At 58.7% G+C, this 57,671-nt stretch carries 46 protein-coding genes and 6 pseudogenes (2 of these 52 only partly in view); 27 read left to right on the forward strand and 25 right to left on the reverse strand.

Features of this window, described 5'->3' with window-relative positions:
* A pseudogene (gene metK, locus NLM33_RS36705) lies at positions 1–846 on the reverse strand (methionine adenosyltransferase) (its annotated part extends 36 nt beyond the left edge of the window); the annotation flags it as partial.
* A 514-nt stretch (positions 847–1,360) separates the two neighbouring features.
* Positions 1,361–1,638 (reverse strand): annotated as a pseudogene (locus tag NLM33_RS36710) (isocitrate lyase/phosphoenolpyruvate mutase family protein); the annotation flags it as partial.
* 572 nt (positions 1,639–2,210) lie between these two features.
* Here NLM33_RS36710 and NLM33_RS36715 point away from each other — a divergent pair.
* A complete protein-coding gene (locus tag NLM33_RS36715; protein ID WP_254103321.1) occupies positions 2,211–2,441 on the forward strand; it encodes a hypothetical protein in 231 nt (76 codons plus the stop codon).
* A gap of 491 nt (positions 2,442–2,932) precedes the next feature.
* Positions 2,933–3,835 (forward strand): LuxR family transcriptional regulator, encoded by a 903-nt coding sequence (locus NLM33_RS36720; RefSeq protein ID WP_254103322.1) that lies wholly within the window; start codon positions 2,933–2,935, stop codon positions 3,833–3,835.
* Between the two features lie 735 nt (positions 3,836–4,570).
* Here the strand turns inward: NLM33_RS36720 and NLM33_RS36725 are convergent.
* Complete coding sequence (locus NLM33_RS36725; RefSeq protein ID WP_254103323.1) at positions 4,571–5,317, reverse strand: outer membrane protein; 747 nt, start codon at positions 5,315–5,317, stop codon at positions 4,571–4,573.
* 650 nt (positions 5,318–5,967) lie between these two features.
* The gene (mddA, locus tag NLM33_RS36730; RefSeq protein WP_254103324.1) at positions 5,968–6,747 is read right to left on the reverse strand and encodes a methanethiol S-methyltransferase; all 780 of its coding nucleotides are present in this window, start codon (positions 6,745–6,747) and stop codon (positions 5,968–5,970) included.
* A gap of 1,220 nt (positions 6,748–7,967) precedes the next feature.
* Here mddA and NLM33_RS36735 point away from each other — a divergent pair.
* Positions 7,968–10,057, forward strand: a pseudogene (locus NLM33_RS36735) (prolyl oligopeptidase family protein).
* A 1,263-nt stretch (positions 10,058–11,320) separates the two neighbouring features.
* Here the strand turns inward: NLM33_RS36735 and NLM33_RS36740 are convergent.
* From NLM33_RS36740 to NLM33_RS36785, 10 genes are all read right to left on the reverse strand, one after another.
* Positions 11,321–12,502: a PLP-dependent aminotransferase family protein gene (locus NLM33_RS36740; protein ID WP_254103326.1), complete on the reverse strand. Its 1,182-nt coding sequence runs from the start codon at positions 12,500–12,502 to the stop codon at positions 11,321–11,323.
* Positions 12,503–12,509: 7 nt separating this feature from the next.
* The gene (locus tag NLM33_RS36745; RefSeq protein WP_254103327.1) at positions 12,510–14,099 is read right to left on the reverse strand and encodes a class I tRNA ligase family protein; all 1,590 of its coding nucleotides are present in this window, start codon (positions 14,097–14,099) and stop codon (positions 12,510–12,512) included.
* A 1-nt stretch (position 14,100) separates the two neighbouring features.
* Positions 14,101–14,430, reverse strand: a complete 330-nt coding sequence (locus NLM33_RS36750) for a cupin domain-containing protein (RefSeq protein ID WP_027527285.1) — start codon at positions 14,428–14,430, stop codon at positions 14,101–14,103.
* A gap of 24 nt (positions 14,431–14,454) precedes the next feature.
* On the reverse strand, positions 14,455–15,234 hold the full coding sequence (locus tag NLM33_RS36755) for a phytanoyl-CoA dioxygenase family protein (RefSeq protein ID WP_254103328.1): 780 nt from the start codon (positions 15,232–15,234) through the stop codon (positions 14,455–14,457).
* 21 nt (positions 15,235–15,255) lie between these two features.
* On the reverse strand, positions 15,256–16,503 hold the full coding sequence (locus NLM33_RS36760; RefSeq protein ID WP_254103329.1) for an MFS transporter: 1,248 nt from the start codon (positions 16,501–16,503) through the stop codon (positions 15,256–15,258).
* A complete protein-coding gene (locus NLM33_RS36765; RefSeq protein WP_254103330.1) occupies positions 16,500–17,822 on the reverse strand; it encodes a lysine N(6)-hydroxylase/L-ornithine N(5)-oxygenase family protein in 1,323 nt (440 codons plus the stop codon). Before NLM33_RS36765 ends, NLM33_RS36760 begins: the two co-directional genes overlap by 4 nt.
* 402 nt (positions 17,823–18,224) lie before the next feature.
* Positions 18,225–18,809: an aminodeoxychorismate/anthranilate synthase component II gene (locus tag NLM33_RS36770; RefSeq protein ID WP_254103331.1), complete on the reverse strand. Its 585-nt coding sequence runs from the start codon at positions 18,807–18,809 to the stop codon at positions 18,225–18,227.
* A complete protein-coding gene (gene pabB, locus NLM33_RS36775) occupies positions 18,806–20,200 on the reverse strand; it encodes an aminodeoxychorismate synthase component I (RefSeq protein ID WP_254106085.1) in 1,395 nt (464 codons plus the stop codon). The genes NLM33_RS36770 and pabB overlap by 4 nt, the downstream gene beginning before the upstream one ends.
* A 110-nt stretch (positions 20,201–20,310) precedes the next feature.
* Positions 20,311–20,646: a Dabb family protein gene (locus tag NLM33_RS36780; protein WP_254103332.1), complete on the reverse strand. Its 336-nt coding sequence runs from the start codon at positions 20,644–20,646 to the stop codon at positions 20,311–20,313.
* Positions 20,647–20,802: 156 nt separating this feature from the next.
* On the reverse strand, positions 20,803–21,435 hold the full coding sequence (locus NLM33_RS36785) for a GntR family transcriptional regulator (protein ID WP_254103333.1): 633 nt from the start codon (positions 21,433–21,435) through the stop codon (positions 20,803–20,805).
* A gap of 114 nt (positions 21,436–21,549) precedes the next feature.
* On the opposite strand from NLM33_RS36785, the gene bioB reads away from it, so the two are divergent.
* From bioB to NLM33_RS36810, 5 genes are all read left to right on the forward strand, one after another.
* Entirely contained in the window at positions 21,550–22,545 is a 996-nt protein-coding gene (gene bioB / locus NLM33_RS36790; protein WP_254103334.1) for a biotin synthase BioB, read from the forward strand.
* 47 nt (positions 22,546–22,592) lie between these two features.
* Entirely contained in the window at positions 22,593–22,946 is a 354-nt protein-coding gene (gene panD, locus NLM33_RS36795; protein ID WP_254103335.1) for an aspartate 1-decarboxylase, read from the forward strand.
* Positions 22,947–23,026: 80 nt separating this feature from the next.
* A complete protein-coding gene (locus NLM33_RS36800) occupies positions 23,027–24,181 on the forward strand; it encodes an 8-amino-7-oxononanoate synthase (protein WP_254103336.1) in 1,155 nt (384 codons plus the stop codon).
* On the forward strand, positions 24,178–24,822 hold the full coding sequence (gene bioD, locus NLM33_RS36805; protein WP_254103337.1) for a dethiobiotin synthase: 645 nt from the start codon (positions 24,178–24,180) through the stop codon (positions 24,820–24,822). The genes NLM33_RS36800 and bioD overlap by 4 nt, the downstream gene beginning before the upstream one ends.
* On the forward strand, positions 24,809–26,092 hold the full coding sequence (locus NLM33_RS36810) for an adenosylmethionine--8-amino-7-oxononanoate transaminase (protein ID WP_254103338.1): 1,284 nt from the start codon (positions 24,809–24,811) through the stop codon (positions 26,090–26,092). The genes bioD and NLM33_RS36810 overlap by 14 nt, the downstream gene beginning before the upstream one ends.
* Before the next feature lie 387 nt (positions 26,093–26,479).
* Here the strand turns inward: NLM33_RS36810 and NLM33_RS36815 are convergent.
* A pseudogene (locus NLM33_RS36815) lies at positions 26,480–26,695 on the reverse strand (IS5/IS1182 family transposase); the annotation flags it as partial.
* Between the two features lie 156 nt (positions 26,696–26,851).
* Here NLM33_RS36815 and NLM33_RS36820 point away from each other — a divergent pair.
* Together NLM33_RS36820 and NLM33_RS36825 are read left to right on the forward strand one after the other, a co-directional pair.
* Positions 26,852–27,148, forward strand: coding sequence for a hypothetical protein (locus NLM33_RS36820; RefSeq protein ID WP_254103339.1), 297 nt, complete (start codon positions 26,852–26,854; stop codon positions 27,146–27,148).
* 292 nt (positions 27,149–27,440) lie between these two features.
* A complete protein-coding gene (locus NLM33_RS36825) occupies positions 27,441–29,024 on the forward strand; it encodes a Fic family protein (RefSeq protein ID WP_254103340.1) in 1,584 nt (527 codons plus the stop codon).
* Positions 29,025–29,371: 347 nt separating this feature from the next.
* Here the strand turns inward: NLM33_RS36825 and NLM33_RS36830 are convergent, their stop codons facing one another.
* The 3 genes from NLM33_RS36830 to NLM33_RS36840 are packed head-to-tail and all read right to left on the reverse strand — an operon-like array spanning position 29,372 to position 31,760.
* Complete coding sequence (locus tag NLM33_RS36830) at positions 29,372–29,761, reverse strand: hypothetical protein (protein WP_254103341.1); 390 nt, start codon at positions 29,759–29,761, stop codon at positions 29,372–29,374.
* An 11-nt stretch (positions 29,762–29,772) separates the two neighbouring features.
* Positions 29,773–30,141: a hypothetical protein gene (locus tag NLM33_RS36835; protein WP_254103342.1), complete on the reverse strand. Its 369-nt coding sequence runs from the start codon at positions 30,139–30,141 to the stop codon at positions 29,773–29,775.
* A 38-nt stretch (positions 30,142–30,179) separates the two neighbouring features.
* Positions 30,180–31,760: a Fic family protein gene (locus NLM33_RS36840; protein ID WP_254103343.1), complete on the reverse strand. Its 1,581-nt coding sequence runs from the start codon at positions 31,758–31,760 to the stop codon at positions 30,180–30,182.
* Positions 31,761–32,214: 454 nt separating this feature from the next.
* On the opposite strand from NLM33_RS36840, the gene NLM33_RS36845 reads away from it, so the two are divergent.
* From NLM33_RS36845 to NLM33_RS36870, 6 genes are all read left to right on the forward strand, one after another.
* Positions 32,215–32,463 (forward strand): hypothetical protein, encoded by a 249-nt coding sequence (locus NLM33_RS36845; protein ID WP_254103344.1) that lies wholly within the window; start codon positions 32,215–32,217, stop codon positions 32,461–32,463.
* Positions 32,464–32,802: 339 nt separating this feature from the next.
* The gene (locus NLM33_RS36850) at positions 32,803–33,054 is read left to right on the forward strand and encodes a nucleotidyl transferase AbiEii/AbiGii toxin family protein (protein WP_254103345.1); all 252 of its coding nucleotides are present in this window, start codon (positions 32,803–32,805) and stop codon (positions 33,052–33,054) included.
* 105 nt (positions 33,055–33,159) lie between these two features.
* Positions 33,160–33,489: a hypothetical protein gene (locus NLM33_RS36855; RefSeq protein ID WP_254103346.1), complete on the forward strand. Its 330-nt coding sequence runs from the start codon at positions 33,160–33,162 to the stop codon at positions 33,487–33,489.
* A gap of 10 nt (positions 33,490–33,499) precedes the next feature.
* Positions 33,500–34,516 (forward strand): IS1595 family transposase, encoded by a 1,017-nt coding sequence (locus tag NLM33_RS36860; RefSeq protein ID WP_254103347.1) that lies wholly within the window; start codon positions 33,500–33,502, stop codon positions 34,514–34,516.
* 70 nt (positions 34,517–34,586) lie between these two features.
* The gene (locus NLM33_RS36865; RefSeq protein ID WP_254103348.1) at positions 34,587–34,790 is read left to right on the forward strand and encodes a hypothetical protein; all 204 of its coding nucleotides are present in this window, start codon (positions 34,587–34,589) and stop codon (positions 34,788–34,790) included.
* Between the two features lie 43 nt (positions 34,791–34,833).
* Positions 34,834–35,001 (forward strand): hypothetical protein, encoded by a 168-nt coding sequence (locus tag NLM33_RS36870; protein ID WP_254103349.1) that lies wholly within the window; start codon positions 34,834–34,836, stop codon positions 34,999–35,001.
* Between the two features lie 60 nt (positions 35,002–35,061).
* Here NLM33_RS36870 and NLM33_RS36875 read toward each other — a convergent pair whose 3' ends face one another.
* The 5 genes and pseudogenes from NLM33_RS36875 to NLM33_RS36895 all read right to left on the reverse strand — a co-directional run bounded on the left by NLM33_RS36875 (position 35,062) and on the right by NLM33_RS36895 (position 40,104).
* Positions 35,062–35,565 (reverse strand): Mov34/MPN/PAD-1 family protein, encoded by a 504-nt coding sequence (locus NLM33_RS36875; RefSeq protein WP_254103350.1) that lies wholly within the window; start codon positions 35,563–35,565, stop codon positions 35,062–35,064.
* Positions 35,526–37,316 carry a ThiF family adenylyltransferase gene (locus NLM33_RS36880; RefSeq protein ID WP_254103351.1) on the reverse strand — a complete coding sequence of 597 codons (1,791 nt, stop codon included), beginning with the start codon at positions 37,314–37,316 and terminating at the stop codon, positions 35,526–35,528. Before NLM33_RS36880 ends, NLM33_RS36875 begins: the two co-directional genes overlap by 40 nt.
* A complete protein-coding gene (locus tag NLM33_RS36885) occupies positions 37,309–38,526 on the reverse strand; it encodes a nucleotidyltransferase (protein ID WP_254103352.1) in 1,218 nt (405 codons plus the stop codon). The genes NLM33_RS36880 and NLM33_RS36885 overlap by 8 nt, the downstream gene beginning before the upstream one ends.
* Before the next feature lie 14 nt (positions 38,527–38,540).
* Positions 38,541–39,614, reverse strand: coding sequence for an SAVED domain-containing protein (locus NLM33_RS36890; protein WP_254103353.1), 1,074 nt, complete (start codon positions 39,612–39,614; stop codon positions 38,541–38,543).
* A 73-nt stretch (positions 39,615–39,687) separates the two neighbouring features.
* Positions 39,688–40,104: pseudogene (locus NLM33_RS36895) on the reverse strand (DUF1810 domain-containing protein).
* Positions 40,105–40,200: 96 nt separating this feature from the next.
* Here NLM33_RS36895 and NLM33_RS36900 point away from each other — a divergent pair.
* The 11 genes and pseudogenes from NLM33_RS36900 (at position 40,201) to NLM33_RS36945 (ending at position 55,145) form a co-directional block, all read left to right on the forward strand.
* Positions 40,201–40,389: a hypothetical protein gene (locus NLM33_RS36900; RefSeq protein ID WP_254103354.1), complete on the forward strand. Its 189-nt coding sequence runs from the start codon at positions 40,201–40,203 to the stop codon at positions 40,387–40,389.
* A 217-nt stretch (positions 40,390–40,606) separates the two neighbouring features.
* Positions 40,607–41,527 (forward strand): DNA-processing protein DprA, encoded by a 921-nt coding sequence (locus tag NLM33_RS36905; RefSeq protein ID WP_254103355.1) that lies wholly within the window; start codon positions 40,607–40,609, stop codon positions 41,525–41,527.
* Complete coding sequence (locus NLM33_RS36910; RefSeq protein ID WP_254103356.1) at positions 41,499–42,155, forward strand: hypothetical protein; 657 nt, start codon at positions 41,499–41,501, stop codon at positions 42,153–42,155. Before NLM33_RS36905 ends, NLM33_RS36910 begins: the two co-directional genes overlap by 29 nt.
* A gap of 1,127 nt (positions 42,156–43,282) precedes the next feature.
* Positions 43,283–45,358: a methyl-accepting chemotaxis protein gene (locus NLM33_RS36915; protein WP_254103357.1), complete on the forward strand. Its 2,076-nt coding sequence runs from the start codon at positions 43,283–43,285 to the stop codon at positions 45,356–45,358.
* Between the two features lie 63 nt (positions 45,359–45,421).
* Positions 45,422–45,727 carry a hypothetical protein gene (locus tag NLM33_RS36920; RefSeq protein WP_254103358.1) on the forward strand — a complete coding sequence of 102 codons (306 nt, stop codon included), beginning with the start codon at positions 45,422–45,424 and terminating at the stop codon, positions 45,725–45,727.
* 580 nt (positions 45,728–46,307) lie between these two features.
* Positions 46,308–46,467 (forward strand): annotated as a pseudogene (locus NLM33_RS49865) (DNA-binding response regulator); the annotation flags it as partial.
* 339 nt (positions 46,468–46,806) lie between these two features.
* Complete coding sequence (locus NLM33_RS36925) at positions 46,807–49,110, forward strand: DEAD/DEAH box helicase (RefSeq protein WP_254103359.1); 2,304 nt, start codon at positions 46,807–46,809, stop codon at positions 49,108–49,110.
* A 9-nt stretch (positions 49,111–49,119) separates the two neighbouring features.
* Positions 49,120–50,265 carry a hypothetical protein gene (locus tag NLM33_RS36930; protein WP_254103360.1) on the forward strand — a complete coding sequence of 382 codons (1,146 nt, stop codon included), beginning with the start codon at positions 49,120–49,122 and terminating at the stop codon, positions 50,263–50,265.
* A gap of 392 nt (positions 50,266–50,657) precedes the next feature.
* A complete protein-coding gene (gene panB / locus NLM33_RS36935; RefSeq protein WP_254103361.1) occupies positions 50,658–51,530 on the forward strand; it encodes a 3-methyl-2-oxobutanoate hydroxymethyltransferase in 873 nt (290 codons plus the stop codon).
* 14 nt (positions 51,531–51,544) lie between these two features.
* Positions 51,545–52,393 carry a pantoate--beta-alanine ligase gene (gene panC, locus NLM33_RS36940; RefSeq protein ID WP_254103362.1) on the forward strand — a complete coding sequence of 283 codons (849 nt, stop codon included), beginning with the start codon at positions 51,545–51,547 and terminating at the stop codon, positions 52,391–52,393.
* 1,816 nt (positions 52,394–54,209) lie between these two features.
* Positions 54,210–55,145, forward strand: a complete 936-nt coding sequence (locus tag NLM33_RS36945) for a S1/P1 nuclease (protein WP_254103363.1) — start codon at positions 54,210–54,212, stop codon at positions 55,143–55,145.
* Between the two features lie 147 nt (positions 55,146–55,292).
* On the opposite strand, the gene NLM33_RS36950 is transcribed toward NLM33_RS36945, so the two are convergent.
* The gene (locus tag NLM33_RS36950; protein WP_254103364.1) at positions 55,293–56,783 is read right to left on the reverse strand and encodes a class I SAM-dependent DNA methyltransferase; all 1,491 of its coding nucleotides are present in this window, start codon (positions 56,781–56,783) and stop codon (positions 55,293–55,295) included.
* Positions 56,780–57,671: the 3' portion of a restriction endonuclease subunit S gene (locus NLM33_RS36955; protein WP_254103365.1), read on the reverse strand. The gene runs 677 nt beyond the window's last position; only the last 892 of its 1,569 coding nucleotides appear in the window; the start codon falls outside the window, past its right edge; the stop codon is at positions 56,780–56,782. The genes NLM33_RS36950 and NLM33_RS36955 overlap by 4 nt, the downstream gene beginning before the upstream one ends.

A 57,671-nucleotide genomic window follows, 5' to 3' on the forward strand; every position in this document is an offset into this window, starting at 1 on the left:
CTTGGTCGGATCCTTGCCGGAGAACGCGCCGCCGCCATGCGGGGCCGCGCCGCCGTAGGTGTCGACGATGATCTTGCGGCCGGTCAGGCCGGTGTCGCCGTCGGGACCGCCGATGTAGAACTTGCCGGTCGGGTTGATGTGCCAGATGGTCTTGCCGTTGATCCAGTCCTTCGACAGCGCCTCGCGCACATAGGGCTCGACGATGTCGCGAACCTGGTTGGAGGTGAGGTCTTCGACCAGATGCTGGTGCGAGACCACGATCTCGCGCACGCCGACCGGCTTGCCGTTCTCGTATTGCACGGTGACCTGGCTCTTGGAGTCCGGGCCCAAGACCTTCTCGCGGCCGGAGTGGCGCGCTTCGGAGATCAGCCGCAGGATCTTGTGGGCGTAGAAAATCGGTTCCGGCATCAGGTCGGGCGTCTCGTTGGTGGCGTAGCCGAACATGATACCCTGGTCGCCTGCGCCCTCTTCCTTGACCTCGCCCGGCTGAAGCGCATCGACGCCCTGCGCGATGTCGGCCGACTGCGGATGCAGGAGGATCTCGATATCCGCGGTCTTCCAGTGAAAACCTTCCTGCTCGTAGCCGATGTCCTTGATCGCGCCGCGCACGACGCTCTCGATCTGCTCGTTGGTGACCGATGCGGGACCACGGGTCTCGCCCGCGATCACGACCTTGTTGGTGGTCGCGAGCGTTTCGCAGGCCGCGCGGATCTGCCACGGGTCAATGCTGGCTTTCGGTCCTTCGCGGTAGAACAGATCGACGATCTCATCGGAGATCCGGTCGCAGACCTTGTCCGGATGGCCTTCAGACACGGACTCGCTGGTGAAGAGATAGGACGCTCGCATCAGTAACCCCTTGTCCCGCCCCGTTGGGCGGTCGTTTGCGATGTTTACTTTTGGATTATGTCAGTCACGCCGGCGCGAGATGACGTAGGATTCGTCGTAAAACCAGAGCCCGTTGTGCTTGCGCAGCACGTCCCTGGCGGCATCCAGAGTGCGGCCGTTTTGAGTCATTTCTGTCAACCGGTCGTCCTCAATCTCTGGCGGCAAATCGACCTAGTGGCGATCACACAAGCGCGTGCCACATCCCGCCAGGATGCGGCCCGGAATCGTTGGTCGAAGGAAGCTCTATTCTATCGGCGCTCGTGAAACCAAAATTCAGCTCCACTCGTTCAGAGTTGCGGTCAGGCGCCGCAAGCCCCTGCCAAGTCTCTCAAGATCAATGCCGTAGGAAAGCCGGAGACTGTTGGTGCGCCGAAGCTGTGCCCGAGACTGTTGCGACACCAGCGTTCATCAACAACGGTGTCGGCATTGAATTCTCCGCTGTCGCCGGTGGCGCGCCGCTGAAGCCCGCAGAGATCCGTGCTAAGAGACGAGCATTGTCGAAATTTCCGAAGCCGGTATCGCCGTCGACGAGTACCGGCAGCTTGCTCGAGTCCACGATGCGTCGACCACGTCGACGAGTTGGCTCCAAGGGGCCTCATTGGCATCGCGGAAGCCGAGAGAGGACGCAATTGACAGGCCTGACGCCCAGAGAGCTTTGAAGCCTGCGCGCTGGGCGATTGCTCCGGAAAGTCCATCATGGGCTTCCATAATAAAGGAGAGGTCATGGTTCGAGCAAATCTGAGGTTGAAGCATATCGCCAGGTGGCGAGTTAACACCTTGATCGGGTTCGGTTGCGCGAACAAATCTATGTTGCACGCCGAGTATCCTAGGAGGCGTGACCTGCGCCGCCTTGACTAGGCACTGACTGGCACGTCTGCGTGATCTCGATCAATTGCTAGCGTTGGTAGTTGACCGGAGCACAACGTTGGATGTCGACAACAGTGACGAGGGATCGCTCGCGAGCGTGACAGCCCCGCAGGTTTGCGTGGTCAGCCTTTGGGAGTGCCAGAAGGTATTCGTTTGCCGCGTCTGAAGTTCCTCAACGGATGTCGGAGCTACGCAAATCGCGCTGTCGCAATCCCGACGTAGGTCGCAGTGCTTCAAGTCGGTCAAAATCTGGCGATCACTTCAAGTGCTTGTGGTTGGCGACGAATTGTCGCGTGGGCCGTGAGTGGTATGACACTTGCTGCTCTCATCTCCGAGCCTTGCAAAGTTCTCGGAGGAGCGCATGCACAGCGTCATCTGCGTCAAATGGGTTCCCGAGTCCACGCGAATTCGCGTGCGGCCTCTCACCAATATCAGCCAGCGCCCGAGCGGTGACAGTCATGGCTCGCCTCGAACGGCTCTTGTTAGAAGGGGTGCTGGACCTGCGCGAAGAGCTCGATGGCGAAATCACTTTCCTCACAGTAACACGCGCAGGCGAACTAGATTCCTTTCCCACGGCGTTGTCCTTGCCTGCCGTGCTCTTTGGCGATCCCGTATTCGCCGGCGGCGGCTCACCGCCGATCAGCTATGCGTCGGCGGTCGCGATCCCCAAGAATTTGCAGCAGATATAGTCCGGCCGAGCTTGTTGTCGCCCGCAAGCAGATCGTCAATCGTGAGTTCAAACAGCCAGGTCCCGGCATCAGCCCGACTTGCGCACTGGAGTTCACGCAACTGGTCAAAAATGGGGGGGAGAGACTCGCCGCGCGAGCGATCGAGTGACCGACTAATGCTCGACCGCCGGATCGGGCGACCCTCAAGTCCATTCAATCTAGGGCGGAATATCGGCCAGGCGTATCCCGCACGATCTACCATCGGTCGGGCGTCGAGGGAATTACGCAGACACCGCGATCCAAACCGGCTCAAACGCGCGGACGTTCCGACTTCGCCAGTGTCGGCATCGTATGCAGATCTAATCTGCGCTGATCCGCTTGCGGTCCGCGGCTGTCGCGGCATTTGCGCGACCGCATGGTGAACTGGAACAGGTTGCGAGCTAGTCTGCGTCCGAAACAAGCTCAGTCGAACGGCGCAATAGCGGCCTTCTGGCGATCGCGTGAGGCGCCATATGAATCTCTTCAGCTTCGTCGAATGCGCGAACCAAACGCAATCTCTGAAAGCGCTGTTTGATCTGCTTGTGAGCTGTGCAAGTCAAGAGGGCTTCACAGAGGTCACTTACGGAGCGCTCACGTTCGCGGAGCCGCTTCGTCTACCGGGGTGCCCACCGCCTCTGGTAGCAATGAAGGCTCCGACTGATTGGTGTCAGCGCTATTTGGAACGCAAGTACTATACCGTCGATCCGGTGGTGCGGCGGACACCGATGTTTGCGGGACCATTTCTATGGGACGAACTCGCCAAAGAATATCCGCTGCAGGCATGTGAGCAACGCGTACTGGAGGAGGCCAGAGAGGCAGGCCTGAAGCGTGGCATCAGCGTGCCACTATTTGGGCCATCAGGCCGAATATCTGTGGTGTCATTCGCGTCCCGTTTTGATGATGCCGATCCTCAGGCGAATGTGAAGCGTCTCAAAGCGCTGGCGTGGCACTTCCATGTTGCATTTGCGGACATCGCAAGGCCCACCGACAGCGCCTGCGATAGGAAAGTGACCCTATCGGAGCGCGAAAAGGATTGCCTACGATGGGTGGCGGAGGGCAAATCGTCCTGGGAAATCGGTAAGATACTGAATGTTAGTGAGAATACCGTGAATTTTCATCTTAAGAACGCAATACGAAAGCTCGGCACGGCGAATCGGACTCAAGCCCTGGTAAAGGCGCTTCGTCTTGGTCTTATTGAATTGTCGGCGCCTGCGTTGGCAACGCCGAATGGTCGCCTAGCTGGTGTGGCGTCCGCTCGCAGGACTCCCCATGAATGTGGTGAACTGAAATCTGAGAAGGAGCGCGCCTCGCGGCGGTATGGGCTCAAACGGCTGCGCTTGTCGCCTGAATCGCCCCGAACGTCTACTGGGGCGTGACTGCGACCGATTGGCGCTGCCATTCGTTCGGCCGTCGTCAGTAGATGTGCCTGTCCTGGTGAACATTTACCGCGCTCGCAAGATCGCTTGCGCTGCAGCATCGCCGGGCCGACTGCACGTCTGGCCATTCTTGATAGCTGGTAGTGCAAAATGCGACTAGGCAATGTGAGAGTTCCTGAAGTAGCGGCGTTCGATGATGCGGCAAAAATATTGCGGCGAGATGGATTTGGTTTTCGGGAGCGAATATGCCTTGCCCAGGTGCTCCTCGCACTATTCGAATGCTACCGGCGTACACTGCAGATCGCACATCATCGCCACTTTGCCGATCACGCCAAAGAGCTGGTTTAGGTGTACTTCGCGGGCAGGATGACGTCCGCTTTTTGGTTGCCGGAATGCAAACCGCCGGAATTGATGCTTCCAATACAGCAAAAAGCAGCAACGTGCATACAAGCCCATTTTTAGTCGCTCGATTACCGAAACCGAAGCTTTTGCGGATACCGACACTGACACGTCGAGCGTAGTATTGAACCGATCATATCATCGCGCCTTGCGCGCTCGGTGTCGTTCAGCACTTCCGCACCGACGTCTCCCCGGGCCCTCGGAACGGACCTCAAATATATTGAAGCTGGCACTTTCCAAAAAAAGGCACGCAAGTGCCGACATCCAAATGAATAGCTCAAAGAGCCCCGGCCCAAGGGTCGGAGCTCTCGATCGCGATTGCAGGTGAGAAGATCGTTATTTGAGGACGACAGGCCAGCCAAACTTGTAATTGAGCCGCGCGGTTAGGAGATCGAAATCTTGGAGGATGCGATCGTTCCCAAGCGTACCACCTCCAACGGCTGCGAAGCTCACGTCGCTGGTCGGCATGAACACGTGGTCGTACTCGACACCAGCTGACCAGTTCGGCGTCAGGTTGATCTCGAGCCCAGCACCAACGGCGCCCCCCCAACGTGTGGTGTCCGCGCTGCCAAGCTGCGTGCCTGGAGGAACGGAGTTGATCTGATAGTTGCTGCTCACTACGGCGGCGCCCCCTTTGGCATAGAGCAGCACGTTGCTGATGGCATAACCGATCTGGCCAGTCATCAAGCCAAACGCGTCTACCCTCGTGTGATTGCTATTAGCCGGAAAGGCCGTGCTGACATTGGAGCCGTTGAAATCGGCCCAGTTGCCCTGGCCTTCGACGCCAAGCACTGTCTGGCCGATCTGCCAGCGATAACCGATCTGCCCGCCGACCGTACCGCCGCTTGCGTCGTGGGAGCCCTCAGGGGTCGTGCCTGCGAAATCCCAGGAGCTATGGCTCGAACCCCAGCCGCCGTTGATACCAGCATAGAAACCACTCCAGTCGTAGAGCGCGACCGCGACCGGTGCCGGCGTCGGTGGCGCCTTGGTGTAGACGGGCTGTGCAGCGAGATCCGCAGCGAATGCAGGCGCCGCAGCGCTGAGTGCGACGATGCTCGCAGTCATAAGCAACAAGTTCTTCATTTCGAGCTTCTTCCATTAGAGGGCCCCCGGCCGCGCGCGTCATAACAGCGCCACCGCGAATTGCTGTAACTGCGGCGCAACATTCACTCTCAAAGAATCGGCTTGATTCTGACGCTGCGTGAGGTTGTACGCTTGAATATCACTAACAATGAACGCAGCGATCTGTATCAGATGCGTACAGGAGTTTCGACAATGTAATTGGTGGCGGTGTGTCGAAGCTCGTTGACGAAGGACGGCCACCGTATGCGTTCGGTGATGGACAACAATAGGAGTGCGCCACGAGTGAATTTAGATGTCAATGACAACTCGTGTGCTTTCCTCGAAGCTGTCGTGTCCATCTGTGAGGATAAGCGCGGCGTGGATGCCATGCTGTATCGGCAATTGGTTCATGGAGAGCTGCGTGGTGGGTCATCACCGCCTCCATCGCACCGACAGGCCGCGCGCGAAATGATTCCCTATACTGAACCGGACTAGCAGCTCGATAATGCTTTGCTGCATGCGTAGCAGCGAACGTCAGAGTGCCGATGAACTGTGCGTCTTCGGCCCTTCAGACACAGCGATATCTGAGATGGATGGAGCGCAGGTCTCCGATGGGGTCGTGAACCTGGCAATGCACATTTTGGGAGCAACTTCCTTTTTCGATCTGATCCCTACGAGTCCAATTTGCGCCACGGGATGAGCATGCTGACTTGTTTTTTGTATTGGCCGTACTGCTCCCCAAACAGCTGGAGAAGATCCTGCTCTTCGAAGAAAATCCCGACAAAGATGTAGGTGGTGGTCACGGCTGCAAACATTAAATGCCCGATTGTCATCACTGGCGCAGCCCAGAGCGCGATGATGAAGCCGAGATAGATGGGATGTCGCACGAATTGGTAGTACAGCGGCGTCCGGAACTGCTGCGCGACTATGCCGCGCCCCCTGAGATTGGCGATAACGTGACGCAGTCCGAACAATTCGAAATGATCGATCAGGAAGGTGCTGGCGAACACCAGCGTCCAGCCGATGAATGATAGGGTCCCAATCATTACGGATACGTCGGGGTCCTCGACGTGCCAAATAACCGCTGGAAGCGGCCGCCACTGCCAGAATAGCAACATGAGGCAAAGGCTCGCGATTAGCACGTAAGTACTTCGTTCGATGTAGTTCGGGACATATCGTGTCCACCAGTTCTTGAACCACTTGCGCGCCATGCCGGTGTGCTGGATGGCAAACAGAGCCATCAACAACGTGTTTATGGAAAGCGCGTCGACGACGGACGTGTAAGGCCCCGTGTCAATCGTCTTTGGCACGCCTATGCCGCTTACGAAGCCGACAGTGTAGACAATGGTGACAAGAAAAGCCGCGTAAGCGAGCAAGCCGTATAGAACAGCGATCAATCGTAATGATCGATTCTGGGAAGCTGCGTGGCCGATGGACTTCACCTTAAGCATGGATTGACTCCGCTTTCAGGAAATGGCTTGCCTAATGCGTCCGTGATGCAGCTTATGCGGCCAAATGATTATCAACAAAGAGCCGCCGACCGTATGCAGAGAGCGCAGATTCAACTAAGGAAAGCGCGGTCTGATTATCCTCAGAACGACACGAGAATGAGCAGATCTCATCAAGAACTCCTGGCGCAGTGCGGTGCGAGCAACATTGGCTGCGGGGCCTTCGTCTTCGTCCCAGCAAGGGGCGTGCCGATCGCGGAAGAGCGGCGCATCTTGCCCCGACGCGAGAACGCGCGTGCCAGCGGCGGCCCCAAACGAAGAATGCTGAGGCTTGTTGGATTTCTGACACCGCCGTAGTCATCGATTACGGCTTGGCAAGATGGACACCTAGTTGGCGCCAGTCGCCCCTCGAACCGCGCCCGCGCGAGTTCTGACGATGATGCGCCCTATGGCGACTCGGTTTCGTAGTGCTCTAATGAGCTTCATCGATCGATGCGCCGGTGGCGCTCGAGTTGGCATGTCCGGAGTTCCAACGCCTTGCTCTCGTCATTGGGATTGACTCCGTCAGCGGGCGAAGCAGGCCGCAGATTGTTTCGAATCGCTCATCGCACTGGATGACGACCGCGGCATGGCGGTGCGGCCCGGCTTTGTTGCGCATTGGGAGCGGATCGATGGTCAGTCGCCGCGGCTTTCCGTTTTCACGATACCAAGTCGGCTGACATGCTTTCAGCTTTTCGGTCCCGACCATTTGGCGAGGTCTCGATGTAACAGAATGACTGAGGCGCGGCAGTCGCTCGATCAACTCGAGTAGAGGACCGCTAACCCGTCACCTGATCGCAGACGCTAAGAGCTGTGAAACACTCCTCGATCAGCATCGTCGGCGCTCCGGCTACGGCTATTTCGTGTTTCTTGGCCACTTTCGAAAAGCGGCTGTTTCGCCGCGTTCGAGCAAGGGATGCAAAGCACGCCCCGCATCCCCTAAGGCTCCCGCCCGTGGCCCATTCACATAAGGCGGCGATCTGAACAGCTATCATAGGCCTGCTATTCAAATGCGCAGAAGCGCGCCTCAGGCCGTGCAAGGCCCTGAGCCGCCGACAATCGCAGTGCTGTTGTGGGAAAGAAGAGCTTGAAGTGACTGGCGCGTCAGGTTGTAGGCTGGAGTCAAAATAATGTGGGCGTTGGCAGCGTTAAAAGCTCAGTTGATGCTAACATTGGAGTGATTTGTGGTTGAAGGAACTTCGCCGACAGAGCCGCCAGGGCTCGGAAAGCCATCGCTCTCCGCTCCAGATGATGATCCCTATCTCCGGCTGGAAGAGATAGAGGGCTCGCGGGCACTTGACTTTGTCGAGCAGCAGAATGGCAAAACTTTGCAGGTGTTCGGCGGAGCGACATTCACGCAGGATCGCGACGAGTTGGCTTCGATCTACGACCGGGCGGACAATATACCGTATGTCAGCCGGCACGGCGACCATCTCTACAACCTTTGGAAAGATGCCGATAGTCCGCGGGGCCTCTGGCGTCGGACGACTTTAGAAGAATTTCGAAAGTCCAAGCCCTCATGGGACGTTCTACTCGATATGGATCGGCTCGCGGCCATTGAAGGCGAGGACTGGCTTGTAAGCTGGACTGCCATGCTGCCTGGTAGCTCGCAAGTCATGCTCGCTCTGTCACGGGGCGGCAGCGATACCGTGACGCTGCGCGAGTTCGACATGGCCACGAAGAGTTTTGTGCCCGATGGTTTTGTGCTTGAGGAAGCGAAGAGCAGTGCCACTTGGGTCGATCAGGACAAGCTGCTGGTGTCCAGCGCCTATGGCAAGGGCATGGCGACAGTTTCGGGCTATGCCCGGACCGTCCGATTGTGGCACCGCGCTGACCCCATCGAACGAGCGGCCGTGGTGTTTGAGACGACCGCCGATCGCATCGGCGTCAGCTGCACGATCGATCGAACCGGCCAAGAAAAACGCGTCTGGTTCACCGAACAGCTGAATTTCTTCAATTCCCACACATGGCTAGGAACCGAGTCGGGGGCGAAGATCAAGCTCGACCTTCCTACCGATATCTGGCTCCAGGCGCATCAGGATTGGCTCGCGGTCAAGCTCCGCTCGGCTGCGACAATCGCCGGAGTGATCTACCCGGCCGATACCCTGATCGGCATATCGTTGAGCTCCTTTCTTGCCGGGAAGCGCAATTTCGCGGTCCTTTTTGTGGCAAGCCCGCGGCGAGCACTGCAGAGAGTTTTTTGGTCCGCCGGCAAGCTTATACTCTCCGTCCTCGACGAGCTAAGGCCGGTGTTCGGGATCTGCACGCCATCCGCCTCCACCTGGAGCCGCGAGCGGCTGAGTGCGCTTCCCGATATCGGCGTCGTTGATGTCTGGCCACTTGATCGCGATCCATCCGAGAGCAATGGTGACCTGCTTGCGAGGATCCAGGATCCGCTCACGCCTCCGTTACTGATGCTTTTGGAGCAGGGTGTCGCCAGTCCAGCCGTGCTGAAGGAGGCGCCGAAGACCTTTGTTGCTGATGGTCTGGTGGTCACTCAGCATGAGGCGATCTCGGTCGACGGCGAGCGCATTCCGTATGTGCAGACCGGCCCGAAACAGGAGACGGGCGAAGCGCCCGTCCATATGAGCGGTTACGGCGGGTTCGGCATCTCAGTGAAGCCGTACTACAATTCCGCGCTCGGCAAGCTGTGGCTCGAGCGTGGGGGCACCACGGTGCAGGCACATTTGCGCGGCGGCGGCGAGTTCGGCACGCGATGGCACGATGCTGGACGCCTCGCCGGCAAGCCGCTCTCCCACGATGATTTCGCGAGCGTTGCGGCCGACCTTGTCCGCCGCGGCGTCACACAGGCAAAACGGATCGCGGCCGAGGGCGGATCGAACGGCGGCATTCTCATCAGCAATATGCTGACGCGGTACCCTGAGCGTTTCGGCGCGCTGTTCTGCACCATCCCACTGATCGACATGCGCCGGTACACCAAGCTGCTCGCGGGCGCGAGTTGGATCGCGGAATTTGGCGATCCTGACAAGCCCGAGGAATGGGAATGGCTCAAGACCTATTCCGCCTACCATATCGCCAAGCCCGGGCAAGACTACCCGCCGATCCTGATCGCCACGACGCGGCGGGACGATCGCGTTCATCCCGGGCACGCTCGCAAGATGGTCGCCAAGCTTCAGGCGATGGGCTATGAGGCTTATCTCTACGAGCCGGATGCTGGCGGTCATGGCTATGGCCGGGACAACAAGGAGTATGCCAGCTTTCAGGTGCTGGGCTCCAATTCCTAAAAAGCAAGATCGGCTGGCTGGACGCGTAGGCTTAAGCGAGCTTCGTCCCTGCGATCCCTCAAACCAGCCTGAAATTGCTGGCCGGAGTTTTTGGCGACCCGGACAGCGCGAGGCGCCGAATCGAGCGCGGGCTTCTCGAGTACTCTTCGCAACGCTCGTTCAGCATTGCGTCCGTGCAAATCAATGTGTAAGGCCCAGATTTATACTTACCAGTGACATATTCGCGTGGCCAGCAGCTAGATTAGCTTCGATCTAGATGGGCCGCTCCTGAGCTTGGAAAAAGTGACGGATATCCGATGGGTTCAGGAGGCCTTGCGCATGCAACCCACGCATGCTTGGCAGTTCCACTTTATCCCTGCTAGATGCGTGCTCAGAAAATGCCAAGGGAGTTATTATGGCCAAGACGCTGAACAGGAAGATTGTACGTCGTGAGTACACGAAGACTGACGTGAAGGAACTGCGTGCACATTCGAAGGCGAAAACACCCGTTACAAAAATCGCGAGGCTTACAAAGCGAACCACCGGATCGCTGCGTCAGAAGGCGCGAAAGTTGGGGATCCCGCTCGGACACCGACGGTAGTCAGCGCGCAGCGAGGGTAGAAGCACCGCGCGGAAGCACCTGAAGTCGAAGTACATCGGCCGGAAGAAGCTCAGCATCATCCGAGTTCGGCGTCATGCACTCACCGCCATTTTCCACCGGCCGTGCCCGTGAGGCCAGCTCGTGCGGAACGCAAGGCGCTGCCGACCAACCGTATGACGGCAACAGCTCGGCGGCATTATCGAATGCCGCCGAGATATCACCGGCCACTCCATCGAACGCGCCTGTGTCGACCGGGAGCTATTTGTCGAACCTTTGCCGTGTCTTGATTTTCGGCCAGAAGCGCTGCGTCTTTGGCGCAATCAAACGCGAGCTCAGGCGTCACTCCTCCATGGACCCCGTAGACTGGTCGCATGAAGGGTGACGGCCATCTCGGCCGCCGATATCTTATCTAATCTATCGCTACGAGACTGGCACGGCCAACGTGATTGGCGCTGCGGCGGACCAATAAATAGGCCCGGTCTAATCTTCGCCGAGCTGGCGCTGCTGTTGTAGCTTAGTCCTGAACGCTTTGCTCGGCTAGTCGTCACCCCAACCCGCGCTTATAGCCGAAGACCGTCGTTGCCGGACGTTGGAAGTCATCCCTCCCGTTCGGGAGGCAATTAGTCCTGAAAACGAATGTTGATGGAGCCACCCCTCGAGCTCGCAGACGTATTGGACCGGCGCGTCATTACTGGGTAAAACTCGGGGTATATCACAGTTCGCATCGGCCATTTTCCGCGAGCGCCCGTAGCGATCTCGTGCACAGCTTTGCATGCAGCTTATCCAATCTCGCTAATCCCTCCTCAATCAAATTCGTGGGAAGGTAGCTAAAGCACAGGCGTACATGCTGCCCACCTCGTGGGCCATAATGACGGCCATGCACAAGGTGCACGTCGTGCTCGCAGCGCGCAGCCTCAATGAAAGCTTCAGCCTCAAGTCCAGGGGCGAGCCGTACCCAAAACGAGAAACCGCCGCTTGGAAGGAGATAGTCTGGCTCGCAAAACCGGCTATCCTGCAGCAACGTGTTCAAGCTGTCGCGCTTGGCACGATAATGCTGGCGTAGTCGCACAATGTGCGTATCAAGTGCGTCCGACTGCAGCAACGATAAAACAATATTGCTGACAATAGGGCTGACGCCGCCGTCGCATTTGAGGCGTGCCAACCTGGTGATGACATCCGAATCTGCAAGGACCCAACCCACTCGCAATCCCGGTCCAGCCAGCTTGGAGATGCTGTGGATATTTATGACGTTGCCGCCTGGCGGCAGCCAATCAGCTGCACCATTGTACGGCAACTCCGAATAGACGAGATCCTGTACCAACGCCACCCCATGCTGGGCTAGCATCGCTGCAAGGCGGGCCATATGGTCGCGCGATATCTGGCGCCCGGTCGGATTATGAAATGCTGGCGACGTGTAGAAAAGTTTCACGCGGGCATTGCGGCGCAAGGTCGATTCAAGCTCGTTCAGATCGACGCCATCGGCGCTCATCCCAAGCTGGAGGATGGTGGCCCCCGCGATCGAAAAGATGCGCAGTGCACCCAGGTAAGACGGGTCCTCGGTCAGGACCACATCGCCCGGGTCGAGCCAGGTATCGCAGATCAGTTGCAGAGCCTGTGAAGCACCAGCGGTAAGGATAACCTCCTGATGCTGCACATTATAACGCTGTGCGAGCCTTGTTCGGAGCTTGGGCAAACCGACCGCATCCGTATATTGAAGCAGATCAGCGGTGGCGACGCCGGTATTTTGGCTTAATGCGTCCGGCCAGGCCAACTCTGAGAACATCGCCGGATCGGGAAGCCCATACCCGAAATTGATGGCGTGCTTCGTAGCTGAGTAGTTGAACGGCGCAAAGCCCTGAGCGAGGGAGCTGCGCGTCGAGACAGGCGAGTTCATGGCTTGCTCATTCATATCCTGCAATCTCACTTAGCTGGCGCCGGCGAAAACGCTCATTGTACGCTGCGATGAAATGCGTGGGTACCGCGGCGCTGAGGCGTGGGAAGTCTATCTTTGGTGGCAGGCCAGCTTTCGCCGCCAGCTTCCCGAAGGACGGCTGCCATGCTGCACCGAAGAAATGCCGGCCATATCGGATCGAAAGTTCAGGTACCACAGGGTACAGTAGGCTCAGGAACAGCGAGAGTTCCATGGCATTCCACATGCCGCTGTTGTCACGGGCAAAATCGGCTACCTCGAAGTACCCATCGACGATATCAAGCGCATCCCAAAATCGGAGTTCCTCGATTGCATCCGCGTAACGCTGAGCCAGGATGCGCAAACGAGATCTCAGGCGTCTGCTGTCCAATGTGCGTGCGTTGTTGGCATATTGGCGCAATGCATCTTCCCAGACCCGAAGCTGTGATGCCGCCGTGACCAACCCGTCAACATTAAACTCGTTTTCGTCAGTGCCGAATGGCCGTGCAATTTGAGCAAGCGCGTAACGAAGTACATTGGGATCCACCGCGTGCGCCACTTCGTCTGCCCAAAGTGCATGGTCGCGACTGGTCGAAAACTTTTCGCCCTCGAGCTTGTAGAAGTCTTGGATCGAGTGGTTTGTGGGAATAGGATAGCCACGCGCGAGCAGGGCGCCGGTCACACCTATCGTGTAGTAGAAGCGATTGTCCTGGCCCATGAAAAACATAAGGCGGGTGCTAGGGTCGTGCATGGTTGATTTGGCGTCCAGAAAATCATTGGCGCATTGCTCACGAATTCCGGTGTCGAAGCACCATAAGCCTTCAAACCATGTGAGCAGGGTTTGGCCGAACAAGGCTTCTGGGGTTAGTAGCTCCACACCATGACTGAAGTGGCGCGACATCGGCAAACCATGCACATCGGTGGCGAGCCAAGCTCGCGCCTTCTCCCGCACGGCCTCGGGCCATGCGCTTTGTCCAATGGCTGCGTCCAGCGCCTGGGCGAGGCGGGGCGTATCGAACACGGCCTGCTCAACGGGCCTTAGTACAAGATTGTGGCCGCAGGTGGTGTGCCGGGCATTGCATAATGTGTCGTGGCGAATTGCCAGGCCACAGTTCTCACACAAGTTACAGTCGGTCGCTGAATTGCATGCCGGACAATTCCCGATTGCCAGCGAGTCCGCGACAAATTCATCGCAATGCTCGCAATAGAGTTGAACACCTTGGCGGACCTCAACGTAACCGGCCTCCTGCAGCTCGCGGAAAATCGCTAGCGCGTTCTCCTTGTGTATCTCGCTGGACGTGCGAACGAAGACATCAGGCGTGATGTGAGCCGCACGCAGGCACTGCAGGATTTCGTCAATATGCTTTTGCGCGACCTCGCTAACGGGTTGCCCGAGCTTTCGTGCCTTTAGAAGCGTATATGTGCCATGCTCATCTGCGCCCGTGATATAGTGCGCGCGATGGCCGGCCATACGCTGAAAGCGGACGAAGATGTCGGCGAGCAAGTATACGCCGCCGACGTGACCGAGATGTAATTTACCATTGGGGCATGGGGGAGCCGGACATACGAAATAGGTGCGCATGTCAATCCCACCAGATCGAGAGGAATTTCAGAGTGTTCTCCTGGCTGAGATTGCGGATGGCGTGGGTCTGGTGCGGGGGCATGTAGAACAAAGTCACGTCCTTGACCGACCGGATCTGCCCGGAGGCCTCGAACTCTCCCTCACCGGAAATCAGCACCCATAATTCGTGCTCATGGTGCGCGTGCAGATCGACCGCGCCACCGGGGGTGACCTCAACGACTGAGGCACCGAACTCGGGGCTGAGATCGTCCGGCAAATGCTCCAGCAAGCGACAAACCAGTACGCCGTATTCGGTTCGCATCAGGGAGCGATCGATCTGCTTCGTGTACACGTCGTCTTTCCTAAAGAGTAGCGATCACTCGCGATAGAATATGCCGTTAGGCGTCTTTAGATCTTGGAGATCAGCGATCTTGCCCTCCGGTGGATTATAGGCACGCTTCATCCGGTTGTATTCGGCACGATCAGGACCGCCAGTGGATGCCCGCTGGAACACCAAATAGAGCGTGCGACGAGAGCGATCGCTCTTGTTCGGTAGTGAGTAGTGGGGCGCGTAGTCGTCGAAAATAAACACGTCGCCGGCCTTCCACGACACCGGTTCCCATTCAAAGCTCTCGGCCACTTCCGGGTTGATGACACCGCCGGCATCCATGGGAAATACTCCCTCCTTATGGCGCCGAGGGGTGAAGAATAGGCCTCCATTGTCAGGAGCCGAATCGTCGATCGCAACGGCTGCTACGGCATGCACCATTCGCTCCGGGAGCTTGTGGGGGATGTGATATATGTCCTGATGTGGGCGGTACCCGCCGCTATCGGGATACTTGAAGATCAGCAGCTCCTTCAGCATCCGCGTGTCTTCATCGAGTAGTTTCTCGATCGCGGTGCAAATGCGACCGTCGGCCAGCAGCGTCTGGCGTAGCGCATCATGGTAGTCCAGGAAGTTCTCGACCTTTGAGATGATCTTGCGATCATCTGTGGTCTTCTCGAACCACATCATCCATTTGTCGTTGCTTACTTCCCAGCGAGAGACGTTCTCGACGAAACCAGAGATCCTGTCGCGCGTAGGTGCATCAAAGAAGCCTTCGAGTCGAAGATATCCATCCTGATGCCATTTCGCCTTTTGTGCGTCGGTCAGCATGTCGTGAGCTCCTTTCTCATGTTACAGAGAGCCAGTTGTTGCCTTCGGGCGGAGTGCGGTTGCGAGCACTCCGTTAAAGGCGGTCGCACCCAATAGCGTGAGCAACATCGCTTCAAGGCCAAATTCGCGGATCAACTGCCCTCCAAGGAACGGAAAGCCGAACAACCCGAGAAAATAGGCTAAGGTGAAGATCTGTGAGGTAACCGGTACGGAGAGCCCACGCTCGCCAGCGAGATTGACGGCCATTCCATTAAGGGTGGAATAGCTGAGCCCGTAGCCTGTGGCGAAGATTGCGGCGGCCAGAATATAGAGCAGTTCATCGCCGGAATTAATAAGCAACAACGCCAAGGAGGCGGCGGTCGCGATAAAGAGCGCGAGCGCAAGCCGGTGTACGGGCACTCGGTCCAGCGTATGGGCGACAGAAAAGCGGAGCGCCACGCTGGTAATGGTGAATACTAGGAAAAAGAGGTCGGGATTGAGGTCACGTGATGCTGCATAGGCGCTCTGATAGGTCGATAGCCCCGAGAAGATGCAGGCGGCAACCGCGATCATGAGGATCGGTGCGGCCGTCGCGTGTCGAAGCAGGGCGATGGTCGTGCCCAAGGTGATCTCGATGTGAGGCATCGGCACCGAGGGGATGCTCAACATGGCATTTCGTGCCACGCCTATGCAGATGGCCGCGACTGCGCAGGCCATCGCGAACAGTGCGTACATGATCGCCATTGACCCCGTGTATTCTGCCAGAAAGTGGGCGAGCGGAGCCGCTAGGCCAAGCCCGGCCATCTGTGCGCCAGACAAGATCGTCAGATGTTGGATACGGGCTGTGGGGCGCAGATGGCGGATGATCTGCAGCGGCGACAGGATGAACAACACTGACCATCCCACACCGACGAGCATGCCGCCTAAATAAGCTATTCGCGTGTCGAACACTGCGGCGGCAAAAGCTGCCATGGCGAGCGCCATCACGACCGTGGCGGCAGCCATCGTCTGCATAATGCCGATACGCTGAGCAAGACGGCCTGCCAGGCAGCAACACACGATTGTCGCAACCATGCCACTTGAGATCATGGAGCCCGCGACGTCGTGCTCCATACCGAGGGTTTCTACATATTCCGGCAGCACGAAGCTCGTGCCATAGGCTGCAGCAATGACACTAGACGCGAGCAAAAATGGTCCGGAGGCGCGGAAGGGCAGTCTGCTAGCGAGGCGGTCCGCAGCTCCAGGGGGCACATCGACAATACGCAAGATAGGGGACCGTGCCGCGTTCATGTGATCGCGCTCATGTTTTCTGCCGATGTCATTGCATCCGATAGATCGTTCAGTTCTGCATCGTCCGGACTCTCGTAATCACCCAGGAGTTGCCCAGATTGATCGAGATAAAACGGCTGCCCGAGGAGGCTGTTGATAATGAGGCTGTTGCGGTACGCCACCAGCGACAGATTTGCGCTCTGCAATCCGTGCTGCAGACGGCTTTGATTCTGCAAATAGACCGGTCCCGGCATTTGCTGCATGAAGCTGACCGCGTAGTCCGGACCGAGCACGGGCAGGTCGTCCTCCATGTGGGCGCTGCCTAGGAGCGACTGCAGAAAGAGAGGCGTGCGCGGTTGGAAGCCCGTGGCGAGCACGATGCGATCAACGACGATACTGTGATGCTGCTGCCTGAAAAGACCGGCCAGATCGACTAGCCAGCGCTTGTCGAGAGGCGTGATGTGCTTCAGAACGACACTGGGGAGTAAATGAAAGCTCTCAAGAAGCGCACCTTCCACGTCTCGTTCATACAAAATGTCGTAGAGGCGGTTGCACAATTCGGCAGAAATGCCATCGCTTGTCAGCTTTTCCCGCTCAATGATGGCACGACGGTGCTGAAGCGGCAGGGCGTGAAAGCGCCGGCTATAACCGGGCATATAGGCCTCGTTGACGAAGCTGGTATCGTCCATTGCAAACAGGTTCGAGCGCGAAGTGACCCAGGTAATCCGGGGAACATCGGGGCGATTGAGCATGTGCTCGACAATCTCCGCGCCGCTTTGACCACCTCCCACCACGAGCACATGCTCGTTCCTGCGTGGTGGGTCTCGATCAAGATAGTCAGCTGCATGGTAGATAGTAGCGCAAATGAGAGGTTTAGCGCACCGGGGGATCTTTGGCTCGACGCCAACTGCTATCACCACGGCGCGCGCAAGGTATGTGGTTGTGCTCGTACTGACGCGATAGGCGTCCCTGAAGGGGGCGATGTCGACCACTTCCTCGTTGAAGCGGACCGTGCCGAGTTGACGTGAGACCCACTGGTAATAGTCAGTAAACTCCCGCCGAGAGGTCGAGGCGTTGCGTTTGTTGATGAAACTGTAGAGCCGTCCGTTTTGTGCGAGGTAATTCAGGAAAGAATAGGGACTGGTGGGGTTGACCAAGGTCACGCAATCCTTGAATGGCGACACTTGCAGGCGGCTGTTCGGCAGCGCTAGTCCCGGATGCCAGCAAAATGCCCCGCGCTTCTCCAGGAATAGTGCGCGTAGCGGGGTAGGTTCAATCAGCGCTGCCAAGCTGAGATTGAACGGACCGATCCCGACGCCAATGACATCCAGCGTATCCACGAAGCTCTCTCTCGCGCTTGGTTAAGGTCTTCCCCGCTTGAGAAAGGCGGTCAGTTGCTGCGTATGGAAGCCTACAATCTGACACCGCGTGAGATACAAGTTGTTTTATGTCGCAGTGAACCGGATGCTTTGGAGTGCGGTGCGTCTCCTCACAGACCGAAAACCGCGCTTATCCTGCGGAGCAGTTTCATGGAAAGCGAAACGATGGAAGACCGCGTAAAGCGCTGCCCGGATATAGGTTACGGTGGTGACCGGTCGTGCCCTAAGCGCGCGCCTCGGCTGTTGAAAGCGCGCTCTATGGGTTGCTGACCGAACCAACGGGTCGAGAATGCGATACGATTTGAAATGTTGGGGATGCCGTCGCCTGACTGCGGCGGAGGCGTACGAGAGGAAAGCCCGCCGTCACGCTTGGAAATACTCTGCGAGCCACAAAAAGTTTCTAAGCAGAGCCTCGCCCTGGTGGGTCAGTATTGATTCGGGATGGAACTGCACGCCGTAGGTAGGTTGATCGCGATGTGCAAGCGCCATGATCTCGCCCTCGTCCGAACGCGCCGTTACCATCAGATGCGACGCGTGCAACTGATCGATCTCCACAACGAGTGAGTGGTAGCGCCCCACGCAAAGGGGCGAAGGAAGTCCTTCGAATAGCCCTCTGCCGTCATGCGTAACGTATGAGGACCGGCCGTGCATGGGGCGACGTGCACGTGCCACCGTTCCGCCGAAAACGCTACCAATGCATTGATGCCCAAGGCAGATGCCCAAAATCGGGAGACGACCTGAAAGGTCGCGAACGACCGAAGTCGATATTCCGGCCTCCATTGGGGTGCAGGGACCGGGGGAAATGACCACGGCGCGCGGCTTGAGACGAACAATATCGTCGATGCAAATCGCGTCATTCCTGATCACTTCCGTTGCTTCACCGAGCCTACGGAAGTAGCGGGCTATGTTGAAGACGAAGGAGTCGTAGTTGTCGATGATGACAATCACGAATCACCGGAAGAATTGGCGCAAAATGCGTCAAACATTCGCTGTGCCTTGACGAGTGTCTCCTCGTATTCGGCCGCCGGATCCGACATCGCCGTTATCCCGCCACCTGCGTGAAACACGGCCATGCCGTCGTCGATGGTGACAGTGCGGATCGCAATATTCGTATCCATGTGGCCGCTGAAGGCGATGAAGCCGATCGCTCCGCAATAGACCTCTCGTGCGACTTGTTCGATTTCCGCAATAATTTCCATCGATCGGACCTTCGGCGCCCCGGTAATGGAGCCGCCCGGAAAACAGGCACGAAGAAGGGTGATGGCGTCTTGGTCCGCTGCAAGCTCACCAGTTACGACCGATACGAGGTGGTGCACCGAGGCATAGGTTTCGAGATTGCACAGCGCAGGAACGTCGACCGAATGCGGAGTGCAAACACGTGACAGATCATTCCGTAGGAGATCGACGATCATGATGTTCTCGGCACGATCCTTGTCGGATGTGACCAGGATTTGAGCGCGACGCTGATCTTCCCTGGAATCAGTAGAGCGCGCGATCGTGCCTTTGATGGGGCGCGTTTCGACCCGTCGTCCGTCGAGTTTCAGGAATCGCTCCGGCGAGCTCGATGCAATGGTGAGATTGCCGTTGCGCAGCAGCGCTGCAAACGGTGCGGGGTTCATTGATCGCAGTTGGCAGTAGAAGGCAACAGGATCAAATGAGGTCGGCAAGCGCGTACTAAAGCGCTGCGCAATGTTGGCTTGAAAGATGTCTCCAGCCAGAATCAGATCGATGACGCGCTGTACAGCCGCAATGTAGGCCGCGCGGCTGAAATTCGATTGCCATGGTCCGACTGCGCCGTGGGCCTCATTTCGCGGCGAGGTCGAGTTGGCAAGGAGAGCTGCAAACTCATTGGCTCGACGGCATGCACGCGCGGTGCGGCGTGCGGGATCCTGCTCCGGCCATCCTGTAGACACGATCCAGCATCTCTTCCCACGGTGATCGTAGCTGACGACCACGTCATAAAAATGCAAGATGGATTGAGGCAAACGATGTCCGGAGGCTGCCGGAACTGGCAATCGCTCCAGTGTCCTGTTCAGATCATAACCAAAGAACCCGGCCGCTCCTCCCTGAAAGGGCGGCAGATCAGGGCGATGCTCTTGCCGATACCTCGCAAGAAGCGTGCGAAGGACTTCCCAAGGGCCGTCGTCAAGAACCTCTCCGTTCCAACTCGCCCGACCCTCCGCGACGATATAGGTGCCGAACGGGTCGCAGGTCAGATATGAGTAGCGCCCAAGTATCTCGTGGCTTGCTGCGCTATCAAGAAACGTAAGATGGGGCCTGCGGGCGAGGCGCCGCATCGCTGTGACAGGGGCAATCCATGGCAGTTCGCGGACGTGCATCGGGCTGTCAGTCACTAACGAATGGCATCCGCGCGCCGCGATCTACGGCCCGCGCCAAACAATAGCGACGTTCGATCGGAACCCGCGAGCTCATGAAACCGGCGGTCAGCTTAGTCTCCGCCAGTGGACACAGCGCGGCGAGTGAGCAAACGCACATCGGTCGATACATTGCAGTCTGCCGCGTACCGCAGCTCGCGGAGTGGGCGTACCCGCCTGATCGATTCCTGGTATAGATCATGCGCTTTGTAAGCTGCGAGTTCCGCCTCGTTGTCGAATTCACCATAGACGATGACGTCGATGTCGTTTCCGAGCTGGTCGCTCTTGCAATTGCGAGCAACCTCGAGCCGGCGTGCATGCGGGATAGTCGTGAGAACCGAGAGGCCTTCGATTATCCCGTCAATGTGCCCCTCATCCTTGGCGGTGAATAAAACGATGTGACGAATCATGGATGGCTCTAGCGTTGCTATCAGAGATGAGGCGCATGACTAACTTGGGATCGAGCCCTCTGCAACGCCCCGCTACTGCATCGCTGGTTGACGATCGATTGTTGACAGTGTCGCGCCTCGCAAGCTGCAACTGAACACCCAAGAGCCTCTTCCCGATCAGGACGTCGGAAGGGCCAGGCGTTCAATGGTTTGAATGTGACGCGCGAGCAGGTTACAGGCTTGATCAAGGTTGCGACTTCGCAGGGCCTGCAAAATCAGGCGGTGATCTTGGTTGGACCGTGGGCGCCAGCCTGCCGTCCGCGCCATCGCGAACACCAGCCGAGAATTTGCAAGCTGTAGTTCGTCGAGGCTTGCAAGCAGACGCGGCATCGCACAGGGCGCAACCAGGGCGGAGTGAAAGGCCCGGTTGGCCATCTCAAACTCCTCAATCGTCTTGGCATTGTCTCCCTCAATCAGGGCAAGTTCAATGCGTGCCAGATGGATCGATGAGAGCTTTGGGGCTGCATTGCGTAGCGCGACCACCTCGAGCGCCGCACGCATCTCGGCGATCTCTTTCACCGAATTCGTGTCGAGCGGAGCGACCCGCACGCCGCGGCGAGGTGCACTCACGACAAGATGTTGAGCCTCTAATTGTCGAAAAGCCTCCCGCACCGGGACGTGGCTCGAATTGAATTCCCGTGCGACATGATCCTGCCGGAGCGGCGAGTCCGGCTGCAAAGCGCCGTTGATAATGCGCTCACCAATCGACTCTGCGATGCGTCCAGCAGTCGTCCTGTTCTCACTCATCATAGATTATCTATCGGAAAAATGGGTGCGCCCCGATAGCACATCGATTAGCATCGATCCAATGTCGATGACGATAGATAATTCACATAATTATCTATGATTACGGGTTCAAGGACTATGGATGTTGCTGTTGGAGTTGACCGGAACGGAAGCTGCGAGCTCGCGCAGGTCGGCCGCAAATGGAAGCGTAGCGAGGCCGAAGCGCTCTATGGTCTGCCGTTCGCTGAGCTGATGTTTCGTGCGCAAAGCGTTCACCGCGATAACTTCGATCCAAATCACGTCGAAACAGCAAGTCTGCTCAGTATCAAGACGGGCGGCTGCCCGGAAGACTGCGGCTACTGCGCGCAGAGCGCGCACTACGAGACGGGGGTGAAAGCGACCCGCCTGATGGATTGCGCCGATGTGGTCGCCGCCGCGCAGCGTGCCAAGGAGGCTGGCGCAACCCGCTTCTGCATGGCTGCGGCCTGGCGCACTCCGAAAGACCGTGATCTCGATCGGGTCTGCAAGATGGTCAGCGCCGTCAAAGACCTTGGCATGGAAACCTGCGTCACACTCGGCATGCTGACACCGAAGCAGGCGGCACAGCTTTCCGAGGCGGGGCTGGACTTCTACAATCACAACGTCGACACCTCGTCTGAGTTCTACGGCAGGATCATCACAACCCGCACGCTGCAGGACCGAATTGACACGCTTGAGCACGTGCGCGAGGCCGGCATCAAGATCTGCTGTGGCGGCATTATCGGCATGGGCGAGCGCGTTGAGGACCGTCTCGACATGCTCGTCCTGCTCGCTAATCTCCGAAAACCTCCGGAAAGCGTGCCGATCAATCTTTGGAACGAGGTCAAGGGGGTTCCAGTCAATGACAGCGCGGAGCGTCCGGATCCGATCGCGCTCGTGCGTCTGGTCGCAACAGCCCGGATCATGATGCCGAAGAGCGTCGTGCGGTTGTCCGCCGGACGGCATGCCATGACCGACGAGTTGCAAGCGCTGTGCTTTTTGGCCGGTGCAAATTCAATTTTTATCGGGGACGTGCTGTTGACGACTAAAAATCCGAAAGCCGATCACGACGCAAAGTTGCTGACCAGGCTCGGCATCACATCCGGACTTGCCTGAACGAAACACGGCGGCGAGCTGCAAACTCTTTTGCGCTTAGGTGAGAAATGCAAATTACCTTGATGAAAGGCAAAATTCACCGCGCCTCGGTGACCGAAGCCGATCTGCACTATGAAGGCTCGATTTCAGTCGATCGTACACTGCGGGAGGCGGCAGGGTTCCTGGTCAACGAGCGCGTTGAAATCTACAACATCGAAACCGGAGCGCGCTTCGCCACCTATGTGATCGAGGCGCCGCAGGGGTCGGGCATCATAGGCCTGAATGGTGCGGCTGCGCGCCTGGCGCTACCCGGAGACAAAATTATCATCGTTGCATATGCCTCCTTTGACGAGGCGGAAGCAAAAACATTCAGACCGCGCGTTGTGTTGGTTGATCGAGAAAATCGAATATCGCCGGTTTGATCGCCGAGCGGCCATTCGAAGCCGTTTTTCTGCGCGCATGGTGAGAACTTTGCGCGATTTCAATGCCCTCAGAGTGCAAAATGAATTCAATCCACGCGGGAAAAGCTGTCCGATATATCTCGGCGTTGAACGTCCTGAAAGAAGATCACCGGTTGCGTAGCCTCAATCCGCGTGCAGGAATCGATTTCACGTCGAACGACTATCTGGCGCTCGCGAGCGCGCCGCGCATGAAGAAGGCTGTGTTGGCGGCGATCGAGGCCGGCACACCGATCGGAGCCGGCGGGTCGCGGCTCCTGCGCGGCAATTGCGAGGAGCACGAAAGCCTGGAAGCTGAAGCTGCCAGGTTCTTTGGGGCCGAGACAGCGCTCTTCTTTGGCGGCGGCTATGTCGCAAATTTTGCGGTCCTGACAACTGTGCCGCAGAGGGGCGATCTGCTCGTTCTCGATTCTCTGGTGCACGCGAGCATTCATGAAGGCGCGCGGGCAGGCCGCGCGGACTTTCGGATAAGCGCACATAACGACCCAGATTCGGTCGAAAACACGATTCGTGATTGGCGGGCAAATGGCGGAGTGGGTCGAATCTGGATCGTTGCCGAAAGTCTCTACAGCATGGACGGCGATTTTGCGCCGCTCCAAGAGCTGGTTGCGCTCGCCGACCGGCATGATGCGTTCCTTATGGTGGATGAGGCCCATGCCACAGGTGTTTACGGCGAGAAGGGGCGGGGGCTGACCGCGCCTTACGAGGGGCGAGATAATCTCCTGGTCGTTCATACTTGCGGCAAGGCGCTGGGCGCTGCGGGGGCGCTCGTTACTGCGTCCGGCGTCCTGCGAGACTTCATGGTCAATCGGTGCCGTCCATTCATCTTCGCCACCGCCCCCTCGCCATTGACGGCCGTCGCCGTACGAGAGGCGATTCTGATCCTCCAGCAGGAACCCGAGCGTCAGCAGCGTCTCATCGACTTGGTCGCATTCACACATCGGCAGATGAAACAGCGCGGTTGGAAAAGTCCTTCGGTCTCGCAGATCGTACCGTTCATCGTAGGCGATAACGCAGGTGCGATGCGGCTTGCCTCGGCGCTGCAGGCTCGCGGCTTTGACATCCGCGGCATCCGGCCGCCAACCGTGCCGGCGGGCACGGCCCGTTTGCGAGTGTCGCTAACGCTCAACGTCCTCGAAGACGACGTATGCTCAATGCTCGATGCCTTGGCCGAGGAGACAAAAGGTGAACTTCGATGACTCCGCGGATCGTGGTAACGGGCACAGATACTGGAATCGGAAAGACGGTGTTTTCCGCGGGGCTCGCGAACCTTCTCGGCGCGAACTATTGGAAGCCGATTCAGGCCGGCCTCGATGGAGAGACCGACACCGAGACTGTCGCGCGGCTCGGCGGCTTGTCGGCCGACCGCATCTTGCCAGAGCGCTACCGCCTTCGAACACCAGCCTCGCCTCACTATTCGGCCGAGGTTGACGGAGTTCGCGTCGAGGCAGATTCGCTCGATGTGCCAGATACTGGTCGGCAGCCATTGGTTATCGAGGGCGCGGGCGGCCTCATGGTGCCGCTGACTGGCGATACACTTTTCATTGATGTGTTCGAGCGATGGCGTCTTCCAGTCGTGCTTTGCGCGAGCACGGCGCTGGGCACCATCAATCACTCACTGCTGTCGATAGAAGCGCTCCGAAAGCGTGAGATCCCCATTCTCGGGATGGCCTTCATTGGCGAAAGAAATGCCGAGACTCAGACCGTCATCCGCGAGATGGGCCGGGTGCGTTGGCTGGGACGATTGCCATGGCTCTCGCCCCTCACCGCGGACACGCTGCAGGCCACATTCAAAACCTCATTCCGGGCAGATAGTTTCAAGTTGTATGCCAAAGAATAAATCTCCGATCTGGCATCCGTTCACGCAACACGCTCTTCAAGACGAGATGACGAGAATTGTTCGGGGGAATGGTGCCTATCTCCATACCGCCGATGGTCGCCGTATCATCGATGCAATCTCATCCTGGTGGGTGGTGACGCATGGTCATTGTCATCCATATATCGTGCGCGCGATTCAGGAACAGGCGGCCAAGCTCAACCAGGTCATCTTTGCCGGGCATACCCATGATCCTGCGGAGGAAGTTGCGGCACGACTCTTGAAGTGCGCACCCCCTGGGCTTGAGCATGTCTTCTTTTCCGACAGCGGCTCAGCCTGCGTGGAAGTCGCGCTAAAAATGGCACTCGGCTATTGGCATAATATCGGCAAGCAGCGAATACGCATTATCGTGATGCAACATTCCTATCATGGCGACACGGTAGGCGGGATGTCAGTTGGTGCGCGGGGCGTGTTCAACGAGGCGTACGAGCCTTTGTTGTTTGACGTCACCTCAGTCCCGTTTCCCGCGACAGGTCGAGAGCAGGACACGCTCGACGCCCTTGAGTCTGCATGTCGAAACGAAATTCCGGCAGCCTTTATTGTGGAGCCTCTGATATTGGGGGCCGGCGGAATGCTGATGTATCCAGCCTGGGTGCTCAGAGAGATGAAACGGATCTGCGAGGCATCGGAGGTCCTGTTCATTGCCGACGAGGTCATGACGGGTTGGGGCCGCACTGGAACACTCTTCGCGTGTGAGCAGGCCAATGTCACACCCGATATCGTCTGTTATTCCAAGGGAATTACGGGCGGAGCGCTTCCCCTCGCGGTGACGCTCTGCCGAGCGGATATATTCGATGCCCACTATTCGAAGGATCGGACGCGCACGTTCTTTCATTCGAGCTCATATACCGCAAATCCCGTGGCCTGCGCGGCCGCAAGAGCCAACCTGGATCTTTGGCAAGATCCCGAAACCCGCCAACGCGTGGCGGCGATCGGCGCGATGCAAGAACAGGCAATTGAGCCATTCCGGGGCGATGCGCGCTTCGGAAACGTTCGTCAAACCGGCACCATTACAGCGCTCGATCTGAAGACGAACGATGCGGGCTATCTGGCGGACATCGGTCCGAAGCTTCACGCCTTCTTCAAGAATCGAAATCTGCTGCTACGGCCGCTCGGCAATACGATCTACGTGATGCCGCCGTACTGTGCGACAGCGGCGGATCTTGATGAAATCTATGCGGGCATCTGGGATGCCGCCGATGCGCTGGCTGGAAGGAACGCTCTGCGTGCATAGGCACTCGAGCGCCAACTTCTTATTGTTCCGACCGATGGGGGAGTATCGCGCTTACCCGATCCTGAGTCCGCGGTGGGTTTTGACGAAGGAGCCGGTAGAGGTTCGTCACGCTCGCAAGATTGAAAGGGGCATCCGACTTATGGACAGCTCTCGTTTGTTCGTGGGGCGCGGCAACCGCCGCCCGGAAGCTAGTTGAGATCGCGGCTGGCATTGAGCCGGTTCAGCAGGGCGCGATCTTCACCACTGATGAACGCGCCGTTTCACTGGTCAAGCGGAGTTGGACACGATTTCGGGCCCACTGCCTGACGCTGTTGCAGGGGTCTCCCGAGTGACGAAGGGGGGCTGACTGTAAATCGTCGTTTGTGAAGAACGTTCTGAGTACCGTTTTTACGCAAGGTGTGGCTGCGATGGGTGGCGACAGAGTATCCATAACAGGCCGCGTAAATGTTCTGCGAGCCAGCGGCGGAGCAGGCTGAAGTTGTAGCCGGTGGCGGCGAGCACGGCGTTGATGCGGTCGCCGTCGCGGCCCTTGAGATGGTTACGGCGCATCCGGTGGTCGTCCTTGAGATGGCCGATCACAGGCTCGACGGCGGCGCGGCGACGCGGATTTGATACGCAACCAATTTTGCGACTCAGGCTATGTCTCGACCCAGCAGTTGGGAGAGAGGACTGTCGTCATGTCACCAATAGAACTGAGAGCTGCTGGGCCGGCGGACGGTTCGTTGCTTTCTGATCGGGAGCACGCTGTTTGGTCTGAACATGCTGATCACCTGCCTGCTGTTCAGGATGAACCGTAACGATGCGTTCAGTTCGCTGCGGATCGGCGCGTACAACAACTTCCTGCGGTTCCGACTGACGGAAGATGGGTTCGACATGTTTGTGGTCGGGCTGGAGAACGTCCCACAGCGGGATGACTGGAGCGCCAATCCCAAACACGACAAAGACAAGCCCGATCCCGAGGTTCCGGTGTTCGTCCCGAAGGTTGAATTCAAACCGCATCTGATTGAACGGCTTTCGATCAGACTGGGGCCGAAGCGGGCCGCTCCAACCGCCTAGTCCTACGCGGCGTCCGCCACAGTCGATTTGCCAGGTGGACTGTCCGTAAAAGTCAGATATTATTGACTTTTTGTCCGTATTATTCGAATATGTCCGTGTCGGTCTATTCGAGCATTGCAGACAAGAGCGGCACCTTAAACGATTTTTACGGACTCTCCCCTTGAATATGGGCAGGATACTCGAATATTAGAGCTGGAAGCGGGTTCTAATTCGACTAATGCGGACCAAAATGGGCGTTTAACCGACTTTAATGGACGGTCGTCCTCCTTATTCGACCGCAGCGGACACGGCTATGGCGACCTACGGCGAGATCCTCATCACGACAAAAGACGACCAGGCCGGCAGCCGGCAGATCCGCAGGCGCGCCCAGGCCGGTGAACTTAGGCAAATCGTCGAGCGCGTCTATACGTCAAATCTGAAAGACGGTCTCGAAGCCGTCGTGGGGCGGAACATCTGGTACATCTTACCGCACCTGTTTCCCAAAACGGTGGTGACATCTCGCACCGGCGCAAAGATGCGACCATATCAGCCAGAGAAGGGCGGGAAATCTTACGTATTCCTCACAGGGCCATACTCCAACCGGACAGTCGAGCTTCCGGGCATGGAAATTCGACTAATCGAAGGGCCGTCGGCTCTGCCTGGCGACAGTCCAATGATCACCGCCGAGTTCTATTCACCGTCCCGCCCACGTTCTCTACTTGAGAACCTCAAACCCACGCGGACACGGGGCGGAGTGCAGCGAAATCTGAGCGATGCCGAATTCGAGGACTACCTAGTCACCCTGTTTGACTCGGGCGGGCCGGACAATTTCAACAAAATGCGCGACGAAGCGAGGAAGCTCGCACCTCAGCTTAGCGCTGAGGAAGAGTTCAAGAAGCTCGACCGCCTGATGGGCGGTTTGCTCGGAACGCAAAAAGTGCGCTTCGCGAGCAAGGCTGCGGAAATTAGACGGGCGGGCGCCGACAAAAACTGCTGCGCCCGACTGCAGGAGCTGTTCGCGCACCTCAAGTCGCTATCTTTTCCTGATCGGCCCGTATCCCAGGACCAGGGGGTGAGACAGTCGAACGCGTTCCTCGAGGCCTACTTTTCCAACTTCATCGAAGGCACCGAATTTACGGTGGTAGAGGCGAAGCGCATCGTCTTCGAAGGCGTCGCGCCTATCAACCGTCCCGCGGACGGGCACGACGTGATCGCAACGTACCGGCTACTCACCGACGAACGCGCACTGACGGCGGTGCCTGCTGACTATCAGGAGTTCGAGAACATGCTGAGGGCGCATCACGCGCTCTTGATGGACGCCCGTCCCGAAAAGCAGCCTGGCAGGTTCAAGACAGTCAACAACAAGGTCAGCGGGATCTCAATGGTCCAGCCCGACCTGGTCGTTGGCACGCTGAAGTACGGCTACGATCTCCTGCAGGGGCTCACCGAACCTTTCGCACGTGGCGTCTTCCTCCATTGTCTGATCGCGGAAGTGCATCCGTTCGATGACGGCAACGGACGCATATCGCGCATGCACCTCGCTTCAGAACTTTTGAGAGGTAACCAGGCGCAAGTCATCATTCCGACCGTATTTCGCGGCGACTACATCGGAGGCATGAGGGCGCTCACGAAGCGAAGCGAACCAGGGCCCATCACGCGCGCGTGCTTGCGCGCGCAGGAGGTAGTCTCAACCATACATGAGGCCACAGTGGACGGCGCCATTGAGGCCTGGGCGAGGACGAACGCATTCGTGAGAGAAGGACAGAACGCCAGATGGGAAAACTACGACGCCGCGACGGAGATTGAGTGGCGCGACGAAGTACCCGCCACAAAGGACTATTGGAACGCCGAGGATAACCCACAGGGTTTTCTTTCTCCGAATGCGATGGGCCGCTGAGAAGGCAATGGCGGGTCGCCATCGTGGCAGGCTCCCGATGAACTCGATCAACGTCGTGACGCGCGCCTGAAACCCGGCCATGTCGTGCTTGAGTCGCGGCGTGGCGGTCAACGGCGGCTAGCGCCGGGCGGTGGCCTCGTGTCTACCTGCCGCGCACGAAAGCGTCGTCCCAAGATTTTGGTTCGGCATGAGCTGCGCCCAGCTCAGGTCTCTAAGACTACTCGGCTGCCTCCGCCATATATTCGCGATCCAGGAGCAAAGGGTCTTCGGCGATGGCACGGGTCGCCCAGTGTTCGCACCAAGCGACCCAAGCATGCATCATTTCCCGCTTTCGTATGGCGCGACAATCAATCAGGATGAGAACGCCTGGTCGCCGCCGCCCACTTTCGGCGAGCCCGTGGGTCCGAAGAGTAGAATTGTCTCGTAACGTCTTTCGAAGAGACCCCTTCAAGATGGTCCAAAATGAGGTCTGCTTCTTCTTCGCCGAAACCGAGATCGCGTTCTCCATAAGTCGCAAAGGCGTGACGAACTTTATGGGGTGAGAAAATTGGCGCCGGGCAATCATCGCTGCCGCGATGTGCACCCGTGACCGCTCGGCGACGCTGGCACGTACCAATCAGTAGCTGAATTCCCAGGGAGATGCGCTCGGAGAAGTATCCTTCACGTGCAATTACGAGCGCACGCCCCACCTCAATCTCGGGGCGCATCACCTTTCTCGTCTTCTGGATCGAATTCATCCTCGCCAATCTCAACTCGCGTTCGGGGAGGAGCTTGCAGTTTTAGCATCACGCCATCTGCCACCGTTCGTCTGATCTTGACGGACAGCTTCAGCGAGCCAGTTCCAAAACCGTCTGATCGTGCGAACCATGCCTTCGGCCACGGCTTCCGCGCCGCGCTGATGGACCGCCGCAATGGCCTCTGCCATCTCGTTCCGCGTGATCGTATTGACCATGCGATCGTCGAAGCGACAAAGCTCGCGGGGTTGCGGTTTCTTCCGGTAGTCGACGAGCGTCCCGCTGCTGGTGGCGAGGATCAGCATGCCGATGCCCCTGATGATGATCGCGATGCGCTCCCTGATCCCGATGACGCCGGTCAGGGCGATGATCGCGGCGATCATCGCGGTAACCACAGACCAGCGCATCCCCGCGCGCTTGCTTAGTTGAGTTTAGCCGGTGCCTGGACTTCTCCCGGACGGCTCCGTCGCGGAGGAGGTGGTTCAAGCCGGCAGCAATCTGCCAGGAATGCCGCGAACGAAGCGATGTTGCCTTGTACGCTCGCGCTCTCCAATGCCTTCATATACTCGTCGCGTCTGTCGACGGGGATGATGGTCCAAGGCAGTCCTCCCGATGCCATCATGACATTCATGAGAAAGCGTCCTGTTCGACCGTTACCGTCGGGAAGGGGATGTATGAAGGTGTAGATGAAGTGTCCGAGGACGGCTCTCACGCGCGGATCCTTCTCTTCCTTCAGGCAGTCCAGAAAGGCCTCCATGGCGTCGGGCACCGCTTCCCATGCGACCGGCGTATGTCCGGAGTTCCTGATGAAGACGAAGTGAGTGCGGTAGCCCGCAAGATTTTCGGGCTTGATGATGCCTGCCTGGACTGAAGGCTGAAAGAGAGCCCGGTACCAGTTGAGGTGCTCCCGATCGGTGATCTCGGCCGCATCCTCGCCGTTGAGCACGCGCACCACCGAGGCACGGACCAGTTGGAACGCATCCCAGTACCCCTTCGCGGCCATCGCATCCTTTTGCTTACGGTCTCCATCGCTGCCGTCAGGATCCCAATTCCCGGTCCTGACCTTCTCGATCAGGTCCTCGGTGACCGAATAGCCTTCGATGGAAAGCGAGTGATATGCATCCGAGGTGTACCGCTCATCGATTGCCGTCAGATATCCGTCGTGATCGTTGATGCGGCGCGGCTCGATCTTGAAATTCTCAAGCACCTTCTCGCGCATTTCCGCCCACATGAGGCGGACCCGCGTCATAATCGGCGGCGCGGCCCGGATGGGGAGTTGCATCGGGACCGATGCCTTGAACGGATCGGTGTCTTCCCTGACGTCGTGGCCGGCCGATGTCATTGTGGTGATGATCTCGTCGGCGGCTCGAGCATTGCCCAGCAGTCGGTACGCCCCGGCAATCCGCCCCGCCACGGCCGCATGTCCGCCCTCAAGGAGAACCTTCGAGATCGGGCTCACATTCCTCAGTGATCCGAGCACGGCGATGAGGTCGTTCTTCTGGGTCTGCCAGAAGATGGGCGCACCAGCGCAGATAGCCTCTGGCGCCGGGAAGGTCCGCACGCCGGCGGTCTCGATCGGCGTCACCGGAAGTTGGCGCACTTTGTAAAGATAAAGAGAAGTGCCGTGGAGGAGGGCCTGTGTCTGGTTATTGGCGGACGGCGCCGCAATGACCACCTGTTTGGGAATGTTAAGATTTGCGGCCAGCAGGGGAATTGAACTTTCCGCCGAGAGGACCCAGTCGCTCTTGAAGCGCTCGTCGCAATAGGTCCGGCAGAACTCCCAGAAGGACGAATACCAGGAGGTGCTGTCGCCCGACCCTTCCTCCAGGCGCGTCATCAGGACCCATCCCTTGATGATCTCCTTCAGGAACCCGGCCCCCAGCAGCCGCTCGCGGTGAGTGCGCGAAAGCTCCTCACTTTGGAAAATTCGTCGCTTGCCACCATTGCTGAGGTTCTTCAGTTCGGTGAGGGACTGAGCGAGTTTTTCGTGGAGGGAGGGCATTTTGAACTCCCGGGGTTCGATAGTCTGGTGTTGTATTATTACAATAGTATTATGCTGAGCAATTACAATAATGATATGTCGTGCGATCTCAATAAATATATGTTGTGCAATTACAATAGCTCTCTGGAGTAGTGGCCAATAGCCTCACCCGAGGTGGGATTCCAGGACGGTGAGACTCAAAACCGACTCTCATTTCCAACCTATCCAAAGCATCTGGGCGCCAAAACGGGGCCAACATCCAGCCGAGTCGCCCGCCAATATCACTACCTAAATACCTAAAAGTAATAGAATTTGGTCCGCAGTTGGCGCCAACACCGGTCGGAAAAAGGGGTCCCAGACGGCAGGGCGGATCAAACGGGCTCAAAATGGTATGAAAACGGATCAAAACCGGCGATTTTCCAGATCCTGCTGAGTACGCGAGCGATCCGCTGTCCCAGCGCCACTCGTCTGGCTCATGGACAAGGCCCGCTCTCTAGGCCTGGCCTATCGGGACAACGTCGAGATCGACGTGACCGAAACGGTCCTGGCGATCAACGATTCCTACAGCGAGTTCGGAAAGGGGTTCTATCACTACTTCTCGAAGCGGTTTTTCCGCTCTGTCGGCATCGCGCCCGAGAAGGGAACGTCGGCGACGACGTCGCGCATCGGCGAGACGATCGACGGTTCGATGCAAGCCTATCCGGTTGACGCCCATACCGGCTAGTGCTAGTTTCACGCCACTGGAGATGCCGCAATGAACGAGACCGTTCGAAGTTCGGAAATACTGCGGCTTGCGGCCAAGTACGTGTGGTGAACGCCGCCCGATATTGTTGCGTCCGACGGAATGTCTAGACTCGTTGCTAATGTGATGGAGATGGGTACCTGGGAAGACGCCTCCGCGCTGATCGAATGCGTCGGAATTGATATGTTTGGGGAAGTTCTAAAATCTCCCCCAGTTGGCGTAGTCTCCAACCGATCGCTCGCTTTTTGGCATTATCGATTGGGCGGGCATGGAACACCACCGAAGTCGCGTCGCCGGTTCTCCTGACGCTGGAATTTGCTTATGGTGTTTACGCCGCGCCTCGACATTCTACCCCCTGCTCAACGCAGCCTATGGCCTCATCTCGCCGAAGTGCCTGGATACTTTGTTCTATATGGCGGTACGGCGATTGCGCTTCACCTCGGACATCGTCAATCCGTCGATTTCGACTTTTTTTCGGACGCTGATCTCGACGACGGACAAAAGTACAACCTGCTGAACGAAATCGCATGGCTCAAAGGCGCTCCGTATTGCAAAACGAGAAGGATACGTTGACAGTCAGCGTCAATCATATGGGCGCGCCGATCAAGGTGTCATTCTTCGGGGGCGTGAAGAGCGGTTGCGTATGTAAACCGGACAAGACCGACGACGATCGCGTCGATGTACGACTTGTTCGCACATAAGCTCAAAGTGATTCATGATCGGGCCGAAGCCAAGAATTACCAGGATATCGCTGTCATGCTTGCAAACGGGCAGAGCCTGCCGCGCGGACTAGCCGCGTTGGAGGCCCTTTTCGGGTCGAGTGTGCCTCCGATGATCACGTTGAAGTCGCTGACCTACTTCAACGACTTGAACGAGCCGTGGCGCCTTACCGACGATATGAAGTCCACGATAACGACGGCCATAAGCGGTCTCCCGAAATCCTGGGGAAGGATTTCCGTTTTCTCGCAGACGCTTTGTTGCCAGGAGTCCAAAAATCCGAAGCCATAGTCGCAGCTTGATGGATATTTTTCAGCGCGACGACCTGCCGTTCCCGCAGTCTCTGCCGGAGTTCCGGCGATTGTTCCCCGACGACGCGGCTTGCGCTGGCTACCTCGAAAAGGTCCGTTGGAAGGATGAGTTCGTTTGCCCTCATTGCGGAGTTTCCGGTTCACCATTCCGTTTCACCAACCGCCCCGGGGTCTTACGCTGCCGCAACTGCCGGAAGAATACAGGGCTAACTGTGGGCACGGTGATGGAGCGCTCGCATACGCCGCTCAGTGTTTGGTTCTGGGCAGCGTATCTTGTCTCTAGTCAAACGCCCGGCATGTCCGCCGCGCAGTTCCAGCGCCAGATTGGATTAAAGCGCTATGAGACGGCATTCCAGATCCTGCACAAGTTGCGCGCCGGTATGGTGCGGCCGGCCCATGACCGCATCGGTGGGCGCGCCAACGAGCATGTCGAAGTCGACGAAACTTGGGTTGGCGGACGCACGCGCGGCGAAGGCCGCGGCGTCCACCACAAGACGCTAGTTGCGGCCGCTACCGAAGTCCGTCAACGTGTACCGGGGACCAAACGCGACGCACGCAGGAACGGACGCTACGCCGGGCGGATCCGGCTCGCGGTCATTCCGGACCGTAGCGCCGGATCACTGTGCGGCTTTGTTGAACAAGCCGTCGCGCCTGGGGCGAAGGTCGTCACCGACAATTGGTCCGGGTACGCAGATCTCACCAAGCTTGGGTATGACCATCATGCGGTCGCGGAACGGAGTGATCCGCGAGTCGCCGAGGAGCACCTGCCGATAGTTCATCTGGTGTTCGCCAACTTGAAGACTTGGCTGATCGGCACCCACCACGGCGTCAGCCCGCAGCACCTGCAAGCCTACCTCAATGAGTTTACCTTCCGGTTCAATCGGCGATTCTATCCATTCAACGCCTTCCGATCTCTACTCGGCGTCGCCGGCGAAGTGACCGCGCCGACTTACGAAGCGCTTTATTCCGGCGAATGGCGTCACCCTACCTGTCGCAACGATGGGTGAAAACCGAATAGGCATAGGATGAACGACCGACTAGCTCGAAACTCAGGCTCATCGTGACGAGGGGACAGCAATGTACCTAGGAATCGATCAGCAGTCCGGCCTTGTCTATGAAGGCCTCGATGGCCCCGTGCTTCCGGTCGTGCCCAGACCGACCGTCACGCAAGCCAAGCTGATCAAGCGCGAGGGGATTGGAACGACGGATCTGGCAGGACCTTATACTGCGCCGGCTGCGCGCCCTCGGGCTTGTAAAGTCGCCCGCGTCGCGTTCGCGTGACGGGATCGAACGCGTCTTCCCGGAAGATCCACGACATCGGAGAATGTGCAAGAGCAATCTCGCCCAAGTCGTCGCGAGACTGCATGCCCGCGGCAAGACCAACGAGGCACATACGAAGGGGCTTCGCGACCCGGTCGATGAAGACGCGGAATTGGCGCTTCATGCGTTGGGTTTCACGCTGCGTGACATCGGGTGGGCTGACGGGCAGTAGAGTCCGCAACCGCCAATGGTGGCAACAAGCGCGGACGGTTCTTTTTGCGACCTGTCCGCCTCACGATCGCGCCAGCTGATGGACCAACGACCGATCACAGATCGAAACGAACATACTGTCCGGGCGCGCGGCCCTTCCCACGATCACCATGACGAAACCGTTGAGCGCATGCTGCGAGCGACGCACGCAGTCCGAAATGTTGCGCGTATCGATGGTCGACGGTGACGCGATGTCCTCGGGATGGGTGTGCCAGCAACCGACGAAATGCAGTCCTCGCGAAAAGCTGGCATCGATTTCCGCCTTTTCCGCTTTTTCGTCGGGCCGGTACGAATAGCGCGATCTGCGGTCGGTTGGTCTCGGACCCGTCGCTTCGCAGACATCGATGCTAGGCAGGTCGAAGCGAGCGAACAGCAGCCCGCCGGCCTCGCGGTGCCAGAATCGGGTTTGACGGTTACTGTCGAAACGCTGGAGAACCTCGGCGACGAAGCGGAGCGATTGCCCGGAGTGTCCGATATCGAAGGAGATCACGCCGCCAAGACTTTCCCGGCCGGTGGCCGGCCCCATGGTCGCTCGACCATCATGCCGCCTTCCAGCGCATGAGGAACGATCTCGCGGAGCATCTCGCTCCAGCTGCCGCCCGCGGATTCGACGAACGCACGGCGCGCAAGCCACATGCGATGCGTGCTCGGTCCGATGATGCCGAGAAGACCGTCGAGCGCAGCTTGGGCGATGAGCGACGTAATGAAGCCGAGCTCGACGGGGCCGTACGGCTCGAACGCCGCGCCGCAGGCTGGTTCGTAACGGCGCGTTTCTTCCGGCCAGTGCGTGGCGACCACGTCGGGCTCGCCGGTCTCGTTCAATCCGTCACGAAGGCTCCCTCCGGACGAGGAAACGATGACGGCGTGGCCCGCGGTCGCGTGTGGTTCCGTCCAGCCGTAGACGATCGGAAACTGCCTGCCATTTGCCAGATGCCACTCGTCGAGCAAGGACTCCGCCGGCCAGTCGCCGAGAGCCGAAACAATAAGGTCGACGTGCTCCAAAGGCCCGTCGGACCGCAGCAGCAGATCCTGAACCTTGGCGATGTAGTGCTCGACCTCCACATGTGGAAGGTCGGCGCGTATCCGCTTCGCGAGTTCGGACGCCTTGGGATAGGAGATCGATCTGACGCCGAGCGTATGGCGGCCGACGTTCGCTCCTGTCAAGCTCTGCTGGTCGACAAGAATAAGCTTCGCCACGCCCGCTCGCGTGAGACTGAGGGCGACCGGCGCGCCCACGGAGCCGCAGCCGAGCAGCGCGACGGTGGCCCCGCGTAAGGTCGCGATGCGCGGATCCTGCGCCCGCCCGTGTACCCAGGTGGGATCGACCCTGTCCACCGGAAGACGGCCTGCCGGCTCGCTGCCGAACAGACGCCAGAGGAAGACCTGCTCAGGCACCCGAGAAGGACGAAATCCTTTGGCGAGCGGATCCCTGCCGCGAACGATTGCGGGTCGGCTGACGACCGTCGTGGCGATTGCCGGACCGTGTTCGGTCGAGGCGCCAAGCGCGACGAACAGGCGAGGAGCGACCTCGCGCGAAAGTCCTTCGAGCAGATCGGCGACGCCGGCATCGGCGGCGAGCGCGTAAACGTCCTTTGCTGCTTTGGGATACTGGGAGGGGAGGAGCGGGGTTTCCAGCCAAACCAGCACGCCTCCTCGCGAGACCATGTCGGCCGAGTAGAGGGCAGAGTTGAAATTCTTCAGCCACCGCTGCAGCTGGCCGTCATCGTCAGCCAGGACGATGTGACTGCGGCCCTCCCATACTCTGATTGTCCGGGAAGGTGGAGCCGGCTCGACCAATGAAAGGATGGTCCGCTCCGTCCCCTTCTTGGCATGGTCCCAGTAGGTGAGAAACTCGGATTTGAAGTCGTCTTCGTGCTCGCCGCGGACGAAACCTTCGATCAGCTTGATAGCCTTATCGAGCAACACCGAGACGCCCGCGTAGGGATCGTCGACGGAAAACGTAGCGTGATCAGGCACCAGGCAGAGAACGCCGTCCTTTTCCACGTGCGGCCACGTCAGAAAGCGTGGGCGATCCACCACCGCGATCCGCGCCGGGACGGAAGGAAAGCCGGCGGATACGATGATGTCGATGCGCCGGATGCGATCGGAGAAAGGGTATTCGAACCGCCACCCTGCTGCGGGATCATGCTTCCGGTATCTCGCCAGATCCTCCGCGCTCAACCTCGGTGGCCGCAGCCCGGCGTGCCACCAGCCGGCCTGCACCGCACCGATGGCCGATCTGAACCGCTTTGCGAGCGCGTGGTCGCCCCTAGGCACTCCGACGATCTCCTTTGAGCTGCACCGCCGAACTCCTGGCTTGCGCCTCGTTGCTGACGAGGCCTTTGGACAGAACGGCAGGAGCGGCCAGACCGGCGACGGAACGCTTCTTCACGCGTTCCGCCGTTCCAACGCCCACGCCCTTCGCCAGGTGCTCCGCGATCAGCTGCTTGTTCGATAGGACCGCCGCGCGCGAAAAATCCTCGCGGGCCCGACCGAGCCACTCGAAGAATGCGGCCGCGCGCTCGGGATGCTTCTTCCACTTGTCGGCGAAGTTCTCGGACGGGTCGCTCGGATTGGCGATGACCAGACTGCCATCCTGCGACCGCTCGATGAACCGGTCCATGTTGGTGAGGATCGTGAACAACGCATCGGATATCTTGTCTTCGCCGTTGTAGGCGTGTGCCGCGAGCGTGGTCAGGATGATCGAGATCGGGCGCTCGTCCGAGCGGGTGATGAACATGATGTCGCGGTGTCGCTTCAGGATCATGATGGCAGACTGCAGCGGCGTCCTGACTTCATAGTCCGGAATCGGCTCCGTGCCCGCGCGCAAGCTCTTGCGCATCAGCTCCCGCTTACGCAATTCGAAGATGACAGCCATGCGGCTGTGGAACCACTTCAGATATCCCCGCGGATTCGATCGCGGCCATGTCGGGGATAGAATCTCGTAGAAGGGGTGATCGATGTCCGTGATCGCGATCGCAGTGTCGGCGAGCGACAGGTCGAGGCCACGCGCCTTGAGCAGCACTACCTGCTCCAGCCCGTTGAGAAGCCCGGGCGTCACGTCCATGTGAAACTGTGCGCCATCGGCGTATTCGAGTCGCCAGCATCGGCGATGCTCGACGACCGGCTTGTTCATGCGCCGATAGATCGCGTACAGCCGCATCTCGACGCCGAGACGACGCTTGAGTTCCTTCTGGGTGATCTCGCCCTTCGTGAGCTTGCGGAATTCAACGACGGCATCGATATCGTAGTGCTCGTCATCGCTAATCGGTACGACCACGGTGCCGAGCCCGAACGATCCCTGGATGTGAACCTGAGGGTCGAATTGCCGGATGCTCGAGTCTTCGCGATTGAGCCATTCGCCCAGCGACTTGTAGCTGGTCTCCGCCTGCTCGTAGCGATACGGCGGGATCTCGAGCTCCTCGGCGAGCGCTTCGAGAAATTCTTCGGCATCTCTGGTGATCGTGGGACGCAGGTGCACGTTCATAGGCCTCTCCTTTGTCAGCCGGTGTGTTCGAGCGTATGGGCGAGGATGAAGCCGCCCAGCTTCCTGTTCTGGTCGTAGACTTCGAGGGTAGGGTGCGCCTTCGGCTGCCAGGAACGGCCCGCCTCGATGGCGACGGATACGGGTACTGCGGGAAAGATGCGCACCGCGCAGTTCTCGCCGTGCGCAAACTTGATCGCGTCCAGCGTGGATCGGAACAGCCGCGCGAATTCTGCCAGATCGGTCGGGCGGCGCATGATGTCGTTGTGGGCCCCGCTGGCGGCGATGGACCAGATGGCTGCGCCGGTGCCAAGGGCCGAGACGATGCGGTCGTCGGCAACGGGAGCGCTCACCTCGAGTTTCAGCGCCACGGGACCGTCGGTACGCGACGGGCGCTTCACGTCGAACTCGATGGGCCGTCCATCCGGGTCCCACTTCCATCCCTTGGGGCTGCGCAGGAGTTGTCGAACTTCGGCTGTCGCGATGTCGGAGATCAGGCGACCGAGTTCGAACAGCAATGGGATCGGCGCTAAACCGAAAACGGCAAGGCGCCGAATTTCCTGACGCTCCATGCGGCCGCGCACCTTCTCGGCGAAGCCGGACCGGAGATTGCGTACATGAGTGCGCCAGAAGTCGTGATCGTGGTCGGGCAGATCGAGGGTCGCAAGGTCGAGGTCGATCCAACCGTCGTCGAATGGATAGCGGTCTGGGATCATCGCCCACTTCAGGTCGCCTTTGGCGACCGGAGACTCGTTTGTCCCGATCCGAGCCGCGTACCGAATGACGTGGCTGCCGAAATCCTCGTCGATGGTGGTGACGGTCCGGATGCGTGCTTCGTGGCGGCGCTTCATCGCCGTCAGAACTTCTTCCGGATGCTCGGCGACCATCTCGCGGTCGAATACGCGGTGGTGCACGTCACAGACGAGCATCAGGTTGTCGGGATCGTGGGCGAGAAGTGGGGAGCGGATCGAATCCCCGCGAGGGCCGTCGGGAGAGTCGGCGACGATATGCCCGATGTAGACCCCACCTATTGACAATGGACGAATCGACACGACTGTGGGAAACCGGCTAACTCCGGTGGAGGGCCACATTCCGCAGCCCGTCGCAAGACACGCCGTGCCGTCCTCAGTTCCCACAGGACCACGGTCAACGAGCTTCGCTTCGCTAAACTATCGACACGGTCGCCGGATCTTTGCCTTCCGGATAGAAGGCCACGATAGCGTCGTTGAAGATCGGCTGCTTCGAGACGGCGTCGAACAGCCGTCATACTCGATCGAAACTTCATGTCGTCGGGCGACCCGAGAATATCGGCAATCGATTTGTCGCTGGCCGCCACGATAAGCCGGGTGCATTCGACGAGGCGCGGTCCCAGCACATCATGTTGCAGATAAGCGGCGGCTTCCGCGCGAGAGCTAATCGCAAACCGCTGCGCCATCGCGCTGAAGCTTAGACCAGCGATTTGCGGGAAACAAACCACATCCAATGCGTCGCCTTACGGCCGCGGCCCAGTTCTTCGACGACCCGCCGGTAAACCGGGTTTTGCGCGTCCACGAAACGCTGCAGGTCGTACGGATCACTCACGCGTTATCCCTTCCTTTCGGACGTGGCCGGCTTGTCCGACCCGACGGACACAACGTAACCCTGCGATCGGAGATCCACCAAGGACGACGACAAATAATGCCTGGGCGAAATATCGAACTGCCGAAGACGGGTTACGCCATCGAGATCGACGGAATTCTCAAGTCCAAGTTCACCACCAGGGAGGGCGCTGAAGATGGCGCCGTCGAACTGAAGCGCCGCTTTCCGAAGGTTCGCGTTCGCATCTACGACGCCATCCAGCAAACGAAATTCGATCCGCCCGTTTAGTTCAGGCGGAGCCTATAGCTGCGCCGCCGAGGCAAAATAGGAAGGCTATAGGCAGGTCGATCCCGGCCTTGACTTTGTCACCCCAATGAGAACAAATTGAGAACGATCTCTGGTTCAGCCATGGTACGTAGCTCACCGAAGCCGTTCAGCTTCATCAACAGTCCAATTTGTTAATAGGGAATCGCCGTAAGATAATGAAGCCGGATGGTGGGTCAGAATGAAGAATGCTCTCTTTGCTTCGCGGGATAGTTCGCCCGCAATAAACCCCATCTCGCCTGCTCGCGAGCTTGGAGCCTACGAGGAAATGTGGCTCCAACCTGGAGCTACCTTCAAAAACATTGCAGAGCGGTTTGCGAAGGACCCGACAGCGCTACCCTCCGACTTTGTTGCTCACTCGATTGCGGACGCAAGAGCACGGGAAGTCTTTCAAGCCTTGAAGACTGCGGGCGTCCATGGCTTCGGCATTCGGATCAACCACGCTGGTGACTATCCCGAGCGGTTGCGAGATGCTCAGCATCCGGTTGAGTTGCTCTACTATCGGGGCACGTGGGAATTGTCCGAGACCCGCGGCGTGGCAGTTGTCGGTAGCCGTAGAGCATCTGCGGAAGGTCTAAAGCGCGCTGCCCGGATTGCGCGTGAGCTGGTCGGCGCCGGGTTCACGGTGGTCTCGGGTCTCGCTGCCGGTATTGACACCGCTGCGCACAGGGCCACGCTCGAAGCTAAGGGGCGTACAATTGCGGTGATCGGCACTCCTCTCGGAGTGACGTATCCCAAAGAAAATGCTGAGCTACAGGCTCAGATAGCGAGCGATTACCTTTTAATCTCTCAGGTGCCGGTTCTACGTTACTCGAAGCAGGCCGTGCCACAAAACAGACTGTTCTTCCCTGAGCGAAACATCACGATGAGCGCGCTCACCGAAGCAACCATTATCGTCGAAGCGGGTGAGACTAGCGGGACGCTAACCCAAGCGCGCGCCGCGCTTCATCAACGGCGGAAGCTCTTCATTTTGGACTCTTGCTTCGCAAGATCGGACATCACCTGGCCAGCCACTTACGAGGCGCGGGGGGCGATCCGTGTGAAGAAGTCGGAAGATATTTGGGACGCTTTGGGTGACCATCCAGCTTCGACAAATCGATGATCAGAACCGTATCGACCATCATTTCATACAGCCAAATGATGAGTGCTATTACCTGTTCGAGTACACGGCTCGGCAGGGCTACGGTTTCAGCGCGACGAATTCTCTTATTTCTAATTTGAAAAAGAAGCCTTCTCAGCGGAACCAGCTCCACTACGTTTACAAAGGGCGAGCAATCAACGAGTGCGCAGCGGCGCTGGGGCCAGCTATCAACCCGAGATGGTTTACTGGCGGAGCGCTGGTTCCGATGCCGCCGTCGAAGATCAGAACTGACGCCGAGTACGACGACCGAGTGGCGCAAATCTGCCGGGCACTGCGATCCGCAGTAGCTATCGACGTGCGAGAGCTGCTATTGCAGACGGCAAATTTGCGTGCAGCTCATGAAAGCGATCAACGTCCTTCCGTTCAGGAGATCAAGGATGTCCTCGCAATAGACGAGTCGGTCTGCAACCCAGAACCGACCCGAATTGGGATCGTAGACGATGTGTTGACTGCTGGCGCTCACTTTCGTGCGGCCAAAGAGGTGTTGAACAACCGTTTCCCCGCCGCACATATCGTCGGTTTCTTTATCGCTCGAAGGGTCTTTGCGAACCCATTTGAGGCCGACGACTTCTCTATCTTCGGTAAGTAAAGTCCGTGGTTTGGTTGTAGCGCCCGGACAACGTAGTTGTTGCGGTGGCGATCTACTACCTAATCGTACTCTGGGGTTTGGCCGAAGGCTGACCAAGAGCACCGCCGACGAAAGGCTGTATTGACTAACCACCCGGTCACCCATCCCATCGTTGCCACTTCGCCCACCGTGTCACGCGCGTCATGGAACGCTTTGCAGGGTGCGGTGCCTAAGCCCAACAGGTTGCTTTCGGCTCTCACCGTGGCGCTGAAGTCCGCAGCATGTCTCCTTACCTCCTCTGGTTGCCCCTGTAGTGTGCCTAGCGTACGGCTAGAGGTGACGAAACAACTTAGACACCAGCACTCTCACGCGCTCAAGTTTGGCAATCTCTCTTGAGGAAGATGGTGCCGGCAGCCCGTGTTTCTCCTTGGCTGCCGTGCTCCAACGCTCGCTGGACCCGCGTGCGCCGTCGTCGGACCACACTCTCACGTGCCGGCCGCCGCAGCCATGCGCCGTATCTGAGCGTCAGTCAGCGAGGGCGGGACAGGATGCGCTGCAAGCAGGGCCTCGGCTGCCGCGATGGCCCTATCAAAGACTGCCAGTACACCCGTCGCTGCTACGTTGGCCGCCTTGCGCCTTTCGTGACGAGCGATTTCTTGAGAAAACCTGCCTCTCGCAGTCTGAGTTAAGCACACGGGCAACGGCCTCTTGTAGGCGCTCGCGCACCTTCCGCTTGGCGTAGAAGGTACCATGTCTGTCCTTGATCAGTCCCATTAGCGCGCGCATCAACGCTACGTGCAGTCAAAGTCATGATTTGCGGGATGTTTTTGATCTATCAGCGCTTCTAGCGCCGCTGGCGTGCCCTAGCGGAGGGAGTGAATCCTGCGCAACTATGCCAAAAATCGCTCAATTTATGCGCGAGCTGCCACCTGCGGTGCGAGTCTGCAGCTAGATGACGTGATATGCCGATCTCGCAATCGTTCTTTGCATTGTCGACGATCGGTGAATCGGCGAAGCGAACACGTTGAGCCTGCGGACGCGAAAGAAGAACGCAAAAGCAAACTGCCCCTCCACTCTCCTCACGGGACGCTATCGATCCCGGTCTCTTCGTCAACCTTGTGTAACAAAACCCAACCTAGAGGTTGCGAATGGTCAGCATCTCCCCGAGCTCACGTTTCGAGCGTGCTGATCAGAAGCGCGCCGGAAATGTTCACAAATTGATTGGCAATTTGATGTCCGTCTCAACGGCTACGAAACGGTTCGTATTGCCAATTCTTCGTCGACTTCGGCCAAGCCTGCGAACCAAGATTGCCCTGCTTGGAATAGTGGGCGTGCTCGTCACAGGGGCGACTTGCATCGTGGGGCTGAATTATGTTGCGCAGGCGCAGCGCGAGGCGGACCAGAGCATCCATCTTCGCGCTCACCTGGCAGCGCTTTCCGAAGCGTTCCTTGAATCGCAGCAGATTGCGCTGGAGTTTCTGCGTAAGCACGCCGAGGCCTTGATCGCGCGGCACGCGCAGGGCATCAGGAAGGCGCTGAGCGACCTCGACCAGATCGAGGAGTATGTTGCCTCCTTGCCCGAGGGCGATCCTCTGAAGGACGTATCATTCCTGCGGGCCGGCATTGGCCTTTACGCAACGCGTTTCAACAACATCGTTTCAGCGCAGCGCGTGCTCGGGTTCGCCGAGAATGACGGCCTGCAGGGCAAGCTGCGCGACGCCGTACATCAGGCCGAATTCCGGATTGCGCAGTTCAATCAACCTCACCTAGCCGTGTTGATGCTGATGATGCGGCGGCACGAAAAGGACTTCATGCTGCGGCGCGAGGAGAAGTATGGCGATGAACTGGACAAGCGGGTCGCCGAGTTTGGAACCGCACTGGCGTCTTCCGAGTTGGCGCCAGCAACCAAAGTGGAGCTGAAGACGCTCATTGATTCCTACCGAGCTAGTTTCGTAGCCTTCTTGGTTGCCCAACAGGCATTGGATGACCAGGTTGATGATCTCGGGCAGATCTACGGTCGCAATCATCCTCTCCTGCTGAAAGCGATCGCTGCAGCTGATGCCAGTTCTGCCGCAGCCGAAGAGCGTGCCTCGCGAATCCGCCAGATGCTGGGCTGGGGAATTGGGCTTGCCACACTCGCAATCGGCTTCATTGCAATTTTTGTCGGGCAGGGCATAGCTCGGCTGATCACTCGCATGACAAAAGCGATGCGCCAGCTGGCGGCTGGGCAATTCGAGGTGACCCTACCCGGACTTCGCCGCTCGGACGAGATTGGTGAGATGGCGAGAGCCATGGAATCGTTCAAGCTTAATTTGAGAGAGAAGGCACAAGCCGAGCTTGCAGCGAATCGGGAACAGGATCGCTTGGCCGGAATGCGACGCAAGGCGGAGCTTGAGAAGCTTGCCAGGACCTTTGAAAATGCAGTGAGCGGCGTCATCGATACACTGTCGTCCGCTTCGACTGAGCTGGAGGCGTCCGCTAGTAGTCTGACCGACACGGCGCACAATACGCAGGAAGTCTCGCGCAAGGTCGCCTCCGCCTCGGAGGAAGCTTCAGGCAATGTTCAGATTGTCTCTGCACGTACCGTTGAGATGATCGCGTCTGCTACGGAGGTTAGACGCCAAGTCGAGCAATCCGCAGAAATCGCAAGTGCCGCCGTGCGTCAGGCGGAAGAAACCGACCGACAAATAAGGCACCTGTCGGCAGCTGCGCAAAAAGTTGGTGGCGTGGTTGAGCTGATCGCCGCAATTGCCAGGCAAACAAACCTTTTGGCTCTTAACGCAACGATCGAGGCTGCACGCGCGGGCAAAGCCGGCCGCGGCTTTGCCGTTGTTGCGCACGAGGTAAAGTCGCTGGCAACACAAACAGCCAGGGCGACCTCGGAAATTGCACAGCAAATCGCAGATATCCAAGCAGCCACGGAGGAGTCGGTCAGCGCCATCACGGATATCGGAAGCAGTATTGGCAGGATCTCGCAAATCGGCTCGAGGATTGCTGCTGCGATCGAAGCGCAGGGTAGGGCAACCAATGATATTGCGCGGAATATCCAACATGCAGCAGATATGTCGACGCAGGTCGCCAGCAACATTCGACAGGTTGCATTGAGCGCCTCGAGCACAGGCGCGTCATCCTCGCAGGTGCTGGCATCTGCGAACGAGCTCGCCCAAAGCAGCCATCATCTCAAGATCGTAGTCGATGGCTTTCTCGCCGGGGTTAGGTCGTGATCATTTGAAATTCCTGCAGTACTAGCTGACGGTACCATTATTTTTTCCACAGGGGATTTCAGAATGCCCGCCTATCTTGCGTCGTACGATTTGAAGGAGACCAATCCTGATCCGCATCCCACTTTTTTGAAGCAGGCAGCGGCGCAGGGCTGGAAACTGTGGATCCTTGGCTCGAACAACGTGCGATATCGACTGCCGAACACAACATTGGTTGGCATATTTGACGGTTTGGCCGTTGCCGAGGCCAGGCTCGAAGCAGCCCGGTTGGCAACGGAGAACGAAATTGGCGGCACCGTCACGACGACCAAGTGGATTGTCGCGGAATACGGACCCACTCGGTTCAATTCCGACGAACGGCAGAGCGCGTAAGGCCGCCGGAGTTGTGCTGGCGGCCCCAGGTTCGTCACAATCCTCGCTCGCAGCGTTGTGTTTTGACAGCGTTGTGCTTTGTCGGCCCCGTGGTTGCGTCAGGTCCGGGATGTAAGGCGGTGGCACGTGGGGATCAAGCGAGTTCGCCACCGTCTGCGGCGATGTGCGTAAGTCGAGGTCTTTAACCGCGCCGTACATGCAATGGGGCTCGGCACGGAGACCGCTCCGATACCCGAGAACCTGGTTTCGCGGAAGGCCGTCATGGCGATCGCCGAGGCAGAGGTCCTGATTGGCGCGGTCGACACGGCCGGGGGGCGATGTCATGAACCGGATCTGCTCGGCTTGCCCCACCAGACAGAATCCCGGTGCCAAAGTGGTTTGTGATCACCGACGAACCGGCTACCATCGCACTTCCACGAGACAAACATCTGCGTGAGTGACACGGTGGTTCGCGACCTGGTCACACAAAATACAAGGGCCGCTCTGGGGCGCTGCGGGGTGAGCCCCGTGTCAACGTGCTGGAACAGCTTAATCTGGCCTTTGTGGACCCATTTCAGGCACCGAGTGGCTGGGCGCACCTATGGCCGCAACTCCTAGCAGAGTGATGGTCATCGACGACGGATCACCGATATGCAAGCTGCTGCGAACGGGATGGATACGAGGTTCTCGAAACTGCGAACGGCAAGCTGGCGCTCGACCTGTTATCTGAGAACCCGGCGCTTATTGTTCTCGACCTTGGCCGGACATCCGGGATTCACGTGATTTGAACGGCTGCGCCACGGCCGATGACAGGGCACGATTGCTTCGTCGTGGAGTACGATGCAGCAGCCGGCCATAATCTCCGTTTGCCAAGGCGCAATGGCCTTGCGATTTTGTGCTCCGCCTCGCGGGGCTTCGGATACAAGGCGGCCATGGTGAGTGCGGGTGCTCGGGAGTTCTCCAAGCCCCAAGGCATCTTTCCACAACCAGATGCTACCGCACAGCTATCGCGTACTTGCATGCCACTCGTTTCAGCGTAGCGTCGTTGTTTCAGAGTCATTGGTTTCGCCTCCAGGCGGAGCGGTAGTGGGATTTTTTTAATGCCGCATGCATCCCCGGCGCAGAGGGTTTTCCCATTTGGCGATCAGCCGGAAGAGCTGTCGCGCGGAGATCGGAAGGAGGCGGCGTGGGACCAAGTTCTGTTGGCTGCCTTCGCCGATCGCGGCTTCAAGTCGGGTTTTTTGCCGCTGGCTGAGGACGCCGTGCGCGCACAGCCTGGCGATGGGCATATCCTGCTGCTCGCCGCCACGGCGGCGCTACTGGACGAGGATGCGGCCCGCGCACAGGTCTTTCTGAAACGCTTCCGCAAGCGCTACGTTGCGATCGATGCCTGCTACCTGTTGAACGCCCTGGCACTCGCGCAGCAGAACAGGCTCCCGCCGGCGCGTTCGCTGCTTGAAGCCCACGGGCTCACGGATTGGCTCAACGTTGCGAACGCTTTTCCCGGAGGCCTTGAGCGTCGGGGATGGCTCTACCGTCACTACGCTCGGATCTTCGAGCCCAGCACGACCGTCCGGAGTAGGCGCTCGGCCGCCGGCCTAGTGCCAAAAGCCAAGACCCGGGTCAAGCCCAGGTCGCCCACGGAAGGGGCCGTTACGCCGACCATACCGGTTTCGTTGCCGCTGATCGACATCGATATTCCCTTCACCACCGAGCTCAATCTCGCGCCGTTGTTGGACGCCTTGCACAAGCCGCCGAACAGCGACGGCGCCTGGTATGGCTTGCGCGAACGCTTTGCCCATCTCGGCCTCGCGCAAGGCTTCGACGAGCTGCTCTGCCTGCCGCATCTGCGCGGCATCGAAACCTTCTGGTACCAGGTCGAGACCGTGCGCAAGGTGCTCAAGCAGCATCGTGGTCGCGTTCTGCTTGCCGACGAGGTCGGGCTCGGCAAGACCGTCGAGGCCGGCATGATCCTCAAGGAGTATCTTTTGCGCGGCATCGTCGACAGCGTTCTGGTGCTGACCCCGGCCTCGCTCGTCGGGCAGTGGCAGGAGGAGCTCGAATCGAAGTTCGACATTGCCTGCGCGACCACCCATGATGCGCTGCTGCGCAGCGACCCGAAAGGGTTCTGGCGGCAGAATCGCCTGATCGCTTCGCTCGCCCTGGCGCGTCGCAGCGAGCATGCGGCGCACATTCTCGACCGTAGCTTCGATCTCGTCATCGTAGACGAAGCCCACCATCTGCGTGACCGCACGAGCCAAAGCTACAAGCTGGTGGATGCGCTCAACAAGCGCTTCGTCCTGCTGCTGTCGGCGACGCCGGTGCAGAACGATCTCACTGAGCTGTACAACCTGCTGACGCTGCTCAAACCCGGTATCTTCAAGACCATGAAGGAGTTTCGCGCGGCTCACGTGACGTCGGGCAAGCCGCGCCAACCGGCCAATCCCGAGCGCCTGCGCGAGTTGATGCGCGGCGCCATGGTGCGTAACACCCGCGCGGTCGTCGCGCTAAAATTGCCGCGCCGTCACGCCGTGACGATCTGCGCGGATGGCACCGAGGGCGAGGTGGCAACCTACCGCGAGCTCGAGGCAGCGGTGCGGCAACTGGCGGCCCAGGGGGCAAATCGGCTGGCCCTTCGGCATCTGCTCGGCGCTGCCGGATCATCTCCGGCCGCGGCCGCCGCCGCCGTGCGGCGCTTGTCCGGCCGCCACGTCGATGCAAGCTGGCACGCGCTGGCGCAGAAATGGGCCTGCATCGGTGTCGGCGGCAAGGAGGCGGCGCTCCTCGACCTTTTACGTCGGAACCCGGACGAGAAGAAGCTGGTCTTCGTTCATTACCGCGAGACGCTTGAGCATCTGGCCACGCTGCTGGCACGCGAAGGATTTGCCTTCGCGCGCTTCGAGGGCGCGCTCAGCGGCCCCGCCAAGGACGCCGCCATTGCAGAATTCCGCGAGCGAGTGCCGGTGCTGCTGTGCACGGAGTCGGGTGGCGAAGGCCGCAATCTCCAGTTTTGCAATACACTGATCAATTTCGACGTGCCGTGGAACCCGATGGCGATCGAGCAGCGCATCGGACGCATCGATCGCATCGGCCAGCAACGCGAGGTGTTCGTGTTCAACCTTGTGACGCGCAGCACTCTGGAGCAGCAGATTTTGTCGCTGCTCGACGAAAAGATCTCGATGTTCGAGCTTGTCGTAGGTGAGGTCGGGGCGATCCTGGGCGGCCTCGACGAGGACCGCGATTTCGCCGACCTCATGCTCGATGCATGGCTGCGCTCAACCGAGACGGGCCGCGCGGAGGCGTTGGACGCGCTCGGCCGCCGTCTGAAGGGAGCGCGCGAGCACCACGAAAGTGCCAAGGCCCTCGACACCGCCCTGTTCGGTGATGAATTCGAGACCGTGTGAGCCGAGCCGATGAGTGAACTGCGCGACTTTGTCGCTGATCTGCTGGAACGCCGGGGCGCCGCCGTCGAGACTCTCGCTTCGGACCGGCTTGAAGTGCTCGCGCCTGCTCCCCTGCAACGACAGCTGGGCTGGCCCGAACTCACGCATCTCGGCTTCGGGACGCAACGAGCTCCGGACGCGGTTGCGATAGCGCTCGAGGGGGACTGGCTCGACCGCTTCGGAGCGATCCTCGCCGATGAGGGACGATGGAGTGAACGGGAGGTTCGGCTCCCCGCTCCGGTCCCACCCCCCAGTGCCCCCGAAAAGCTGCTCGATCGCGTCCTCGACCTGCCGAACGCGATCTGGCGGCTCCAGGGCATGTCTGCAACCTGGACACGCTGCCTGATGTTGGCGTTCCGCGTCACCGCGCTGTCGGATGAGAAGCGCGAGAAACTGATCTGGCTCGGCTTCAACCTCGCGACTGGCGCGGCGATCAGCGACGTCCTGGCACAGCTGCGGCCGGCGCTGGCGCAAACTGCCGATTGGCACATGCCCGACACGGCGACCAAGCGCGTGGCCGGACCGGGATGGAGCTCAGGGACGCTCGCGGCGCGGTTGCGTCCGCTACTCGAGCGCGAGGCACAGGACAGCATGGAGCCGTTCCTGCGGGCGATGCGCCGCCGACTGGAGCGAGACCGCGACCGTGTCCATGCCTATCACAATGACCTGCGCGAGGCGTCTTTGAAGCGCCTGGCGGCGCTCAACCGCACGGACGGAGACCGCGCCGAGGCCGACCGGCGGCGCGAGATGCTGCGGGTGGAGGCGATCGAGCGTGAATATCGCGCCAAGCTCGACGACCTACGCCGCAACTATGCGCTGCGCGTCACGGTCGAATGGGTCCAAGCGCTTGAGATCTATGTACCGGTGCAACGCTTCGAGGTGCTGATTCGCCGCCGCAAAGGGGAGCGCATGATCCGGCTTGACTGGCACCCGCTGGTCAGGACGCTTGAGCGGCCGCTCTGCGAGGCGGGACCGGGCCTCGATCGCGTGCGCCTCGTGTGCGACGACAAGCTGCACCTGACCGATACGGCGGGCCATGCGCCCTGCAATTCATGCGGCAAGCCTTTCTGCCGCGCCTGCTTCCCGCAGGGCTGCCCGCGTTGCCGCCACACGTAAATGAGAACGGCGGTGCGCTGCGGGCCGCTATCGCGCACTCCTGCTTAGGTTGACCCGCGATGGTCGAGAAGACGGGTCATATTCGTTCTCTGTGGCTCTATGAGAGCACATGCGATTTGCCACGGTACGCTCGGCAAGAAGGCAGAGCGGAAACGCCGCAACCGTCCCGCCTGCAGACCGACGCGCGCCTGCCGCGCAATCGGTCTCTATGTCGGTGGCGGCCTGGAAGGTCTTATTCGATGATCGCGCGATCATTGGATGTTTTTGTGCTCTCGCCCATAACTTTGGCGAGGTATCTTTCTTTTTTCTCCTCACCGTTGACAATTTTGTCTCGCCTTCCGTAGGAAGCGACGACTCTGGGTATGCGGGTTATTCGACGGATCGGATTTAGGATGAGCCACATTTCGCAGGCGCCTGTCGAGCGCGTCACCATTCCAGCGCTGCAGCGGTGGAAGGGGGAGGGGCGTCGTGTCGTCATGACGACCGCATACGATGCAGTAACGGCACGGATCGCGGACCCCGTCGTCGATATCATCCTTGTCGGGGATAGTGTTGGCAATGTCTGCCTCGGATTCGACAACACGTTGCCGGTTAGCTTGGCGATGATGAACCATCACCTCGAAGCCGTGGCGCGGACAAGACCTCGAGCCTTGCTTGTGGCCGACATGCCCTTTCTCAGCTTTCACCTCCGTCCCGAGGAGACGATCCGCAACGCCGGAGGTTTCCTGCAGCGTGGGGCCGACGCCGTGAAACTCGAGGGCGGAGCCAAGCGTGCCGAAATGGTACGCGCCTTGGTCGATTGCGAGATTCCAGTGATGGGCCATCTCGGCCTGACCCCGCAGAGCGTCAATATTATGGGTGGTTTCAAGGTGCAAGGTCGGAACGCCGATGATGCCTTGCGCCTGCTCGACGACGCCCACCGTCTACAGGAAGCCGGATGTTTCGCTCTCGTCCTGGAAGGTATCCCGGCAGAACTCGCCGCCCGAGCGACCGAGACCCTGACAATCCCGACGATTGGAATTGGGGCTGGCCCCAATTGTTCGGGCCAGGTACTTGTGTTTCACGATGTACTAGGCCTAAGCGAAGGCCGCCGGCCAAAGTTCGTTCGCACCTATGTCGAGGGTTTTCAGCTATTGCAGGAGCCGCTGTCACACTGGGCCGCAGACGTCCGCAATGGCGCTTTCCCGACGCCACAAGAGTCCTATCGGCTTCCCGAAGGCTTGAGCGAGGCGATCTCAAACTGGACGTCCTCCGATCCAACCTGATGTAAAGCTCAAACATGCAAACAATTACGACGGTCGCTGCGCTTCGTACCGCTCTCGCAAAAGCTCGTGACAAACGTGTCGGCTTCGTGCCGACAATGGGTTACCTGCACGACGGCCACTTGGCATTGGTCGAGGCGAGTCGAGCGCAATGCGACGTCACGGTCGTAAGCATCTTCGTCAACCCCACTCAGTTCGGGCCGAACGAAGATCTCGGCAGCTATCCGCGTGCCTTTCTGCGGGATGAGAGCCTATGCCGTGATGCCGGCGTAACCATTGTTTTTGCTCCGGATGCAGGCGAGGTCTATCCAGCCCAGTTCGAGACCTTTATCGAACCCGGCGAACTCGCAAAACCCTTGTGCGGGGCTTTCAGACCTGGACACTTTCGCGGTGTCGCAACCGTCGTCTGCAAGCTGTTCAGCATGGTGCAGCCGGATGTCGCGTTTTTCGGACAGAAGGATTTCCAGCAATGCGCGGTTGTGCGTCGCATGGCAATTGATCTCAATCTTCCCATCGAGATCGTCACCGTGCCAACCGTTCGGGAGCCGGACAGGCTCGCTATGAGCAGCCGCAATCGCTATCTCAATAAAGAAGAGCGCCGGCGGGCTCTTGCGATCAGTCGTGGTCTGTTCGCAGCGGAGGCCGAATTTCGCGCAGGCGAACGCGAATGCGAGAAGCTTATTGCAATCGCAAGGCGGCATTTGGATGAAGTCGACCGGCTGCAATATCTCGAGCTCGTCGATGCAGACACGCTTGAGCCTGCCTCGAATCCCTTGAGCAATCCTGCTGCTCTGTGCGCCGCGGCCTACGTCGGCTCGACGCGGCTGATCGATAACGTCATCCTTAAGCCGCAAGTGAGCCTGTAGTCCGAGCGAACGGGTTCGACTGACGAACATCGGAGCCCGACAGCTCTGGGAGCAAAAGGGGGCAACCAAGGTGCGCGATGCCCACCGGCGGTCATAAGTGCGAGCGTCACAACATCAAGCATATTGTGAAGCAGCGGCCAATTGAGGGGCGGCCATATTGTTTCCTGCTCGCCCAATGGTGCAGGCCACTGTTGCAACCAGGCTATGAACGGCTGAAGGTCCTCCGCCTCGCAAGCTCCAATTCGGCCGGTCTTTGTCGCTTGTGCGCATGACGGTGATTTCTCTGCCGTCCGCTACTCGCCCTTTCTGCATCCTGAGCTCAAGAGCCCCGCGGACCAAATTTGATCCGCCGTATCATCCGCATTCCGAAGCAATGTGAACGGCCTCGCCTTCGCCAAGCCAACTACAAAGGCAACATCTCGGCCGGCCCGCAGTGACCATGCGGATCGAACAGTTCGAGACGGATGGATTGCCACCCTTTGACAGGCGAAGGCAGCGCTTGCTCCAAGCCAATGCTGCTGGATGCATGTTCTCGGTCAATCTCGTTAAAATTCGTCGAATATTGGCGATTGGGCGCAGGATTTAGGCTCAACTTCGTTATTGATTGCACTAATCAAGATTGAATGACGCTTATAGTCAGCGATCGGCGAAGCCCTCCCAATGGAGTGGTTGCTTCGTCAAAATCGGTGCACATCAAGCGATTGCGCACGGTATCCGTACAAGCCGGAAAGCTTGGCGACCGGCCCAAGTCGCGCGTGGCGTGCGCGCGTAGTGCTGCGCGCAAGCGAAGACTATCCAGCTAACGCCGACAGGAGGCTGACAATGCGAAACAGCTCGCATAATTCGGATCATGGTTCAGCATGGTGCTGTGCGATCTGCGGTGGAAGGTTCGGTCTGATCCGCTACTACTGCTGGCGAACGGCTCTTTGTTCCAAGAAATGCGTCGACCGCCTCAGGATGCGGCGAGAAGCCGATCATAGATGGCTTTCCTGGCTGCGAGCGGCCTAGCAGCTGGCAGCGTGTGCCACGCGGACGTTGAGAAAGACCACGTTCTTCTTTCTCGGATGCCCCAGTCGGATGCCGGATTATAGGCATTCGTTGCTGCAAGACGACCTTAAATATCCATCCAGGCCGGCTCGGGACCAAGATCGGCGCGATTTCGAACGCTCGGATCGCTGACAAGATCTCAGGCCGGATGGAGACCCAAAACGGGCGCCGACCATGAAATTCATCCTCGTGAATCACAGGACCCCGCACGGCGATAGAACCTGCAGCGGATGTTCTCGGTGCTTAGGTCCAGGTTACGTGCGAGATGTGCGAACAGGGGGAGGATATTGCGACTACGATTGCTATCGACGCCGTCACCTAACAGACATCGCGTTCCCTTACCTTGTACCGCGAGCCTTCTTTAGGCGCGATACGCAAGATCTCGTTCCTGTCGGACTCGAGGCCTTGCTGACTGCCGCTTCATGTTGGCTTGAGGTCGGGGTCGCCACAATGTCATGGATCAATACGGTGGCGCGTCCTGGCGAGCCCTCTAGGTCCAAAAAACCTCCATTGGCTTAAGCTCGGAGGAGTCGTGGAGACCGCGCCCGACAGATGGTGAATGCAGCGTTGAACTGGTTGGAGCTTGAGTGAGCGCGCGGGAGGCAAGGACCTCGACGGCTATTCGGTCCGAGCTTGTTTTGAGCTCGGCCCAAGCGACGTCTGCGTGGCAAGCACCATCTGTCCTTCTTTTCGATGAAATAAGACGTGTATAAAGATATATTCACAACGTAAGCGAGCTGTTTCAATTTTCCATCAGCGAGGATTTTCCATGAAGATACGTTTCTTGATCGCGCTGGGCTGTGCAGTGCTCTTTGGATCGTCCGCCAACGCCTGGAATAATTTCGGACACATGGAGGCAGCTGCGCTGGCCTGGAGCCAGCTGACGCCCGCCGCCAAGCAGGAAGCCACGCGCCTTCTCAAACTTAATCCTCAATACGATGGCTGGATCCAGGGCGTGCCGGCGAGCCAGCGCGACCAGGTCGCGTTCGTCAAGGCGGCGACGTGGCCGGACCAGATCAAATCGCTCAGCGACTACCACAACGATGGCGACAGAAACGGCGATGTTGCGCCGCAGACTCCCGAGGCGTCGCAGAACATCGGCTATGCCGATCACTTCCGCCACAAGTATTGGCACTTCATTGACGAGCCGTTCTCGACAGATGGCACCCCATTGCAGCAGGCGCAATCGCCTAACGCGCAGACTCAGGTCGCTGTCTTCAAGAAAACGCTTGCGGATAAGACGGCATCGGACGACGTGCGCTCGTACGATCTTTCCTGGCTGCTGCATCTCATCGGTGACCTGCACCAACCGCTGCACGCGACCTCTCGCTTTACGCACGCCGAGCAGGATGGCGACGCCGGAGGAAACGACGTCAAGATCAGTTGCACAAAATGTGGAAGCGCGAGAGAACTCCATGCGTTCTGGGATGGGTTGTTAGGACCGACCAGCGCGCCACCGCAGGATGCCATCGACGCCGCGGCGGATCTTCGGATAGTGGATAGCGGTTCGACGGATGAGAACGATTGGATCCAGGAGAGCTTCGAGATCGCCAAGAGTTCAGTGTACGCGCCGCCGATTCGCGGCGGCGACGGCCCCTACAAACTCACGCAGGCTTATCAGTCAAGAGCGCACAGGATCGCCAATCAGCGGATTGCACTCGCCGGCGCCAGGATTGCGGCGATCCTCAACGATGCATTCAAATGAGCGCCCGTCTCGGTGCTCATCATAGCTCGTTGCGTACGATGGCTCGGCACCTACGTTGTGGCCGTTCCATAGTCCCGGTGCTATACCTAACATATTGATATCATTAGATAGACAACATTGGGCTCGTTCGCGAAAGCCGGGCGCCAGCTATGCGACCTTATTCAGACCAGCCAATACGGCTCGGAAGCTGCTCAATCCGGCTTCGAGGTTCTCGATGATTTCCTCGGCAAGGTCGTCTGGTTCGGGCAGATTATCGAGGTCCGTAAGGCTCTTGTCCTTGAGCCAGAAAACGTCGAGGCTCGTCTTATCCCGCGCCGCCAGCTCTTCGTAGGAGAATTTGCGCCAGCGGCCTTCAGGGTTCTTATCCGCGTCCCAAGTCGCCTTGCGCTTGTACCGGTTCTGTGGGTTATAGCATTCAATGAACTCCGCGAGGTTTTCGAAGCGCAGAGGCTTCTTCTTGAGTGTATGATGGATGTTTGTGCGGTAGTCGTAATACCAAACGTCCTTCGTCCACGGCTTCTTGCTGGCTTCCCGGTTGTCGAAGAAAATGACGTTCGCCTTCACGCCGTTCGCATAGAAGATGCCGGTCGGTAGGCGCAAGATAGTATGCAGATCAGTCGTCTTGAGAAGGTTTTGGCGAATGGTCTCACCAGCTCCACCTTCGAACAAGACATTGTCCGGGACGACGACTGCGGCGCGGCCCGTCGTTTTGAGCATTGTACGGATGTGCTGCACGAAATTAAGCTGCTTGTTCGACGTAGTGGCCCAAAAATCCTGACGATTATAGGTGAGGTCGTCGGCTTCTTCCTCACCTTCGTCGTTAGTGAAGCTCATCGAGCTCTTCTTGCCGAACGGCGGAATGGCCAGCACATAATCGAAGCTCTGCCCGCTCGGGGCGACCAGAGCGTCATTGGGGGAGATCATGACATCGCCGTCAATCTCGCCGATGTTGTGCAAATACATGTTCATCAGGCAGAGCCGGCGCGTCCCGGCAACAATCTCGTTGCCATGGAATGTCTTGTTCTTGAGAGCAGCCTTCTGTGCCTTGTCGAGTTCGTAATTGGCGGTACTCGTCAGGAAGTCATAACAGGCGAGGAAGAAGCCGCCTGTGCCGCATGCAGGATCGGCGATCGTCTTGCTCGGCTCGGGACGCACGCATTCGACCATTGCTTTGATGAGTGCGCGCGGCGTGAAGTACTGTCCCGCGCCCGACTTGGTGTCCTCGGCGTTCTTCTCCAGCAATCCTTCGTAGATGTCACCTTTGACATCGGCGCCCATCGTCACCCATTGGACTTCATCGATCATGTCAACGAGGCGATAGAGCTTGGCCGGGTCCTGAATCTTGTTCTGCGACTTCGTGAATATCTGGCCGAGAACGTCCTTGCGTTGCCCAAGCTCACGCAACAATTCGATGTAATGACCCTCAAGCTCCGCCCCGCGCTTCGCTTTCAGAACCGGCCATGTGTACTTTGCTGGTATGCCAATATCGCGCTTGTAGGGAGGCTTTGTGTACTCATCCGCCATTTTAAGGAAGATCAGGTATGTGAGCTGCTCCAGGTAATCGCCATAGCCGACGCCATCGTCACGCAGCGTGTTACAAAAGCTCCAGACCTTTGAGACGATAGGTGCACTGCTCATGCGGCCTCCTTGCCATTGACCGTCTTGATTTTCTTGCGGCCGTTGTTGCCGACTTCATTGCCTGCCCTGATGCAGTTCAGTAGGGCTGAAGCAGGCTCATCATTTAATTCTTGAACAGCGAGCTGTCCTGAAAAAGCCCGCTTGAGAATTGACTGCCGAAGCGCTTCTGATCGGCGTCCTTGATGCGCAAGCTCTGACGCAAGCATTTCCGTTTGAGTGAGAGCCTTATCAACGAGACCGATTATCTCGCGCTGCTCAGCTATAGGTGGAAGAGGAATTGGAGTTAGCGCTACGTCAGTCTGATTTATGCTCGCCTGATTTACGGCATGTTTGGCATTCCGACAGAGTCTACTTCTACCGCCGTGACTGGATAGGAAATATGCGATATAAGCTCCGTTGAGATTCGAGCTCAAAATCGACAATTTCATGATGTTGCTCTCGAACACTGTTTGCTCCGTCAGATTGGTAACGAGCGCACATTTTCCGAGATATTCGATACTATTGACCCTATTGATCAATAGGTCGCCATGTTCAACGAGATACTTCCGAATTTCGTCCGGCGAGAGTTTAAGCCTCTTGAACTCGACGTCGCGAGTTAGTGCTCCGTCATAAAAGCTATCTATGCGTATGATTGGTGTCCCGCTGCCATAGCCAGAGGCCGGCTTATAAAGACCGTTCTGCGGAGACGACGAAAAGAGCTCGCCGAGGCGAACCCATGCCCAGCTTGGAGGCAGGGGTGGGAGCGAGTTGAGTTCTTCTGGCGTTATGTCCGGCTGATCTAGAATGCGTTCAGGATTCGTTGGCTTCTTGCCAACTTGGCCCGCCGCGCGCCAGTCAGCAACAGCTTGGTGCCACTCATCTGTGGCTGCCGCATACCGAGCTGCGCGT

Origin of the sequence: Bradyrhizobium sp. CCGUVB1N3 (assembly GCF_024199925.1) — a bacterium.
Lineage (GTDB): Bacteria > Pseudomonadota > Alphaproteobacteria > Rhizobiales > Xanthobacteraceae > Bradyrhizobium.

Bases quoted from the DNA above. Each gene is read 5' to 3' on its own strand.
- NLM33_RS36715 (WP_254103321.1), top strand. From the start codon at position 2,211: ATGGCTCGCCTCGAACGGCTCTTGTTAGAAGGGGTGCTGGACCTGCGC.
- NLM33_RS36720 (WP_254103322.1), top strand. From the start codon at position 2,933: ATGAATCTCTTCAGCTTCGTCGAATGCGCGAACCAAACGCAATCTCTG.
- NLM33_RS36725 (WP_254103323.1), bottom strand. From the start codon at position 5,317: ATGAAGAACTTGTTGCTTATGACTGCGAGCATCGTCGCACTCAGCGCT.
- mddA (WP_254103324.1), bottom strand. From the start codon at position 6,747: ATGCTTAAGGTGAAGTCCATCGGCCACGCAGCTTCCCAGAATCGATCA.
- NLM33_RS36740 (WP_254103326.1), bottom strand. From the start codon at position 12,502: ATGAACTCGCCTGTCTCGACGCGCAGCTCCCTCGCTCAGGGCTTTGCG.
- NLM33_RS36745 (WP_254103327.1), bottom strand. From the start codon at position 14,099: ATGCGCACCTATTTCGTATGTCCGGCTCCCCCATGCCCCAATGGTAAA.
- NLM33_RS36755 (WP_254103328.1), bottom strand. From the start codon at position 15,234: ATGCTGACCGACGCACAAAAGGCGAAATGGCATCAGGATGGATATCTT.
- NLM33_RS36760 (WP_254103329.1), bottom strand. From the start codon at position 16,503: ATGAACGCGGCACGGTCCCCTATCTTGCGTATTGTCGATGTGCCCCCT.
- pabB (WP_254106085.1), bottom strand. From the start codon at position 20,200: ATGCACGTCCGCGAACTGCCATGGATTGCCCCTGTCACAGCGATGCGG.
- NLM33_RS36780 (WP_254103332.1), bottom strand. From the start codon at position 20,646: ATGATTCGTCACATCGTTTTATTCACCGCCAAGGATGAGGGGCACATT.
- NLM33_RS36785 (WP_254103333.1), bottom strand. From the start codon at position 21,435: ATGATGAGTGAGAACAGGACGACTGCTGGACGCATCGCAGAGTCGATT.
- bioB (WP_254103334.1), top strand. From the start codon at position 21,550: ATGGATGTTGCTGTTGGAGTTGACCGGAACGGAAGCTGCGAGCTCGCG.
- panD (WP_254103335.1), top strand. From the start codon at position 22,593: ATGCAAATTACCTTGATGAAAGGCAAAATTCACCGCGCCTCGGTGACC.
- NLM33_RS36800 (WP_254103336.1), top strand. From the start codon at position 23,027: ATGAATTCAATCCACGCGGGAAAAGCTGTCCGATATATCTCGGCGTTG.
- bioD (WP_254103337.1), top strand. From the start codon at position 24,178: ATGACTCCGCGGATCGTGGTAACGGGCACAGATACTGGAATCGGAAAG.
- NLM33_RS36810 (WP_254103338.1), top strand. From the start codon at position 24,809: ATGCCAAAGAATAAATCTCCGATCTGGCATCCGTTCACGCAACACGCT.
- NLM33_RS36820 (WP_254103339.1), top strand. From the start codon at position 26,852: ATGCTGATCACCTGCCTGCTGTTCAGGATGAACCGTAACGATGCGTTC.
- NLM33_RS36825 (WP_254103340.1), top strand. From the start codon at position 27,441: ATGGCGACCTACGGCGAGATCCTCATCACGACAAAAGACGACCAGGCC.
- NLM33_RS36830 (WP_254103341.1), bottom strand. From the start codon at position 29,761: ATGAATTCGATCCAGAAGACGAGAAAGGTGATGCGCCCCGAGATTGAG.
- NLM33_RS36835 (WP_254103342.1), bottom strand. From the start codon at position 30,141: ATGATCGCCGCGATCATCGCCCTGACCGGCGTCATCGGGATCAGGGAG.
- NLM33_RS36840 (WP_254103343.1), bottom strand. From the start codon at position 31,760: ATGCCCTCCCTCCACGAAAAACTCGCTCAGTCCCTCACCGAACTGAAG.
- NLM33_RS36845 (WP_254103344.1), top strand. From the start codon at position 32,215: ATGGACAAGGCCCGCTCTCTAGGCCTGGCCTATCGGGACAACGTCGAG.
- NLM33_RS36850 (WP_254103345.1), top strand. From the start codon at position 32,803: ATGGTGTTTACGCCGCGCCTCGACATTCTACCCCCTGCTCAACGCAGC.
- NLM33_RS36855 (WP_254103346.1), top strand. From the start codon at position 33,160: ATGTACGACTTGTTCGCACATAAGCTCAAAGTGATTCATGATCGGGCC.
- NLM33_RS36860 (WP_254103347.1), top strand. From the start codon at position 33,500: ATGGATATTTTTCAGCGCGACGACCTGCCGTTCCCGCAGTCTCTGCCG.
- NLM33_RS36865 (WP_254103348.1), top strand. From the start codon at position 34,587: ATGTACCTAGGAATCGATCAGCAGTCCGGCCTTGTCTATGAAGGCCTC.
- NLM33_RS36870 (WP_254103349.1), top strand. From the start codon at position 34,834: ATGTGCAAGAGCAATCTCGCCCAAGTCGTCGCGAGACTGCATGCCCGC.
- NLM33_RS36875 (WP_254103350.1), bottom strand. From the start codon at position 35,565: ATGGGGCCGGCCACCGGCCGGGAAAGTCTTGGCGGCGTGATCTCCTTC.
- NLM33_RS36885 (WP_254103352.1), bottom strand. From the start codon at position 38,526: ATGAACGTGCACCTGCGTCCCACGATCACCAGAGATGCCGAAGAATTT.
- NLM33_RS36890 (WP_254103353.1), bottom strand. From the start codon at position 39,614: ATGTGGCCCTCCACCGGAGTTAGCCGGTTTCCCACAGTCGTGTCGATT.
- NLM33_RS36900 (WP_254103354.1), top strand. From the start codon at position 40,201: ATGCCTGGGCGAAATATCGAACTGCCGAAGACGGGTTACGCCATCGAG.
- NLM33_RS36905 (WP_254103355.1), top strand. From the start codon at position 40,607: ATGAAGAATGCTCTCTTTGCTTCGCGGGATAGTTCGCCCGCAATAAAC.
- NLM33_RS36915 (WP_254103357.1), top strand. From the start codon at position 43,283: ATGGTCAGCATCTCCCCGAGCTCACGTTTCGAGCGTGCTGATCAGAAG.
- NLM33_RS36920 (WP_254103358.1), top strand. From the start codon at position 45,422: ATGCCCGCCTATCTTGCGTCGTACGATTTGAAGGAGACCAATCCTGAT.
- NLM33_RS36925 (WP_254103359.1), top strand. From the start codon at position 46,807: ATGCCGCATGCATCCCCGGCGCAGAGGGTTTTCCCATTTGGCGATCAG.
- NLM33_RS36930 (WP_254103360.1), top strand. From the start codon at position 49,120: ATGAGTGAACTGCGCGACTTTGTCGCTGATCTGCTGGAACGCCGGGGC.
- panB (WP_254103361.1), top strand. From the start codon at position 50,658: ATGAGCCACATTTCGCAGGCGCCTGTCGAGCGCGTCACCATTCCAGCG.
- panC (WP_254103362.1), top strand. From the start codon at position 51,545: ATGCAAACAATTACGACGGTCGCTGCGCTTCGTACCGCTCTCGCAAAA.
- NLM33_RS36945 (WP_254103363.1), top strand. From the start codon at position 54,210: ATGAAGATACGTTTCTTGATCGCGCTGGGCTGTGCAGTGCTCTTTGGA.
- NLM33_RS36950 (WP_254103364.1), bottom strand. From the start codon at position 56,783: ATGAGCAGTGCACCTATCGTCTCAAAGGTCTGGAGCTTTTGTAACACG.